The 57,115-nt window shown below is 63.5% G+C and carries 50 protein-coding genes (2 of these 50 running past the window's edge); 25 read left to right on the forward strand and 25 right to left on the reverse strand.

What is annotated here, in order from left to right:
- Both ELS24_RS01055 and rpoH read left to right on the forward strand, forming a co-directional pair.
- Positions 1–26 carry the 3' portion of a hypothetical protein gene (locus ELS24_RS01055; RefSeq protein WP_127183153.1) on the forward strand. 664 nt of this gene lie to the left of the window's left edge, so only the last 26 of its 690 coding nucleotides appear in the window; its start codon lies beyond the left edge, outside the window; the stop codon is at positions 24–26.
- 154 nt (positions 27–180) lie between these two features.
- Positions 181–1,065 (forward strand): RNA polymerase sigma factor RpoH, encoded by an 885-nt coding sequence (rpoH, locus tag ELS24_RS01060; protein WP_050449645.1) that lies wholly within the window; start codon positions 181–183, stop codon positions 1,063–1,065.
- Positions 1,066–1,367: 302 nt separating this feature from the next.
- On the opposite strand, the gene cpdA is transcribed toward rpoH, so the two are convergent.
- Positions 1,368–2,204 carry a 3',5'-cyclic-AMP phosphodiesterase gene (cpdA, locus tag ELS24_RS01065; RefSeq protein WP_050449644.1) on the reverse strand — a complete coding sequence of 279 codons (837 nt, stop codon included), beginning with the start codon at positions 2,202–2,204 and terminating at the stop codon, positions 1,368–1,370.
- Positions 2,205–2,392: 188 nt separating this feature from the next.
- Between cpdA and ELS24_RS01070 the strand changes: the two genes are divergently transcribed.
- The gene (locus ELS24_RS01070) at positions 2,393–5,026 is read left to right on the forward strand and encodes a cation:proton antiporter (protein WP_127183154.1); all 2,634 of its coding nucleotides are present in this window, start codon (positions 2,393–2,395) and stop codon (positions 5,024–5,026) included.
- A 1-nt stretch (position 5,027) separates the two neighbouring features.
- Here the strand turns inward: ELS24_RS01070 and ELS24_RS01075 are convergent, their stop codons facing one another.
- Positions 5,028–5,834: an NUDIX hydrolase gene (locus tag ELS24_RS01075; protein WP_127183155.1), complete on the reverse strand. Its 807-nt coding sequence runs from the start codon at positions 5,832–5,834 to the stop codon at positions 5,028–5,030.
- Positions 5,835–6,134: 300 nt separating this feature from the next.
- Here ELS24_RS01075 and coxB point away from each other — a divergent pair, with 300 nt between their 5' ends.
- The 5 genes from coxB (at position 6,135) to ELS24_RS01095 (ending at position 10,307) form a co-directional block, all read left to right on the forward strand.
- The gene (gene coxB, locus ELS24_RS01080; protein WP_050448186.1) at positions 6,135–7,292 is read left to right on the forward strand and encodes a cytochrome c oxidase subunit II; all 1,158 of its coding nucleotides are present in this window, start codon (positions 6,135–6,137) and stop codon (positions 7,290–7,292) included.
- A 103-nt stretch (positions 7,293–7,395) separates the two neighbouring features.
- The gene (ctaD, locus tag ELS24_RS01085) at positions 7,396–9,003 is read left to right on the forward strand and encodes a cytochrome c oxidase subunit I (protein ID WP_050448185.1); all 1,608 of its coding nucleotides are present in this window, start codon (positions 7,396–7,398) and stop codon (positions 9,001–9,003) included.
- A gap of 30 nt (positions 9,004–9,033) precedes the next feature.
- A complete protein-coding gene (locus tag ELS24_RS31130) occupies positions 9,034–9,159 on the forward strand; it encodes a cytochrome oxidase small assembly protein (protein ID WP_230694699.1) in 126 nt (41 codons plus the stop codon).
- Between the two features lie 9 nt (positions 9,160–9,168).
- Entirely contained in the window at positions 9,169–9,393 is a 225-nt protein-coding gene (locus ELS24_RS01090) for a DUF2970 domain-containing protein (RefSeq protein ID WP_050448184.1), read from the forward strand.
- Positions 9,394–9,431: 38 nt separating this feature from the next.
- The gene (locus ELS24_RS01095) at positions 9,432–10,307 is read left to right on the forward strand and encodes a cytochrome c oxidase subunit 3 (protein ID WP_050448183.1); all 876 of its coding nucleotides are present in this window, start codon (positions 9,432–9,434) and stop codon (positions 10,305–10,307) included.
- 327 nt (positions 10,308–10,634) lie between these two features.
- Here the strand turns inward: ELS24_RS01095 and ELS24_RS01100 are convergent, their stop codons facing one another.
- Complete coding sequence (locus ELS24_RS01100; protein ID WP_006392373.1) at positions 10,635–10,835, reverse strand: twin transmembrane helix small protein; 201 nt, start codon at positions 10,833–10,835, stop codon at positions 10,635–10,637.
- Between the two features lie 36 nt (positions 10,836–10,871).
- On the opposite strand from ELS24_RS01100, the gene ELS24_RS01105 reads away from it, so the two are divergent.
- From ELS24_RS01105 to ELS24_RS01125, 5 genes are all read left to right on the forward strand, one after another.
- Complete coding sequence (locus ELS24_RS01105; RefSeq protein WP_127183156.1) at positions 10,872–11,768, forward strand: SURF1 family protein; 897 nt, start codon at positions 10,872–10,874, stop codon at positions 11,766–11,768.
- Positions 11,769–11,853: 85 nt separating this feature from the next.
- Entirely contained in the window at positions 11,854–12,435 is a 582-nt protein-coding gene (locus ELS24_RS01110; protein ID WP_050448194.1) for an SCO family protein, read from the forward strand.
- Positions 12,436–12,501: 66 nt separating this feature from the next.
- A complete protein-coding gene (locus ELS24_RS01115) occupies positions 12,502–13,536 on the forward strand; it encodes a COX15/CtaA family protein (RefSeq protein ID WP_127183157.1) in 1,035 nt (344 codons plus the stop codon).
- A gap of 13 nt (positions 13,537–13,549) precedes the next feature.
- Positions 13,550–14,443 carry a heme o synthase gene (cyoE, locus tag ELS24_RS01120; RefSeq protein ID WP_050448180.1) on the forward strand — a complete coding sequence of 298 codons (894 nt, stop codon included), beginning with the start codon at positions 13,550–13,552 and terminating at the stop codon, positions 14,441–14,443.
- Between the two features lie 17 nt (positions 14,444–14,460).
- Positions 14,461–15,075 (forward strand): SCO family protein, encoded by a 615-nt coding sequence (locus ELS24_RS01125; RefSeq protein ID WP_050448179.1) that lies wholly within the window; start codon positions 14,461–14,463, stop codon positions 15,073–15,075.
- Positions 15,076–15,096: 21 nt separating this feature from the next.
- Here the strand turns inward: ELS24_RS01125 and ELS24_RS01130 are convergent, their stop codons facing one another.
- Complete coding sequence (locus tag ELS24_RS01130; protein ID WP_050448178.1) at positions 15,097–15,324, reverse strand: DUF3717 domain-containing protein; 228 nt, start codon at positions 15,322–15,324, stop codon at positions 15,097–15,099.
- Between the two features lie 144 nt (positions 15,325–15,468).
- Here ELS24_RS01130 and ELS24_RS01135 point away from each other — a divergent pair, with 144 nt between their 5' ends.
- The 6 genes from ELS24_RS01135 (at position 15,469) to ELS24_RS01160 (ending at position 22,275) form a co-directional block, all read left to right on the forward strand.
- Positions 15,469–16,116, forward strand: coding sequence for a glycine zipper 2TM domain-containing protein (locus ELS24_RS01135; RefSeq protein ID WP_127183158.1), 648 nt, complete (start codon positions 15,469–15,471; stop codon positions 16,114–16,116).
- Positions 16,117–16,157: 41 nt separating this feature from the next.
- The gene (locus ELS24_RS01140) at positions 16,158–16,985 is read left to right on the forward strand and encodes a PhaM family polyhydroxyalkanoate granule multifunctional regulatory protein (protein WP_127183159.1); all 828 of its coding nucleotides are present in this window, start codon (positions 16,158–16,160) and stop codon (positions 16,983–16,985) included.
- Between the two features lie 66 nt (positions 16,986–17,051).
- Entirely contained in the window at positions 17,052–18,425 is a 1,374-nt protein-coding gene (gene glmU / locus ELS24_RS01145; RefSeq protein ID WP_127183160.1) for a bifunctional UDP-N-acetylglucosamine diphosphorylase/glucosamine-1-phosphate N-acetyltransferase GlmU, read from the forward strand.
- A complete protein-coding gene (locus tag ELS24_RS01150; protein ID WP_050448174.1) occupies positions 18,425–19,795 on the forward strand; it encodes an MFS transporter in 1,371 nt (456 codons plus the stop codon). The genes glmU and ELS24_RS01150 overlap by 1 nt, the downstream gene beginning before the upstream one ends.
- 102 nt (positions 19,796–19,897) lie before the next feature.
- Positions 19,898–21,220, forward strand: coding sequence for a UDP-glucose dehydrogenase family protein (locus ELS24_RS01155; protein ID WP_127183161.1), 1,323 nt, complete (start codon positions 19,898–19,900; stop codon positions 21,218–21,220).
- Positions 21,217–22,275: a glycosyltransferase family 4 protein gene (locus tag ELS24_RS01160; RefSeq protein ID WP_127183162.1), complete on the forward strand. Its 1,059-nt coding sequence runs from the start codon at positions 21,217–21,219 to the stop codon at positions 22,273–22,275. Before ELS24_RS01155 ends, ELS24_RS01160 begins: the two co-directional genes overlap by 4 nt.
- A gap of 30 nt (positions 22,276–22,305) precedes the next feature.
- Here the strand turns inward: ELS24_RS01160 and ELS24_RS01165 are convergent, their stop codons facing one another.
- The 3 genes from ELS24_RS01165 to ELS24_RS01175 all read right to left on the reverse strand — a co-directional run bounded on the left by ELS24_RS01165 (position 22,306) and on the right by ELS24_RS01175 (position 23,924).
- On the reverse strand, positions 22,306–23,034 hold the full coding sequence (locus tag ELS24_RS01165) for a nucleotidyl transferase AbiEii/AbiGii toxin family protein (RefSeq protein WP_240669414.1): 729 nt from the start codon (positions 23,032–23,034) through the stop codon (positions 22,306–22,308).
- On the reverse strand, positions 23,031–23,345 hold the full coding sequence (locus tag ELS24_RS01170) for a hypothetical protein (RefSeq protein ID WP_127183164.1): 315 nt from the start codon (positions 23,343–23,345) through the stop codon (positions 23,031–23,033). Before ELS24_RS01170 ends, ELS24_RS01165 begins: the two co-directional genes overlap by 4 nt.
- Positions 23,346–23,435: 90 nt before the next feature.
- Positions 23,436–23,924: an Lrp/AsnC family transcriptional regulator gene (locus ELS24_RS01175; RefSeq protein ID WP_050448169.1), complete on the reverse strand. Its 489-nt coding sequence runs from the start codon at positions 23,922–23,924 to the stop codon at positions 23,436–23,438.
- 150 nt (positions 23,925–24,074) lie between these two features.
- On the opposite strand from ELS24_RS01175, the gene glmS reads away from it, so the two are divergent.
- Positions 24,075–25,907, forward strand: a complete 1,833-nt coding sequence (gene glmS / locus ELS24_RS01180) for a glutamine--fructose-6-phosphate transaminase (isomerizing) (RefSeq protein WP_050448168.1) — start codon at positions 24,075–24,077, stop codon at positions 25,905–25,907.
- Positions 25,908–25,982: 75 nt separating this feature from the next.
- On the forward strand, positions 25,983–26,273 hold the full coding sequence (locus ELS24_RS01185) for a hypothetical protein (RefSeq protein WP_050448157.1): 291 nt from the start codon (positions 25,983–25,985) through the stop codon (positions 26,271–26,273).
- 113 nt (positions 26,274–26,386) lie between these two features.
- Here ELS24_RS01185 and ELS24_RS01190 read toward each other — a convergent pair whose 3' ends face one another.
- Together ELS24_RS01190 and argH are read right to left on the reverse strand one after the other, a co-directional pair.
- A complete protein-coding gene (locus ELS24_RS01190; protein WP_050448156.1) occupies positions 26,387–27,352 on the reverse strand; it encodes a Bug family tripartite tricarboxylate transporter substrate binding protein in 966 nt (321 codons plus the stop codon).
- Positions 27,353–27,405: 53 nt separating this feature from the next.
- Positions 27,406–28,917 carry an argininosuccinate lyase gene (gene argH, locus ELS24_RS01195; protein WP_127183165.1) on the reverse strand — a complete coding sequence of 504 codons (1,512 nt, stop codon included), beginning with the start codon at positions 28,915–28,917 and terminating at the stop codon, positions 27,406–27,408.
- Between the two features lie 146 nt (positions 28,918–29,063).
- On the opposite strand from argH, the gene ELS24_RS01200 reads away from it, so the two are divergent.
- Positions 29,064–29,930 (forward strand): LysR family transcriptional regulator, encoded by an 867-nt coding sequence (locus ELS24_RS01200; protein WP_050448154.1) that lies wholly within the window; start codon positions 29,064–29,066, stop codon positions 29,928–29,930.
- A gap of 85 nt (positions 29,931–30,015) precedes the next feature.
- Here ELS24_RS01200 and ELS24_RS01205 read toward each other — a convergent pair whose 3' ends face one another.
- The 14 genes from ELS24_RS01205 to ELS24_RS30760 all read right to left on the reverse strand — a co-directional run bounded on the left by ELS24_RS01205 (position 30,016) and on the right by ELS24_RS30760 (position 48,955).
- Positions 30,016–30,507: a hypothetical protein gene (locus ELS24_RS01205; RefSeq protein WP_050448153.1), complete on the reverse strand. Its 492-nt coding sequence runs from the start codon at positions 30,505–30,507 to the stop codon at positions 30,016–30,018.
- A gap of 48 nt (positions 30,508–30,555) precedes the next feature.
- Entirely contained in the window at positions 30,556–31,002 is a 447-nt protein-coding gene (locus ELS24_RS01210) for a hypothetical protein (RefSeq protein ID WP_127183166.1), read from the reverse strand.
- A 124-nt stretch (positions 31,003–31,126) separates the two neighbouring features.
- Positions 31,127–32,950, reverse strand: a complete 1,824-nt coding sequence (locus ELS24_RS01215) for an SLC13 family permease (protein WP_127183167.1) — start codon at positions 32,948–32,950, stop codon at positions 31,127–31,129.
- Between the two features lie 17 nt (positions 32,951–32,967).
- Positions 32,968–34,395: a basic amino acid/polyamine antiporter gene (locus tag ELS24_RS01220; protein ID WP_127183168.1), complete on the reverse strand. Its 1,428-nt coding sequence runs from the start codon at positions 34,393–34,395 to the stop codon at positions 32,968–32,970.
- A gap of 37 nt (positions 34,396–34,432) precedes the next feature.
- Positions 34,433–35,674, reverse strand: coding sequence for an arginine deiminase (arcA, locus tag ELS24_RS01225; protein WP_050448149.1), 1,242 nt, complete (start codon positions 35,672–35,674; stop codon positions 34,433–34,435).
- Between the two features lie 18 nt (positions 35,675–35,692).
- The gene (locus tag ELS24_RS01230) at positions 35,693–37,114 is read right to left on the reverse strand and encodes a basic amino acid/polyamine antiporter (RefSeq protein ID WP_127183169.1); all 1,422 of its coding nucleotides are present in this window, start codon (positions 37,112–37,114) and stop codon (positions 35,693–35,695) included.
- The gene (locus ELS24_RS01235) at positions 37,111–38,202 is read right to left on the reverse strand and encodes an AI-2E family transporter (RefSeq protein ID WP_127183170.1); all 1,092 of its coding nucleotides are present in this window, start codon (positions 38,200–38,202) and stop codon (positions 37,111–37,113) included. Before ELS24_RS01235 ends, ELS24_RS01230 begins: the two co-directional genes overlap by 4 nt.
- On the reverse strand, positions 38,199–39,662 hold the full coding sequence (locus ELS24_RS01240; RefSeq protein ID WP_127183171.1) for an alpha/beta hydrolase: 1,464 nt from the start codon (positions 39,660–39,662) through the stop codon (positions 38,199–38,201). Before ELS24_RS01240 ends, ELS24_RS01235 begins: the two co-directional genes overlap by 4 nt.
- On the reverse strand, positions 39,659–41,098 hold the full coding sequence (locus ELS24_RS01245) for an efflux transporter outer membrane subunit (protein WP_127183172.1): 1,440 nt from the start codon (positions 41,096–41,098) through the stop codon (positions 39,659–39,661). The genes ELS24_RS01240 and ELS24_RS01245 overlap by 4 nt, the downstream gene beginning before the upstream one ends.
- Complete coding sequence (locus tag ELS24_RS01250) at positions 41,095–44,229, reverse strand: multidrug efflux RND transporter permease subunit (protein WP_050448146.1); 3,135 nt, start codon at positions 44,227–44,229, stop codon at positions 41,095–41,097. The genes ELS24_RS01245 and ELS24_RS01250 overlap by 4 nt, the downstream gene beginning before the upstream one ends.
- Entirely contained in the window at positions 44,226–45,383 is a 1,158-nt protein-coding gene (locus ELS24_RS01255; protein WP_127183173.1) for an efflux RND transporter periplasmic adaptor subunit, read from the reverse strand. Before ELS24_RS01255 ends, ELS24_RS01250 begins: the two co-directional genes overlap by 4 nt.
- A 174-nt stretch (positions 45,384–45,557) precedes the next feature.
- A complete protein-coding gene (locus ELS24_RS01260; RefSeq protein ID WP_127183174.1) occupies positions 45,558–47,105 on the reverse strand; it encodes a hypothetical protein in 1,548 nt (515 codons plus the stop codon).
- Positions 47,106–47,242: 137 nt separating this feature from the next.
- Positions 47,243–48,565 carry a tetratricopeptide repeat protein gene (locus ELS24_RS01265; protein ID WP_127183175.1) on the reverse strand — a complete coding sequence of 441 codons (1,323 nt, stop codon included), beginning with the start codon at positions 48,563–48,565 and terminating at the stop codon, positions 47,243–47,245.
- 219 nt (positions 48,566–48,784) lie between these two features.
- Positions 48,785–48,955: a hypothetical protein gene (locus ELS24_RS30760; RefSeq protein ID WP_164741195.1), complete on the reverse strand. Its 171-nt coding sequence runs from the start codon at positions 48,953–48,955 to the stop codon at positions 48,785–48,787.
- 209 nt (positions 48,956–49,164) lie between these two features.
- On the opposite strand from ELS24_RS30760, the gene ELS24_RS01270 reads away from it, so the two are divergent.
- Positions 49,165–50,574, forward strand: a complete 1,410-nt coding sequence (locus ELS24_RS01270) for a PLP-dependent aminotransferase family protein (RefSeq protein ID WP_164741196.1) — start codon at positions 49,165–49,167, stop codon at positions 50,572–50,574.
- Between the two features lie 67 nt (positions 50,575–50,641).
- Here the strand turns inward: ELS24_RS01270 and ELS24_RS01275 are convergent, their stop codons facing one another.
- Positions 50,642–51,535, reverse strand: a complete 894-nt coding sequence (locus ELS24_RS01275; RefSeq protein WP_127183176.1) for a response regulator transcription factor — start codon at positions 51,533–51,535, stop codon at positions 50,642–50,644.
- The gene (locus ELS24_RS01280) at positions 51,519–54,911 is read right to left on the reverse strand and encodes a hybrid sensor histidine kinase/response regulator (RefSeq protein WP_127183177.1); all 3,393 of its coding nucleotides are present in this window, start codon (positions 54,909–54,911) and stop codon (positions 51,519–51,521) included. The genes ELS24_RS01275 and ELS24_RS01280 overlap by 17 nt, the downstream gene beginning before the upstream one ends.
- A 195-nt stretch (positions 54,912–55,106) precedes the next feature.
- Between ELS24_RS01280 and urtA the strand changes: the two genes are divergently transcribed.
- Together urtA and urtB are read left to right on the forward strand one after the other, a co-directional pair.
- Positions 55,107–56,369, forward strand: coding sequence for an urea ABC transporter substrate-binding protein (gene urtA, locus ELS24_RS01285; protein ID WP_127183178.1), 1,263 nt, complete (start codon positions 55,107–55,109; stop codon positions 56,367–56,369).
- 54 nt (positions 56,370–56,423) lie between these two features.
- Positions 56,424–57,115 carry the 5' portion of an urea ABC transporter permease subunit UrtB gene (gene urtB / locus ELS24_RS01290; RefSeq protein ID WP_050448139.1) on the forward strand. 226 nt of this gene lie beyond the right edge of the window, so the window shows 692 of its 918 coding nt (coding positions 1–692); it begins with the start codon at positions 56,424–56,426; the stop codon falls past the right edge of the window.

Below are 57,115 nucleotides of genomic sequence, written 5' to 3' on the forward strand. Positions count from 1 at the left end.
AGGGTTTGAAGCGTCTGGGCTGGTAGCGCCTTTTGGCCTGATCGGTGCGTCAGAAAAAATGGGGACACGCCATAAACTTGAAACTTTGACGCGGCGCAATAGTCGTATTAGCACTCCCTTTACTAGAGTGCTAACATCGAATCCATGTCGCTATCCCCTCGCTTTCCGGAGACCCCCGCTATGAAGCAACCCAGTACCTCGTTGGCCGCGTCTGGCAACGCTCTGGCGTTGGCCATTGCCAATCCGGGCGCACTTGGCACGATCGACGCTTATATTTCTACCGTCAACCGCTTGCCCGTTCTGTCGGCCGAGCGTGAAACCGAGTTGGGCCGTCGCCTGCGCGACCAGGAAGACCTGGGTGCCGCGCGCGAACTGATTCTTTCGCACCTGCGCCTGGTGGTGTCGGTGGCGCGCCAGTACCTGGGCTATGGTTTGCCCCACGCCGACCTTATCCAGGAAGGCAACGTTGGCCTGATGAAAGCCGTGAAGCGTTTCGACCCGGAGCGCGGTGTGCGCCTGGTGTCGTTTGCCGTGCACTGGATCAAGGCCGAAATTCACGAATACATCATCCGCAACTGGCGTCTGGTCAAGGTGGCCACCACCAAGGCCCAGCGCAAGCTGTTCTTCAACCTGCGCAGCATGCGTCCCGACGGCCAGACGCTGGACCCCGACCAAGTCGACCACATCGCCAGCGAACTGAACGTGCGCCGCGAAGATGTCAGCGAAATGGAAGTGCGTTTGTCCGGCCGCGACATGTCGCTGGAAAACCAGGATGACGATGACGACAGCTATGCGCCCATCGCCTACCTGTCCGACGACGGCCGCCAGGAGCCCACGCGGGTGCTGGAACGCGCCGCGCGCGACCAACTGCAAAGCACTGGCCTGACCAGCGCGCTGGATGCCTTGGACGCCCGTTCGCGCCGCATCGTTGAAGCGCGCTGGCTGCAGGATGACGGCGGCGCCACGCTGCACGAACTGGCGCAAGAGTTCGGCGTGTCCGCCGAACGCATCCGCCAGATCGAAGCCGCGGCGCTAAAGAAGATGCGCGGCAATCTGGCTTCCTGATTCGGTTCCCGATCCGCTGGTTGATGCCTGACTCGGGCCGCGCAAGCGGCCCTTTTCTTTGCCCAGCGTTTCCGCGTGCCACCCTGCCAATAACGGCGCCAATAAATTGATACAAATTCGCCGGCAAATTTCGGGCTCTTGCAGAAACTTAATAAAGAGAGCGCCGCCTAAGTTCATGTAGACCGCGAACTTTAGCTAGTTTGCAGTCTTGCCATCCGTCTCGGCTTCTCCTCTTTCCCCTCCCCTATGAGACGGATGCTTGCGGGGCACCACATATATTCATATATCTGGTGCCCCGATTTTTATGCGGCTTGCGCGTCGTCCGGCGCCAGCGCCGTATGCCACAACGCGTCCTGCACGCGACGCACGCCCGTGGCCATTGATCCATCCTGATAGAGCTTGATCCAACGGTAGCCTGGCGCCAGGTTGTCGACCACATGCTTGCCGTCGCGAATGCTGAACTGGAAGCAGGTCGATGGCGTGGCCAGCATGCGCAGGTTGTGGCGGCGGCGGTCGAATTCATGATGGACGTGGCCCCACAGCAGTACGCGCGCCTGCGGCCAGCGCGTCAGCCGCTTGAACAGCGCCTGCGGGTTGTCGATCATCATCGAGTCGTGCCAATGACTGTCGATCTGCATGGGGTTGTGATGCATGGCAATCAGGGTGTGACGTCCGGGCTCGGCCGCAAGCGCCGCTTCCAGCATGTCCAACTGGCTGTCGGACAAGTGGCCGGCATTGGAGCCAGGGACCGTGGTGTCCAGAGTCACGACGCGCCAGGCGCCCACATCCGTCACGGGCACTGACCATTGCGGCAGTTCTTGCCGCATCACGGCCGGCTGGTCGTGGTTGCCGGGCAGGCAACGGATCTGCGCACCCGACAAACCGCCGGCTTCACCCAAAATCGCTGCAAAGCGCCGATAGGCGGCGGCCTCGCCGTCTTGCGACAAGTCGCCCGTGGCCAGCAGCAGGTCGGGCCGTTTGCCGTCGGCTTCAATCTGGCGCAGCACCGCGCGCAGGCTCGCGTCGGTATTGACGCCCAGCATCGCGGTGTCGGGTTCGCCGAACAAATGGCTGTCGGTCAACTGGACCAGCATGGCGGGCGCGTCGTGACGGCGGGCCAGAGAGTGGACGCGTGGCAAGTGCCGCTCCTGCGTAGTTTGTACGTTTGCACATTACCCAAAAAACAGGGCGCGGCGCGTATCAGCCGCGGCACCTAGGGTAACGAAACGTGCATTCTCTACGATTCCCTACAGTTTCCTAGCCTGCCTCACTGAAAAATACCGCTATTCTTGTCGCACCTCTCACTGCTCGGGACGTGGCAATACCCATGGATGTAGGATTTCTCGTATTCGGCTTGGCCGGATTGCTCACGCTGGTTTGCTTTATGCCGCCGCTGGCTGGCCGGCTCAAGCTGCCCTATTCGGTATTGCTGGCTATTGTCGGGTGTTTGCTTGGCATCATCATCCACGTCCATGGTTGGGCACCCAGCTGGATCGCTGATTTTCTCGATTCACTGGAACGCTTCGAGATTTCGTCTGAAACCTTCCTGATGGTGTTCCTGCCGGTGCTGTTGTTCGAGACCGCGCTGGCCATGAATGTGCGCCGCCTCATGGACGACATCGGCCCCATTCTGATGATGGCGATTGTGGCCGTGGTGGTGTGTACCGTGGTGGTCGGGGTGACGCTGGACGCGATTTCGTCCTACGGCCTGGTGGTCTGCCTGTTGTTGGGCGCCATTGTGGCCACGACGGACCCGGTCGCCGTGGTGGGTATTTTTCGGGAAGTGGGCGCGCCCAAGCGGCTGACAACGCTGGTCGAAGGCGAAAGCCTGTTCAACGACGCCGCGTCCATCGCCTTGTACTCCGTGCTGCTGGCCGTGCTGAGCGGCCATGGCGAACTGACCGTCAGCGGCATTTTCAACGATTTCATCGTGCACTTTATCGGCGGCGGCGTCGCGGGCTTTGCGATGGGGCGGCTGGCCTGCTTCCTGTTCGCCTGGCTGCGCGGCTTTCCCACGGCCGAGATCACGCTGACCTTGACGCTGGCCTACCTGTCCTTCTTCATCTCGGAACACTATCTGAACGTGTCGGGCGTGGTGGCTACCGTGATCGCGGGCCTGGTCGTGGGCTCCACCGGCCGCACACGCATGTCGCCCACCACCTTTGAATACTTGTCCAGCGCCTGGGGACAATTCGGCTTCTGGGCCAATTCCCTGATTTTCCTGTTCGCGGCAATGCTGATCCCCAAGCTGATGGCGGCCGCGGATTGGCAGGAACTGCTGTTGGTGGCCGTGGTGTTCGTCGCGACCCTGGTGGCGCGCGCGATCGTCGTCTTCGGCCTGTTGCCCCTGCTGGGGCTGACGCGCCTGGGCACCAAGGTCAGCAACCCGTACAAGGTGGTGATGCTGTGGGGCGGACTGCGCGGCGCCGTGTCGCTGGCGTTGGCGCTGGCGGTGACCGAGCAGACCGGCGTGCCGGAAGAGGCGCGCCAGTTCATCGCGGTGGCAACCACCAGCTATGTGCTGCTGACGCTGTTCATCAATGGCATCAGCCTGCGGCCCTTGATCCGCATGCTGGGCCTGAACCAACTGTCGTCGGTGGAGCGCACCATCCGCAACCAGGCGCTGGCTGTGGCGTTGGAAGACCTGCAGGACAAAACCGATGAAGTGGCCAAGACCGAGCACATCGGCAACGAAGTGCGCGACCGCATCCGCGCCGTGTTCGACGCCAGCCTGACCAGCGTGCACGACGGCCAGGTCAGCCAGATGAGTGACGAGCAGCGCGTAGCCGTGGGCCTGGCCATCGTGGCGCAGCGCGAAGAGGAAATGTTTTTCGACATCCTGAAGGCGCAGATCGTGGACTGGCGCATGGCCGAGACGCTGCTGGCGCGCGCCGAGCGGCTGGAAGACGCCATCCGTCTGGGCGGCGTGCCTGGTTTTGAGCGCGCCATTGTGCAGGACGTGCGCTATTCCACCGGCTTCCGGCTGGCGCTGCGCATGCATTACCTGTTTGGTTTCCAGGGCTGGCTGGCGCGAGAGCTGGGCCAGCGCTTCGCCAATCTGATGAGCAAGCGCTCCGTAGCGCAACGGCTGATTGTGTTCGCGCGGGAACAGATCACGCCTTTGCTGGGCGAAGAGGCGACCCAGCGCATTGTGGCCTTGCACCAGCGCCGGCTCGACCTGATCGAAAACGCCCTGCAGGCGCTGAACCTGCAATACCCAGCTTATGCACAATGGCTGCAGGAAAGCTATCTGGGCCGCGTTGCGCGTGAACTCGAGCGTATTCGCTACCGCGACATGCTTGAGCAGTTTTTGATCAGTGGGGAGGTTTACGCTGACCTGATGGCGCAGTTGAAAAGCCGCTGGGCGCATATCGACTCGCATCCGCCGCTGGATATCGAGATGAGCGCGGCCGAGCTGATCAAGCGCGTGCCGTTGTTCGAGGGGCTGTCGCCGGATTCGCTGCGTGCCATCAGCAAGCTGCTCAAGCCGCGTCTGGCGCTGCCCGACCAGCGCGTGCTGACGCAAGGCCGGCATGGCGAGGAAATGTGCTTCGTGGCGTCGGGCGCCGTGGCGGTGCATCTGCCCGACAACACCCTGATCGAGCTGGGCAGCGGCGAATTCTTTGGCGAACTTGCCCTGCTGGGCGAAAAGAACATTACGCCGGAGGTCACGTCGTTGGGCTATAGCAAGCTGTTGATGCTGTCGTCGCGCGACTTTCATGCCTTGCTGGCCCGTGACGAGAATCTGCGCGAACGTATCCAGGTCGTGGCCAAGCAGCGCTTGCGCGCGATCGAAGTGTGGAAGCAGTTTTCTCAGGCGGCGCAGGCGGCGCCCGCCGCAACGCCCGCCCCCGCCTCGGCCCCAAGCCCGGCGCAGGCGGCGGAAGCGGCCGAAGCCGCGGGCGTGGCGCGTGAACTGGATGAGCCGGCGACCGATGCGCCGGGAACAGCGTCCCGCTGATTCAGATCTGGCCGGCGGCCTGGCGTTGCATGATGTCTTCGACGATCACCAGCGCCGCCTCCAGCGTGAACTCGCCGTCGGCGATCTGCCGCAGCACGGTGGGCACGTCGACGGTGGCGATCTCCATGACTTCACCGTCGCGGTTGGCGGGCCGCACGCCGGGCGCCAACACGCAGGTGCTGGTCAGCACGTCTTCCACCTGATAGCCCTCGGGCAGCCGGCGATGTATGCGCAGGATGGTGCGCAACGGCGTGCGGTTGACCAGGTCAGGTGCGTCCAGGCCCGCTTCTTCGCCGCATTCTCGCACCAGCGCCTGCTCAAGGTCTTCGCCACTGCCGGCCAGGCCGCCCACCAGCGTGTCCCACATACCGGGATCCGTCGACTTGCTGAGCGCGCGCCGCGCCACCCACATGCGACCGTCCGGGGTCCAGGCGTTCAGGTGCACCGCGTGGGTCAGCAGGCCCAGGGGGCGAACCGCCGCGCGCTCGATGACGCCCAACGCGTCGTCGCCGTCCATCACGTCCAGCAGCTCGTCGCGCCAGCCGCGCAGGCAGTTGGCTTGGCGCAACAGTTGCGCGGTATTTTCCAGCACGGCGTTCAGTGCGGCGCCGGGGCTAAGGTGCGCGCCGATGTGCAGCGCGGCGTCGTCGCAGACGATGCCGGGCGCATCGCGCAGTGCGTCGCAGGCGGCATGCGTGGCCCAGCCGCAGCGGCGGCCCGCTATATATAAAGCGTGCGCGCCTTCGGGGGCGGCTTCCTGCGCGCGGGCGCACAGGTCGGCATACAAATCGGGCAACTGCTTGGGCATCGTGGCGTGTGGTGATGAGGTTGCTGACGATTTTATGCCACACGGTTTGGCGTGCGCGTCAAGGGCCGAAGCTTGGGGCGGCGCAGATGGGGGCGAGGCCTTTTTATTCAAGAGCCCTGTCTTACATCTATTTGCGTGTCCGCTATAATCCGCCAGTTTCTTTGTGATTTCGAGTGGGAACGCGGGGGCCGCTCTATCTCCCTGCTTAACCCTGCCATCTAATAATTGCGCGTAGTCCTGTTGAAGTGACACTCGTGCCACTAGGCGACAAGGGCCCTCGCGCCGTGTTTCGAGGTAAGCATGAAGAAGTGGAGAGGGATACTGGGGGCTTGTGCGATGCTGATTGGCAGCGTGGCCGGTGCTCAGGTGCAAGACATGCCCGGCGGCCCGAAGGTCAATCAGCTCAACCTGCATGAAGGTGTGACCGCGATTTCGCGCGACATCATGTGGCTGCACTGGCTGTTGCTCACGATCTGTATCGTGATCTTCATCGGTGTGTTCGGGGTGATGTTCTATTCCATCTGGGCGCACCGCAAATCTCGCGGGCACAAGGCCGCGACGTTCCATGAACATCTGGGCGTGGAAGTCGCCTGGACGGTCATCCCTTTCATCATCGTCATCGCCATGGCCTTGCCGGCCACCAAGACGGTGGTGGCCATGAAGGACACCTCAAGCGCCGACCTCACCATCAAGGTCACCGGCTATCAATGGAAGTGGGGCTACGAATACCTCGACGGCTCCGCCGCCGGCGTCAAGTTCCTGTCCACGCTGGCCACGCCTCGCGCACAGATCGAGAACCGCGAGCCCAAGGGCCAGTTCTATCTGATGGAAGTGGACAACCACATGGTTGTGCCGGTGGATAAAAAGGTCCGCGTCGTGCTGACCGCGGCCGACGTCATCCACTCCTGGATGATTCCCGACTTCGGCGTCAAGCAGGATGCCATCCCTGGTTTCCTGCGCGACGCCTGGTTCCGTGCCGACACCCCGGGTATCTACCGTGGCCAGTGCGCGGAACTCTGTGGCAAAGACCACGCCTTCATGCCCATCGTTGTCGAAGTCCTGGCGCAAGCCGACTACGATAAGTGGGTTGAAGACCAAAAGAAGAAGATGGCGGCAAACGCCGACGATCCCAATAAAGAGTGGACGGAAGCCGAACTGGTTGCCCGTGGCGAAAAAGTCTTCGCCGCCAATTGCGTAGCCTGTCACCAGGCCAACGGCAAGGGCATTCCGGGCAGCTTCCCACCGCTTGACGGAGACAAGGTTGTTCTGGGTCCCCAAGCGGCCCAGATCAACACCGTGCTCAAGGGCAAGCCCGGCACCGCCATGGCGGCATTTGGCGGGCAGCTCAATGATGTCGAGATCGCAGCGGTCATCAGCTATACACGCCATGCCTGGAGCAATGCAGGCAAGGGGCAGGACCCGACGGTTCTACCGAAGGACGTTGCGGCTGCGCGCTGATCGCGCACCCCACGCCTACACCGATAGAACCGGTTCCGTTTAGTTAGAGATACCCTGCCGGTCCCGTGGATCGGGGCCGGCACTCAGCAGGAAGGAGTCCATCATGAGCAGCGTCACTGTAGACCACGTGTCGCCGGGCCACGGCCACGGTCACGATGACCACCACCACGCCATCCCCTCCGGTTGGCGCCGCTGGCTTTTCGCCACGAACCATAAAGACATCGGGACGATGTATCTCATCTTCTCGTTTGCCATGTTGCTGGAAGGCGGCACGCTTGCCTTGCTGCTGCGTACTGAATTGTTCGAGCCGGGCCTGCAATTCTTCCGCCCCGAACTGTTCAACCAGTTCACCACCATGCACGGCATCATCATGGTGTTCGGCGCCATCATGCCGGCCTTTGTGGGCTTTGCGAACTGGATGATCCCGATGCAGATCGGCGCATCCGACATGGCGTTCGCGCGCATGAACAACTTCAGCTTCTGGCTGCTGCCGGTGGCCGCCATCATGCTGACGGCATCGTTCTTCGTGCCGGGCGGCGCCACCGCCGCGGGCTGGACGCTGTATGCGCCGCTGTCCTTGCAGATGGGTCCGGGCATGGACCTGGGCATTTTCGCGATGCACTTGATGGGCGCGTCCTCGATCATGGGCGCGATCAACATCATCGTGACCATTCTGAACATGCGCGCGCCCGGCCTCACGCTGATGAAGATGCCGCTGTTCTGCTGGACCTGGCTGATCACCGCCTTCCTGCTGCTGGCCGTGATGCCGGTGCTGGCCGCCGCCATCACCATGGTGCTGACCGACCGCCACTTCGGCACGGGCTTCTTCAACGCCGCCGCCGGCGGTGACCCGGTGCTGTACCAGCACGTGTTCTGGTTCTTCGGGCACCCCGAGGTCTACATCATGATCTTGCCGGCGTTCGGTATCGTGTCGGCCATCGTGCCCGCGTTTGCCCGCAAGAAACTGTTCGGCTACGCCTCGATGGTGTACGCCACCGCGTCGATTGCCGTGCTGTCGTTCATCGTGTGGGCGCACCACATGTTCACGACGGGCATGCCGGTAACCGGCCAGCTCTACTTCATGTACGCCACCATGCTCATCTCCATCCCGACCGGGGTGAAGGTGTTCAACTGGGTTGCCACCATGTGGCGCGGCTCGATGACGTTCGAAACGCCGATGCTGTTCTCGATCGGCTTCATCTTCGTGTTCACCATGGGCGGCTTCACCGGCCTGATCCTGTCGGTGGCGCCCATCGACATCCAGGTGCACGATACCTATTACGTGGTGGCGCACTTCCACTACGTGCTGGTGGCGGGTTCCCTGTTCGCGCTGTTCGCGGGCGCCTACTACTGGGTGCCGAAGTGGACGGGCCGCATGTACAGCGAAAAGCTGGGCAAGCTGCACTTCTGGTCCACGCTGATTTCGTTCAACGTCACCTTCTTCCCGATGCACTTCCTGGGGCTGGCCGGCATGCCGCGCCGCTACGCCGACTACGCCGCGCAGTTCACGACGTTCCACCAGATGGCCACCATTGGCGCGTTCTGGTTCGGCTTGTCGCAGCTGATCTTCCTGTGGGCGATCGTGCGCTGCTACATGGGCAAGGGCGAACCGGCGGCCGCCAAGCCGTGGGAAGGCGCCGAAGGGCTGGAATGGACGGTGCCTTCGCCCGCGCCGTTCCACACCTTCGAAACCCCGCCCGAAGTCAAATAAACCGTCTTCCACGTTTCAGGTAGCACAGCAATGACACCCGAGCAGCGCCGCCGTAACAAGATTGCAGGATGGGTCCTCGTGGCCTTTGTCATTGCCGTGTTCGGCTGGACCGTGTTTCGCGGTTCAGCCCTGCTGACCGGCAACGCGGTCAGCTAGGCGCAGGCCATGAGCGACGATCTGCACGAAACCTCCCGGCGCAAGCTGAGTTTCCTTCAGACCATGAAGGCGGTGGCTTGGGGGTTCTTCGGTGTGCGCAAGGGGTCTGGCCACCAGGAAGACATCGCCAAGCTGAACCCGGTGCACGTGATTGTGGCGGGGCTGCTGGCGGCGGCAATCTTCGTAACTGTGCTGGTTTTAATTGTGCGTTGGGCCGTTTCCAGCCTGACTTGAATCACTTAATTCTATAAATCTGTACCAGGGAGAAAGCCATGAGTGCAAGCCACTCGGTTCAAGGTAAAGAGGCACCGTACTACTTTGTGCCCGCCGACTCGGGTCATCCCGTACGCACGGCGGTGGCGCTGCTGTTCATGGGGCTGGGCGCCGCGGCCTGGATCAACGGGGTCGACTGGGCCAAGTGGTCTGTCCTGGCGGGGTTCATCGGCTTGATCGTGGTGCTGTATTACTGGTTTGGCGACGCCATCCAGGAATCCGAAGCCGGCCTGAACAGCAAGCGCATCGACGGGTCTTACCGTTGGGGCATGAGCTGGTTCATTTTCTCGGAAGTGATGTTCTTCGCGGCTTTCTTTGGCGCGCTTTGGTACACGCGCACCATCACCACGCCGTGGCTGGGCGACATCGATCACCGCCTGATGCTATGGCCCGATTTCAAGGCCGCGTGGCCCAACTTCGGACCGGCCGGCGTGGTCGAGGAATTCCAGACGGTCGGCCCGTTCTGGCTGCCCACGATCAACACCGCGCTGCTGCTTTCCTCGGGCGTCACGCTGACCATCGCCCACCATGCGCTGCGCGAAAACCATCGCGGCAAGACGATGTTCTGGTTGGCCGCCACGGTCATCCTGGGTTTCATCTTCGTGGCCTGTCAGGCCGCGGAATACCACCACGCCTATACCGAACTGAACCTGAAGTTCAACTCGGGCGCGTACGGTTCGCTGTTCTACATGCTGACCGGGTTTCACGGGTTCCACGTGATCCTGGGCGCCACGATGCTGACGGTGATCCTGATACGCCTGATGCGGGGCCACTTTACCGCCGACCATCACTTTGGATTTGAAGGCGCGGCCTGGTATTGGCACTTTGTGGACGTGGTGTGGCTGGGGCTGTATTTGTTTGTGTATTGGTTCTGATGTTGGGTGATGGGTTACGCGCGCTTGATGCCGGGGTTCTTACGGTGAATCCGGCGCGCTACACCCATCCTACGTGGCGAGGTTGCAGCAGCCGGACATCGTAGGATGGGTGAAGCGCGGGAACTCCTGCGCAAGAACCCTGTCGATAATCGCGCGCAACCCATCAAGCAGCGGTGAAGTGGTGCAAGCCCTCCAACGGAAGGCTGAGGTGTGGCAAAGCTTGTTGATTGGGTGGCGTTGCGTGATGGGTTACGCGCGTTGGGTGTTGGGGTTCTTGCGGAGAATCCAGCGCGCTTCACCCATCCTACGTTGCCATAGCCATACCCATCACCGCAGGCCCGTGCTTTCGATCCAGCCCATGTGATGGGCGAACAGCACGAACAGGAACAGGGCGACCGACAGCCCGATGCGTACCGTCAGCGCATTGACGGTGCGGTTGGTGGATCCTTTGTCCCGCATCAGATAGACCAGGGCGGATGCCAGACTGGCCAGAATTCCGATGAAGGCCAGTACGACGAAAACGCGCATGGTGGTCTCCGGACAAAACAGAGTTAGCAACGATACATGGCCCGACCGCATTCAACACGCTACACGGTAACCGCCCTACTTCTGCTTGGCATCGCCGTGGTGATTCTGGTGTCGCTTGGGCAGTGGCAGTTGCGTCGCAGCGATGAGCGACGCGCCATTCTGGCCGCTATCGAAGCGGGCCGCAAGCAAGCGCCGGTGTTGTTGACACCCGCCACCCCTTCTGACGATTTGACGCCCTGGCGTGTGGCTCAGGCCACGGGCGTGTGGCAACCGCAATTCAGTGTACTGCTGGACAACCGCAACCACGAAGGGCGGCCCGGCTACTGGCTGGCCACGCCGCTGCTGCTGGATGGGTCTTCGCGTCAGGCCGTACTGGTGCTGCGCGGCTGGCTGCCTCGGGCCATGCCCGGCCGGGGCGAACCCGCGTTGCCGGCCACGCCGCAAGGCCCGCAGACCGTCACCGGCGAAATGGCCGAACGTGTGCCGCGCCTGTTTGAATTGTGGTCGCTTGGTGGGCAGGATCAATCGGCCCTGCCCGCCACGCTGCCGGTCGCGGACGGCAAGGTGCCGCAGGTTCAAAACTTGCCGCTGGACGCTTATGCGCGTGCGACAGGGCTGAACCTGCTGCCCGTCGTGTTGGCCCAGAGCGGTCAGAGCAGCGCGAACGCTCAGAGCAGTTCGAACGCTCAGAGAAGTTCGAATGCTCAAAGCAGCCCGAACAGCCAGACCAGCCAGACCGCTCAGCCCAACCAGGCCGACGGCGACGGCCTGGTGCGCGACTGGCCTCAGCCGTCCGTGGATTTTGAAAAGAATACGTCTTACGCGGTCCAGTGGTTCGCGTTCGGCTTGATTGCCGCCATCGCATGGCTGGTGGTGCTGGGGGGCGCCATCAAGCGCATGCGCCAGCGCGCGGGACAGGGCGCAAGGCCCTGAGCGCGCGCATCAATGAATGACTCTTCCAGGATATAACGTGGCTCGCGACATCTCATCCCACACACCCGCACGCAAGCGTTCGTTGATGCCCATGCTGCTGGTGTTCCTGTGTTCGCTGGCGCCCATCGTGGCCGCCTTCGTGGTGTACATGAACCCGCAATGGTGGCCGGACGAGTCCAGCAATTACGGCACGCTGGTGTCGCCGCAGCGCCCCATGCCCGCCGCCAACGAACTGAAACTGACGACCTTGGACGGCAAGCCGTTCGACCTGCAAAGCTTGAAGGGCAAGTGGCTGCTGGTGGCGGCCGATGGCGCGGAATGCCCGGAAAGCTGCGCTCGCAAGCTCTACATTACGCGCAACACCCACGCCAGCCAGGGCAAGAACGTGGATCGCCTGGCCCGCGTCTGGTTCATTACCGACGACGCGCCGGTGCCGCAGAAAGTGCTGGATGCCTATCAGGGCACCGTCATGCTGCGCGTGAACCCGGACCAGCTTGCGCACTACCTGCTGGCCCGCGACACCGCCGCCGGGCAGCCGGGCTTGCAGGACCCGATCTGGGTGATCGACCCGCTGGGCAACCTGATGATGCAGTACCCTGCCCAGGCGGATGGCGTGAAGGTGCGCAAGGACATCAGCAAGCTGGTCTATAACTCGCGCATTGGTTAAGCATTCTTTGCCCGCCACCGGCACCCTATGGGGTGCGCGGCTCGGGGGTACTTACAGTTGGTTGATATGGAACGCATCAAAGCGCGTTATCGCAAGCTCGTTTTCTTCACCTGGTTCCTGACGCTGGACCTGATCATGTTTGGCGCCTTCGTGCGCCTGACGGACTCCGGCCTGGGTTGCCCGGATTGGCCCGGCTGCTACGGCAGCGTCACGCCCTTGGGCGCGCAGGGCGACATCCATCAGGCGTCGCAGGCCATGCCCTTCGGACCCGTCACGATGTCCAAGGCCTGGATCGAAATGATCCATCGCTACGTCGGCACCATCCTGGGCATGCTCATCATTGGCATCGTCTACATGGCATGGCGCTATCGCCGCGAACTGGGCCGCTCGCCCGCGCTGGCCGTGACGACGCTGGTCGCCGTGTGCGTGCAAGGCGCCTTCGGCGCGTGGACCGTCACGCACAAGCTCATGCCCGCCGTGGTGACGGCCCACCTGGTGTTCGGGCTGTCGGTACTGGCGCTGATGACGTGGCTATCGGCCCGCGAACGTCCGCACCTGGCCATTGCAGCAACCGCTGCGCGTTGGAAGCCCTGGGTAGCGGTGGGCTTTGGCCTGCTGCTGGTGCAGGTGACGCTAGGCGGCTGGGTCAGCACCAACTACGCCGCGCTGGCCTGCATGGACTTTCCCATGTGCCACGGCCAGTGGGTGCCCGACATGGACTTCCACGGCGGCTATTCGGTGATTCGTGGCCTGGGTGAATTGCCATCGGGCGAAATGATCTCCCAGCCCGCGCTGACCGCCATCCACTGGGTGCATCGCAATTTCGCGTTCGTCGTGTTCCTGTACCTGGGCACGCTGGCCTGGCGGTTGCGGGCCGAACCGGGCCTGCGCGGCCCCGCCACGCTGATGCTGGCCTTGCTGGTCGCGCAATTGTTCACCGGCCTGACGACCATCTTCTTTCAGTGGCCGCTCTTGATTGCGGTGTTGCACAATGGGGGCGCCGCCGGCCTGACCTTGGCCGCCGTGGTGCTGATGGTGCGTTTATCCACGGCGGGAAGCGTGCCGACCGGGGGCTATGGCCCCAATTCGGTGCGCGTTTAAAATAGGGTCCACTATGACCAGTCTTGCCGCTCCTCAACCCGGATTGCTCCGCCAATACCTCGTACTCACCAAGCCGCGCGTCACGCAGTTGGCGGTGTTTTGCGCGGTCATCGGTATGTTTCTCGCTGTACCGGGCGTACCCGATATGCGCCGCGTGCTGTTTGGCACCATCGGCATCTGGCTGCTGGCCGCAGCCGCCTTCGCCATCAACTGCCTGATCGAACAGGAAGTGGATGCGCGCATGCTGCGCACGGCGCGGCGCGCCACCGCCCGGGGCACCATTTCCGCGTTCCAGGTGCTGAGCCTGTCGGGCCTGTTGGGCGGCGCGGGCATGTTCGTGCTGTACACGCTGGTGAACCCGCTGACCATGTGGCTGACCTTCGCCACGTTTGTGGGTTACGCCGTCATCTATACCGTCATCCTCAAGCCGCGCACGCCGCAGAACATCGTGATTGGCGGCTTGTCGGGCGCCATGCCGCCGGCGCTGGGCTGGGCCGCCGTGGCGGATTCCGTGCCTGCCGAGGCCTGGGTGCTGGTGCTGATCATCTTCATCTGGACCCCGCCGCACTTCTGGGCGCTGGCGCTGTACCGCAACCATGACTACGCCAAGGCCGGCCTGCCCATGCTGCCGGTCACGCATGGCAACCAATTCACGCGCTTGCACATCCTGCTCTACAGCGTGGCGCTGGTGGCCACGACGCTCTTGCCCTACGCCATCCGCATGAGCGGCGTGCTCTATCTGTTGTCGGCACTGGTGCTGGGCGGCATGTTCGTGTCCTATGCCTGGCGCCTGTACCGCGTCTATAGCGACGAACTGGCGCGCAGCATGTTCCGCTTTTCCATTCTCTACCTGGCGCTGCTGTTCGGCGCCCTGCTGGTGGACCACTGGGTCGGCCTGCTGCGCTGACCCCTGGAGATTGTTTGATGTCTTTGTTTTCCGCGAGCCGCCGGCAGGGTCTGCGCTTTGCCGCCGCTGCCGCCATCACTGTCCTTAGCGCCACCCTTGCCGCCTGCGGCGACAGCGCGCCCAAGTTCAAGGGCAGCGACATCAGCGGCACCCAGTTGGGCCGTGGCCTGGAGCTGACCGACACCAATGGCAAGACCCGCCAGTTGTCCGACTTTGCCGGCAAGGTTGTCGTGGTGTTCTTTGGTTTCACGCAATGCCCGGACGTGTGTCCCACGTCCCTGGCTGAACTGACCGAAGTCATGAAGAAGCTGGGTCCGGACGCCGACCGCGTGCAGGTCTTGCTGATCACCGTGGACCCCGAGCGCGATACGCAGGAAGTGTTGAAGCAGTATGTGACGGCATTCGACCCGCGCTTTCTGGGCCTGACCGGCACGCCGGACCAGATCAAGAAGGCTGCCGCGTCATTCAAGGCGTATTACGCCAAGGCGCCCACCAAGGACGGCAACTACACGATGGACCACACCGCCGCGTTCTACCTGCTGGATGGCAAGGGCGAATCGCGCGTGCTGGCCAACAACACGCTGGGTGTGGACGCGCTCACGCACGACATCCAGGCGCTGCTTAAAGACTAGCGGGCTAGTGCGTAAGAAGGATCAGCGGGTTTGCGAACCCGCCGCAGCCCAGCCGGCCAACGCCGCCTGGGCTTTTTCATTCAGCTCGGCCACGGCAATGTCGTGCCGGTGCGTGATGATCATCAGGGCATAGGGCGTGGCCAGCGCCGCGGCTTCAGGGCACAGGCGCGACTCGTCGCCAACGGACGGGGAGACGTTGCGCCAGTAATTGATGGCCTGTTCGAGCTGGGGCAGGGAAATGGAATCCATGCGCGTATTGTCCACGAATGGGCATGGCTGTCCACCGACGTGCCCGGCGCCTGCAACCCCTGCAAAGAAGCGTCACCATCGCAACATGCCGAAACCGCGTGCGGGTGCTATACCGATGCCGGTTAGTTACGATGGAGCATCGTCATGAATACATCCACCCGAATCCAGCACTCGCGCAGCGGCTTGCACCCCTTGGTTGCGGCTGCCGCCATCGCCGTCATTGTCATGTGCGCCGTGGGCGTGGCCGCGGTGATGGGCTGGTTGCCGTCGCCGTCGGCCAATCCGCATGCCGACACCCCGGTGGCGGAAGCTGGCCCTGAAGACGCCAATCTGGCTCCTGCGCCTGCACAAGCACAAGCGCAGCCGTCCGCGCCGCAGGCGCAGCAAGCCCGCCCGGCCTCGGCGCCGCGAGCATCCGCTCCGGCACCCGCCAAGCAGGCATGCCAAAGCTGCGGGGTAGTGGAAACCATCCGGCAGGTGCAGGTGCCGGTGAAGGACAACAGTGACCACCTGGTCGGCACCATCGGTGGCGGCGTGGTCGGCGGCGTCGTGGGTAATCAATTTGGCGGAGGCAGCGGCAAGACGGCGCTGACCGTGCTGGGCGCGGTGGGCGGTGCTTTGGCAGGCCGTGAAGTTGAGCGTAATATCAGACAGCAACAAACGGTGACGCACTATGAGCTGACGGTCCGCATGAGCGACGGCAGTGCGCGCCAGTTCCGCAGCGCGCAGCCGTTCGCCTTTGCTTCGGGCGATCACGTGCGCGTGGAAAACAACCAGCTGCTGCCGGGCTAACCCGCGCGGCCGGCGGCAATCAGTCCATGGGGAGACCTGGCATGAGCGACCAATTCACGAACCCGTTTGTCCTTCCCGGCATGGGACAGAATTCCGACCTGTCGGGCAACCCCTTGCTGGCCAGCATGGAAATGATGCGCCAGGCATGGGCCGGCCTGACCGGCCCGGGCGGCCTGGCCAGCAGCCTGCCGATGGCGCCTCCCATGAATCTTGAAGACCTGGACCGCCGTATCGCCGAGTTGCGTTCGGTGGAAAACTGGCTGCGCATGAACCTGTCCATGCTGTCGTCCACCATCCAGGGCATGGAAGTGCAGCGTTCCACCATCAGCACCCTGCGTGCGTTTGTGGACAGCGCGGCCAGCATGGACATGAACGCCGTGCGCGACAGCGGCGCGGCGTCGCCGCTGGAAGTGGTGCTAGGGCTGAAACCCGCACCGACATCCGCTGCCAAACCGGCAGCACCGGACAGCGCACGCGACACCAAGCCGCAAGGTCCTTCCGCTGGCGCGGCGTCGGAATCGGATGCCGCTAACGCATCGGCCGCATCGGCCTCCGAATCGGCCGGCCCTGGCATGACCGAGCAAATGGGCGCCGCCGCGCAGTCGGCGTCGAAGGCGTGGTGGGACCTGCTGCAGCAGCAGTTCAACCAGATTGCAGCCGCCACCGCCGCGTCCATGCCGACCAACCCCGCCGAGTCGGGCGCGTCCGCCACGCCCAAATCCAAGGATTCCAAACCGGCCGCCAAGACCGAAGCCAAGGCTTCCAAGCCCGCCGCGCGCAAGCCCGCGGCCAAGTCCACTTCGAAGACGGCAGCCAAGTCCGCGCCTCGGGCGTCCAAGAACAACGGGCCTGCCGACGGCAAGCCCTGAACTCCTTTCAATCGACCCGCATCAGCCGCAAGGCCGTTTGCGCCGTCTCTCAACCTATCAGAACTTATGCTTAATGTAGTGATCCTCGCCGCCGGACTGGGCAAACGCATGCAGTCCGACCTTCCCAAAGTCTTGCACACGCTGGCCGGCAAACCCATGCTGGCACATGTGCTGGACAGCGCGCGCCAGTTGAAGCCCGCGCGCATCATCGTTGTGGTGGGCCACGGCGCGGATCGCGTCAAACAGGCTTTTGCAGGCCAGGCGGATCTGCACTTCGTGTTGCAGCAGCCGCAACAAGGCACGGGCCACGCGGTGCAGCAAGCCGTGCCGGTGCTGCTGGAAGGCGATGGCAAGGACGACGTTACGCTGGTGCTGTACGGCGACGTGCCGCTGGTACAGCCCGACACGCTGCAACGCCTGCTGGAAGCGCGAGGCCAGGGCGCCGCCGTGCTGACCGAAGTGCTGGACGATTCCACCGGCTATGGCCGCATCGTGCGTGATGACAAGGGCAACGTGTGCCGCATCGTCGAACACAAAGATGCGTCGGAAGCCGAACACGCCATCAAGGAAGTGAACACCGGCATTCTGACTGCGCCGACGGCCAAGCTGAAAGATTGGCTGAGCCGTATCGACAACAAGAACGCGCAAGGCGAGTACTACCTGACCGACGTGGTCGGCCTGGCCGTGGTCGACAAGGTGCCGGTGGGCGCGGCGCAACCCGGCGCGGGTTGGGAAACGCTGGGCGTGAACAGCCGCGTGCAGCAAGCCGAGCTGGAACGCCGCTTTCAGGGCGAGCACGCCCGTCGCCAACTTGAAGCCGGCGTGACGCTGGCCGACCCCGCCCGCTTTGATGTGCGCGGCACGCTCACTTGCGGGCGCGACGTATTCATTGACGTGGGCTGCGTGTTCGAAGGCAAGGTCACGCTGGCTGACGGCGTGCGCGTGGGTCCGCACTGCGTGCTGCGCGACGTGACCGTGGGCGCGGGCACGCAGATCGAGGCATTCAGCCATTTGCAGCAAGCCGAAGTGGGCCAGGATGCACGCGTGGGCCCGTATGCCCGCCTGCGTCCGGGCGCTGAATTGGGCGACCGCAGCCACGTCGGCAACTTCGTCGAAATAAAGAAGAGCGTGCTGGGCGCCGACAGCAAGGCCAACCACCTGGCCTACATCGGCGACGCCGACATTGGCCAGCGCGTGAACGTGGGCGCGGGCACCATCACCTGCAACTACGACGGCGTGAACAAGCACCGCACCGTCATCGAAGACGACGCCTTCATCGGTTCGGATACGCAGTTGGTGGCGCCGGTGCGCGTGGGCCGGGGGGCAACCCTGGGCGCGGGCACCACCCTGACCCGCGACGCGCCGGCCGACAAGCTGACGGTGTCGCGCGCCAAGCAGATCACCGTTGAGGGTTGGCAGCGTCCCGCGAAGAAGTCGTGATGGCGGAGAACGACGCCGGCAAGGCCGCCCTGCCTGACGGCCTGCCCGCGCCGCGCCGTTACTGGGCGGCTGCCACGGTCATGACAGGCATCAGCCTGTCGGTGCTGGACACCACCATCGCCAACGTGGCGCTGCCCACGATTTCCGTGGACCTCAACGCCTCGCCCGCCCAGGCAGTGTGGATCGTCAACGCCTACAACCTGGCGGTGGTGATGACGCTGCTGCCCTTGTCGGCGCTGGCCGAGCGCATCGGCTTTCGCCGCATGTTCACCTTCGGCCTGATCCTGTTCACTCTGGCATCGCTGGGCTGTGCGCTGGCCGGCACCTTGTGGCAGTTGACCGCCGCGCGCGTTTTCCAGGGCGTGGGCGCCGCCACGCTGATGTGCATGTTCGGCGGCCTGGTGCGCAATATCTATCCGCTGCACATGCTGGGCCGGGGCATCAGCATCAACGCCACCACGGTGGCCGTGATGTCGGTGCTGGGGCCCACCATCGGCTCCGCCATTCTGTCGGTGGCGCCGTGGCCCTGGATCTTCGCCGTCAACCTGCCCATCTGCGTGCTGGCCATGTTCGGCCTGCGCCATCTGCCCGAAGTGCCGCGCAACGATGTGAAGCTGGACTGGGTCAGCGTGCTGCTCTGCATGGCGACGCTGGGCGTGTTCATTTCCGGCGTCGACATGATGGGCCAGGACCTGCTGCGTGGTATCGGCCTGGTGGCCATTGCGTCGGTGGCGGGCTGGGTGCTGGTGCGCCGCGCCAGCAAGCAGCCGGCGCCCTTGGTGCCGGTGGACCTGCTGCGCATCCGCCCGCTGGCGTTCGCGGTGGGCGCGTCCGCCTGTACCTTCGCCGCGCAGATGGCGTCGTATGTGGCCCTGCCGTTCTACTTCCAGCAGGTGCTGGGCCGGCCGTACCTGGAAGTGGGCTTGCTGATGGGCGCCTGGCCCGTGGGCACGGCGCTTATCGCCCCGCTGGCTGGCCGCCTGTCCGACCGCTATTCCGCCGCCACCCTAAGCGGCGTGGGGGCGGCAACCATGGTGGCCGGCATGCTCTGGCTGACCCTGCTGCCGGCCTCGGTGTCGAATTGGCCCATCGTGGCCGGCATGTTCGTGGCGGGCGTGGGCTTTGGCTTCTTTCAGACGCCGAATAACCGCGCCATGCTATCGGCCGCGCCCCGCGCGCGTAGCGGGGCGGCGGGCGGCCTGCAAGCCACCACCCGCGTGTTCGGGCAAAGCTTCGGCACCGCGCTGGTGGCCATCGCGTTCAGCATCAGCCTGGCGCACGGGCCGGGACTGGCGCTGGTGCTGGGCACGATATGCGCGGCCTTGGCGGTGGTGGTGAATACCGTCCGATTCAACAAATTACGCGTCTAGGGGCCGCAGCGCCCCTGGCCCCCGGCCGCTTCTATAATGGCGGCCGGCGCCTGGTTCCTTTTGCCAGGCGCGCAAGATTCCCTATTTTGAAGGCGTGCAGGCATGAAAATCACGGTCGTGGGTACCGGTTACGTGGGGTTGGTGTCGGGAGCGTGTCTGGCCGACATGGGCAACGACGTCATGTGTCTGGACGTGGACGCCGCAAAGATTGCCCTGTTGCGCCAAGGCGGCATCCCGATCTATGAGCCCGGCCTGGAAGACCTGGTCCGCCGCAACGTGCAGGCGGGCCGCCTGCATTTCACGGACGACGTGGCGCAAAGCGTGGCCTTTGGCGACGTGCAATTCATTGCCGTGGGCACGCCGCCCGGCGAAGACGGGTCCGCCGATTTGAAGTACGTGCTGGCCGCCGCGCAGAACATCGCGCGCCACATGACGTCCCGCAAACTGATCGTGGACAAGTCCACCGTGCCGGTCGGCACCGCCGACAAGGTGCGCGCCGTGGTGCAGAAGGAACTGGCCGCGCGCGGCGTGGACATCCCGTTCAGCGTGGCGTCCAACCCCGAATTCCTGAAGGAAGGCGCGGCCATCAATGACTTCATGAGCCCGGACCGCGTTGTCGTGGGCGCCGACGACGACTACACCGTCGGCGTGATGCGCCGTATCTACGAACCTTTCCAGCGCACCCACGACCGCCTGATGGTGATGGACGTGCGCTCGGCCGAGCTGACCAAGTACGCCGCCAACGCCATGCTGGCCACGCGCATCTCGTTCATGAATGAAATGGCGAACCTGGCTGAAGCGCTGGGTGCCGACATTGAACAGGTGCGCCGTGGCATCGGCGCGGACCCGCGCATCGGCTACCACTTCCTGTACCCGGGCGCGGGCTACGGCGGCTCGTGCTTTCCCAAGGACGTGCAGGCGCTGGTGAACACCGCCGCCGAAAATTCGCTGCCCATGCGCGTCATCGAAGCGGCCGAGGCTGCCAACCACGCTCAGAAATTCCGCTTGTCCGAAAAGCTTGTCGCGCGCTACGGCAACGATTTGCGCGGCCGCAAGATTGCGCTGTGGGGCCTGTCGTTCAAGCCGAACACCGACGACATGCGCGAAGCCCCCAGCCTGACGGTCATCGCCGAACTGACGCGCCGTGGCGCCGATGTGCGCGCCTACGACCCCGTGGCCATGCACGAGGCGGCCCGCGTGCTGGTCGGCCAGCCCGGCATCAGCTTCGCCACCGACATGTATGACGCGCTGGACGGCGCCGACGCGCTGTTGATCGCCACCGAATGGAAAGTCTTCCGCGCGCCCGACTTCGACCGCGTGAAGGCCCTGCTGAAAACCCCCGTCATCATCGATGGCCGCAACCTGTACACGCCGGCCGACGTACGCGCCCTGGGCTTCGAGTATTCCGGCATCGGACGCGCATGAAGATCCTGCAACTGAACTTCGAGAAGGGCTGGCGCGGCGGCGAACGGCAGACGCTGTATTGCATGCGCGCCTTCCGCAAAGCGGGCCACGACGTCGAGGTGATGTGCCGGGAAGGCGCGCCGCTGGCCGAGCGCGCGCGCCAGGAAGGGTTTGTTGCCCACACCTGCCGCAACGTGCCGGGGCAATTGGCTTTTTTGGCGGGGGCGGGCCGCTACGACATCATCCACGCGCAAACGGCCAACACCATCACCTGGGCCGTGCTGACCAAATGGCTGCATCGTCGCCCCGTCGTGTTCTCGCGCCGCACCTCGTTTGTAGTGAAGCCTGGCGACGAATGGAAGACCGGTTTCAAGTGGCGCCATGCCAACCTGTTCGTGGCCATCAGCGAGATGGCCGCCGGTGAGCCGCGCCGCCTGGGCATTGAACCCGTCATCATCCGCAGCGCGGTGGAGCCCCACGCCATCGACGCTGAAAACGTCGCCAAGCTGGTGCAGGAATTCGACCTGGCCGGCAAGAAGGTCATGGCCACGTCCGCCGCGCTGATCCGCGACAAAGACCCCGTGACCCTGGTGCGCGCCGTGGGCGAACTGGCCAAGACGCGGCGCGATTTCATCTTCCTGCACTTTGGCGCGGGCGGTGACCGTGAGCAGCAAGCCAAGGACGAAGCGCGCCGCCTGGGTATCGAAGACGTCTACCGCTTCGCGGGCTTTCGCAAAGGCGTCGAAGACTTCTACAGCATCCTTGACGTATTTGTGATGAGTTCAGAAGAAGAAGCGCTGGGCAGCAGCGTGCTGGACGCTTTCTTGCAGCATGTGCCCGTGGTCTCCACCGACGCGGGCGGCCTGAAGGAAAGCCTGGCCGATGGCCGAGGCGTGCTGGTGGCCGTGGGCGACCATCAAGCCATGGCAGCCGGCATGGCCCGCTGCCTGGACGACGCGGCATTCCGTAAAGACGTCACCGATCGCGCGTATGAATACGTGAAGAACGAACACGACGTGCAGAAGATGGGGAACCGGTATCTGGCGCAGTTCGAGCGGCTGCTGGGGCGGGCTTAGGCAAGGGCGCGGTCTTTTAGCGCCTGTGGGTTAAGCCGACGGAGGGAGTCTGGCTGGGTGTTCCAGCTGAGACCATTGCGTCAAACGCGCCTTGGCCCATTGCGTAGCCCAGTCAAAATCCGGCAAATGATGCGTACGAATCCGCTCCCAAGCCAGACGCTGCGAATGCCGCTGCGCCATGTGCGACAGCGCGGTATCTATCCCTTCCAGCTTGGCGTTTAGCAACGTCGCCAGCGCTTTTTCAGGGACGGCGCCCGCTGGCCCTTCTGTTTGAAGGATCACCCAATCGAACAAGTCGCGTGCGGTAAGCGCCCATCCACGGAAGAATAGTTTCTTGGCTAGGACTTCCGCGGGAGACTCCATCGGAAAGCTCGTTTCGTCGGCAGGCGGATTCCACGTGTTTGTCGAGGCGGGAAGCAGGGGGGCGGCGACGACAAAGTCGATTTCGCCTTCGGCAAAACGCAATTTCACGTGCGCGTTGTCTTCGTTGTATCCGGCAAGCTCGCTTTCAAACATATCGTTCAGGCGTGGCGAAATGTAGGGAAGCCAAGCGGGCGAATCAACGAAAAGATCGACGTCGTCGCTGATTCGATGGTCTAGCGCCAGCATCAGGCGTGTGCCGCCGCCCAATACGGGCTTAAACGATTCGCCCCCATGATGGCGGGCGTCGTCAACGAGCCTTTGCGCACGCGCTTCAAGTGTTCTCCACGGGCCGGCCTCGCGATGCTTTTGGATATCGGCAAGCGTGGTCTTGGTCACAGGACCCCCTCGAGCGCTTGCTCCCATTGTTCTACCCGGGGTAGTCCGAATTGCTCGCGAGCCCGTTGATAGAGTGCGTGCGCCTCTTCTAGCCGGACGCCAGCTTCAAAGCTGGCCCTGCCAATAAATTCGGGTTCGAGTTCAATGAACATGTTGGCCAGGAGTTCTTGTACAAGTTCGTCGCCCGAGGCCGAGGAGAGATCGCCGCCGCGCAATGCGGCAGCAACGTCGCTGGGTTCCACCACGCGCCCGTATGGGGCGTTGAGGTGAGTCGCGATCATCTCAAGGTACTTGGTGGAATGCGTATACACGGAATGCTCCTGTGCGGGGCGTTTTGGCGCCTGTCGCCGAGTCGTTTCGTATTATCCACTGGCCAGCCGCCCTTTTGTGCCATTCCCAATTCACCCCCGCACATCAATCCTGGTTTCGAACTTGGCGCGGTGCACCGAAAAGAATGTGCGCACGTTGCGCACGTTGGCCTGGGCGGTGAACGCGCGGTGCACCAGGGCGTGGTAGGCGGGCATGTCTTTTACCTGGGCGATCACCACGAAATCCGGTCCTGGCGACACGCGGTAGCACTGCAGCACCGCCGGTTCGGTCAGCATGCTTTGTTCGAACGCATCCAGGCTCTCGGCCGCTTGCACGTCCAGCGTGATCTCGACGATCGCCGTCAAGGTGCTGCCCAGTTTTTCAGCGGCAAGTATCGCGACCTGCCTTTCGATGACCCCTTCGTCCACCAGGCGCCGAACGCGGCGCAGGCAGGTGGGGGGCGACGCATGCACGCGTGCCGCCAGATCCTGGTTGGTCAGCGAGTTGTCGGCTTGCAGCTGCTCGAGGATGCGCAGATCCAAATCGTCCAGTTCAGGCGGGGAAATCGACGTGTTGTGCATGATTAATTCAAAAATGACGATTTGAAGAAAGATTATTTAATCACAAATCTGTAAGTGAATTAACTTTCAAATTCGTCAACATTAAGAAATCATATTTCTTTCCGCCTCGCGCACAATGCGTCGGTACACGAACTTAAGCGGAGTCTTCCTATGTGCGGCATTGTTGGCGCCGTCGCCCAGCGCGACATCACCCCTATCCTGGTTGAAGGTCTGAAGCGGCTGGAATATCGCGGCTACGACTCTTGCGGCGTCGCCGTGTACGCCGACGGCAATCTGCGCCGTACGCGCAGCACGCAGCGCGTGGCCGAGTTGGCGGACCAGGTGGCCCAGGACAAGGTCCAGGGTTTCACGGGCATCGCCCACACGCGTTGGGCCACCCACGGCGTGCCCGCCACGCACAACGCCCACCCGCATTTTTCGCACCTGGGCAACGACGAACCGCGCATCGCGCTGGTGCACAACGGCATCATCGAAAACCACGACGAACTGCGCGCTGAGCTGCAGGCCGTGGGTTACGTCTTTGAAAGCCAGACCGACACCGAAGTCATCGCGCACCTGGTGAACCACCTGTACGCGGGCGACCTGTTCGAAGCGGTGCAGAACGCCGTGCGCCGCCTGCATGGCGCGTACGCCATTGCCGTGTTCTGCCGCGACGAGCCGCATCGCGTGGTGGGCGCTCGCCAAGGTTCGCCGCTGGTGGTGGGCGTGGGTCAGAACGAGAACTTCCTGGCGTCCGACGCGCTGGCGCTGGCCGGCACGACCGATCAGATCATCTACCTGGAAGACGGCGACGTCGTCGACCTGCAGCTCTCGCGCGTGTGGATCGTGGACGCCAACGGCAAGAACGTGGACCGTGAAGTGCACACCGTGCACGTGCACACGGGTGCCGCCGAACTCGGCCCGTATCGCCACTACATGCAAAAGGAAATCTTCGAGCAGCCGCGCGCCGTTGGCGACACGCTGCAAGACATCGAATCGATTTCGCCCGAGCTGTTCGGCGACGAGGCCTACAAGATCTTCAAGGACATCGATTCGCTGTTGATCCTGGCGTGCGGCACGAGCTACTACGCCGGCCTGACCGCCAAGTACTGGATTGAATCGCTTGCGAAGATTCCGGTGGCCGTTGAAATCGCCAGCGAATACCGCTACCGCGACAGCGTGCCCAACCCGCGTTCGCTGGTCGTCACGATCTCGCAGTCCGGCGAAACCGCCGACACGCTGGCGGCGCTGAAGCACGCGCGTTCGCTGGGCATGGACAAGACGCTGACCATCTGCAACGTGTCCACCAGCGCCATGGTGCGCGAGTGCAAGCTGTCGTACATCACGCGCGCCGGCGTTGAAATCGGCGTGGCGTCCACCAAGGCCTTCACCACGCAGTTGACCGCGCTGTTCCTGCTGACGCTGGCGTTGGCGCAAGTGCGCGGCCACCTCAACGACGAGCAGGAAGCCGAGCACCTGAAGGCGCTGCGCCACCTGCCCGTGGCCATTGGTTCGGTGCTGGCGCTGGAGCCGCAGATCATGGCCTGGGCCGACCGCTTCGCGTCCAAGGAAAACGCCCTGTTCCTGGGCCGTGGCATGCACTACCCGATCGCACTGGAAGGCGCGCTGAAGCTGAAGGAAATCAGCTACATCCACGCCGAAGCCTACCCGGCCGGCGAACTCAAGCACGGCCCGCTGGCGCTGGTGACGGAGCACATGCCCGTCGTGACCATCGCGCCCAAGGACGAGCTGCTGGAAAAGCTGAAGTCCAACATGCAGGAAGTGCGCGCGCGCGGCGGCGAGCTTTATGTGTTCGCCGATGCCGACAGCAAGATCCAAAGCGCCGAAGGCATGCACGTGATCCGCATGCCGGAAAACTACGGCAAGCTGTCGCCGATTCTGCACACGATCCCGCTGCAACTGCTGTCGTATCACACGGCCTGCGCACGGGGTACGGATGTGGACAAGCCGCGGAATCTGGCGAAGAGCGTGACGGTGGAGTGAGGGAAAGGGGGCTAACGCCTGACTGACGCTAAGCAACGTAAAATGTCAGGCTTCCAGCCTCTACCTGCTTCTCTTATGAATCTTGAACGACTACGTCGCGAATTTCCCGACTTCGACATAACCACCCTGCCGCCCCTTCCCGAAGGGTATTTCGACACGTCGAGCTATATCGATGCGGCTCCTTCATTCGAGAACAAGGAGCGCGGTTTGAAGGTGTATGTCGACTACGCCAACTATGCCGACCGCGAATCGGGCAGGAGCCAGCGCTTCTGTGTTTCGCGCTACGACGAGGAAGCTGGCGACTTCGAGGACGTCGCCCTGTCGACTAACGATTGGGCCGAAGTCACGCGCTTCCTGACCGCCTGAACGGCCTCGTCAGGGGCGATCGGTTTCCGTCCCGATCGTCGGATGATTGATCCCGCGCTCCGCGCAGCGGCAAGGTCGGCTAGCGGTCCGCCAGCGCCCACGCCGCCGCGGACTCAATCGATGGTCGCGCCGGACTGCGCCACGATCGGCGCCCATTTTTCGCGCGCGCTACGGATCTGCTGGCCGAACTCGGATGGCGTGGACGTCAAGGGCGTTGCGCCGATATTCAGGATCTTCGCTGTCGTGGCCGGCTCCTGCGAGATTTCGGTGATCGTCTTGGACAGGATCGCAAGCGTCTGCGTGGGCAGGCCTTTGGGCGCCGCCACGCCGAACCACACCTCGACGTCATAACCTGGCACGCCGGCCTCGGCCATGGTCGGCACGTCCGGCAGCAAGGGCGAGCGCCTGGCGCTGGTTACGGCCAGGGCGCGCAGGCCGCCGGCCTTCACCTGCGGCAAGGAACCCGGCAGGTTGTCGAACATCAACTGGATCTGGTTGGCCAGCAGATCAACCATCGCCGGGCCGCTGCCCTTGTAGGGGACGTGCGTGAACGACGTGCCGGTCATTGCCTGGAACAGTTCACCCGAAAGATGGTTGGTTGTGCCGTTGCCGGCCGAGCCCATGTTCAGGCTTGCGGGCTTGCCCTTGGCATAGGCGACCAGTTCCTCCACGCTCTTGGTCTGGACCTTGGGATTGACGACCAGGATGTTGGGTACGCTGGCGAACAGCGCGATGGGGGTGAAGTCCTTGTCCGGGTCGAATGGCAGCCGCTTGTAGAGGGAAGGGTTGATGCCCAAGGTGCCTTCGGTGGCGAACAGCAGCGTGTACCCATCGGCGGGCGCCTTGGCGACGAGGTCCGTGCCGATGTTGCCGCCGGCGCCGGGTCGGTTGTCCGCCACGACTTGCTGGCCAAGTTTCTCCGAAAGGCGCGCGGCCAACACCCGGCCCAGGTTGTCGGTGCTGCCTCCCACGGCGAATGGGATGATCAGGCGAATCGGCTTCGTCGGGTAGTTATCCGCGGCCGCGATGGATGAAAATGCCAGCGCCGAGGCGGCGGCAAGCGTGATGGCAAGCTTCATGAGGGAACCCCTTGTGTCGTTGTGTATTAGGAATGGAGGCGTAGGGATACGCCTTAGTGCAGCGGCGCCGAAGCCAGTGCCGCTATCTCTTGCTTGAGCGTGGCGCGCGCGGCGGCGACGGAAGCGCGGCGCGCCGCCGCCAGCGTCCTGGCCGCCTCCAGGGCGTCACGCAGTTCGGCAATACGTTGGGCCGACAGGATCGGCGCGGGGCCGCCGTGGGCCGAACGGGCCTGCACGCTGGCCAGCGGATCCAGGCATCGCTGCACCGATGCCGCGTCCAGGCGGATGTCGCGTCCGGTCTGTTGCGAGGCGGCGGCGTTGACCATTTCCGCCGTGATCTCGTCAGCCGCCAGGTCGGCATCAATGGCCTGGCGCACCACCGCGCCCACCACATGATGGGCCTCGCGAAACGACAGACCCGACTCGCGCACCAGGGCGTCGGCCAGGTCGGTCGCGGTCGAGAAATCGGTTCTGGCCTTGCGCAGCATGGTTTGTTCGACAGGTTCCGCGGCATCCAATACCAGGCGGAACAGCGTCAGGCAGCGGATACACTCGTCGGCGCTTTCCCAGAAGCTGCGCATGCTCTCCCTGTTGCCGTCGCCGCTATGCGTGAAGTGGGTGCCTTTCACCGCCGTCATCGAGCCGGTGAACAGCGCGATCAGGTGGCTGGTCTTGCCTTTCAAATACTCGACCACCACGGGGTTCTTCTTCTGCGGCATGATGCTTGACGTCCCCGCGACGCGATCGGGAAAGTGGATGAGCCCGAACTCGGGGGTGGCCCATACGTAGAAGTCCTGGGCAATCCTTCCCCAGGTCAAGGACGCGATGGTCATGGCCGACATCAGTTCCCAGGCGAAATCCCGCGACGCCACGGCGTCGAGCGAATTGGCCACGCAATGGCCAAAGCCCAGGAGTCGCGCGGTGTCGTCGCGCCGGATGGGGAAGGTCGTGCCCGCAAGCGCGCCAGCGCCTAGCGGACAGGCATCAATGTGAGCCAGCGCCTGCTCGATGCGGGCGGCATCGCGGGCAATGGCGTCCGCGGCCGCGATCAGGTAATGGCCGTAAGTGATCGGCTGCGCCGATTGCAGATGCGTGTAGCCCGGCATGACCACACCGGCGTACTGCTGCGCGCGGGATATCGCCACTTCCCGAACGTTGTTCAGCGCGTCGAGCACGTCTAGACCGGCATCGCGCGCCCGCAACCTGTCGTGGGTGGCAAGGATGTCATTGCGGCTGCGCGCCACGTGCAGACGGCCCCCTGCCTCCGCGCCCGCAAGGCGCATCAACTGCGCTTCGTAGTTGAAATAGGCGTCTTCACGCTGCGGGTCCAGCGGCACCGCCGCGGGGCCATCCCGTTCCATTTGCTGCAGCGCCTGCGCCAGGCCAATCGCCGATTCCCGAGGCATCAGGCCAGCGTGCGCCAGCATGAGCAAGTGCGCCTGGTTGATGTCGGAAAGATAGACGAAGCCGCTGTTGAACTCGCGGTTCAAGCGCGGCAGGTAGATGTGGTCGCAGACTTCCTGGGCGGTGGCTTGCTGCAAGCGGCGACTGACCTTCGATTCCATGCTTTTTCTGCTCCTTTTGCGCGCGCTGACTGCTCGCTGAGATTGGAATGAAGTATGGAAATCGAACATCATTACGTCAAATGACAGTATTCCGCCTGTGCATGCAATTTTGATATGCTGTGTCTCCCAGGCAGGAGAACCCACGGATGAAGTTCAAGCACATCGAGACCTTTCGCGTTGTGATGCTGACGCGATCCATGACGCTGGCGGCCAGTCAGCTCCACACGTCTCAATCGAACGTCAGCCGCGTCATCGGCCAACTGGAAAGCGCAACGGGATTTCGTCTTTTCGAACGTCGTGCGGGCGGCCTCGTTCCCACCCCTGAAGCCGAGGCGTTCTACCAGGAAGTGCAACGCGCGTTTCTCGGCATGGATGCGCTGTCCGACGCGGCCCGCCTGATCCGCCAGGTCGGGCCCGGTACGTTGCGCATCGGCGCGGTGCCGTCGATTGCCATGTGTGTCATGCCCAAGGTCATGCGGACGTTCCGCCAACGCTACCCGGACGTGCCGGTGTCGATACACACAGGCGACTCACCGATGGTCGCGAAGTGGACCGCGACGCGCTACTGCGACGTGGGCCTGGTGTCCTATCTTGCCGACACGCCAGGCGTTACCGCGAGCCTCTGGGCACAGGAAGAGGGAGTGTGCATCGTGCCGAGCGGGCACCGCCTGTCGCGCAGGCGCAAGGTCAATGCCCGCGACCTGGATGGAGAGCCCTTTGTGTCATTGACGCAGGGCGACGGCACCCGGGCGGCGATCGATGCCGCTTTTGAGCCGGATCGCCGCAAGCTCATCCTGGACACGCCCTACGCAGCGACTATCTGCCGCATGGTGGCGATGGGGTTGGGCGTGAGCGTGATCAATCCCCTGGTGATGCGACATTTGAAGATTCCGGGCGTGGTCAGCCTGCCCTTTGCACCGACGGTTGTATTCTCCCGCCACATCCTGGCGGCGCAACAGCAGGCCACGTCGAACTTGACCGCCGCATTCCTAGACTGTCTTCGCGGCGAGTAAGGTTGCCCGGGGCCTGCTTCGTGGATTCAAGTCGCTTTGCCCGTCACCAGGGGCCAGAAGGTGGCGAGATGTCTGCATCAAGCGGTCAAATCACCCCGACACGGCTGGTGCCTCCTTGGGTCACGATTTGCACCCGCTGCCCCACTGAGATGGGCACATCGGCCTCCTGGGCGATGACGCGTACTTCGCCGTTGTCCAGTTGCACCGTTATTTCCAGCCCCGCGCGGCGCGCTGAGGCATTCTCGATGGCGTTGCCGGCTGCCGCGCCTCCGATCAAGCCTCCGACCGTGGTCAAGCGTCTGCCGGATCCACCGCCGATTGCGTTACCGGCCACCGCGCCCAGCGCGCCGCCCGCAATCAATCCCGCGCCGGAACTGCCGGACGACTGGATGGTGATGCCTCGTACGGCGACCACGGTGCCCAACACAACAGTCTGAGCGCGTTGGGCCTGGTCGAAGGTGTAGACGCGCGACGATGCGCTTTGCTGGGCGCAGCCTCCCAGGGCCATCGCCGCCGCGCCGACTAGCAGCGCGAATCGCAGGCGTCGACCGCGCGTCAGATTAATGCATAGGTTCATGATCAGTCCTCGAAAGATACGGAATTGAGACGAGTGTGCGGAAGGGGCTCAGGGCGTCTTGCCTGGGGCCGGCGTCGACGCAGGTGCCGGTGGCGCCGCGCTGTCTGGGAGGGTGGGCGCACGGTGCAGCCGTCCTTGCGCGTCGATCACGCCGATTGGGCGTCCGTTGAAGAACAGCGCGCGGTAAGGCGTCCAGCGCACGGGTTTGCCGTCCACGGCGTCGTAGCCCGATGCTTCAAAATCGTATTCCCAGCCCGCAATCTGCTGGCCATCCGCGTCCGCCACCGAGGTTTGCTTGAGCGACGCCGCATAGCCCGCATCCCGGTAGCTGATATACCGCGTGGGTGGCAGGCTGTCGCGCAGCACGGACAGGTATTGATATAGGTCTTCCTCGCTGGGCGGTGTGCCGTAGCGGGCTTGGTCGCCACGGTCAGTGGGCTGGTTGACGCATCCGGCAAGCATGCCGAACGCGCAGGCAAGCGCAAATCGTTTCATGAACAGTCCTCCTCAAGAACAAAAGGCCATCCCGGCTAACAAGGCCGCCGGAACGCCAGTCACCGCCAACCACGACGTAGCGGTCGCGCGAGTGCGCAGGGATGTGCGGTCGCCACCTGGCGGCTCACATCGAAAACAGAAAAGGAATCATCACGACGCTGACGCATAAGGTCACCAGCATCAGCGGCGTACCCACCTTCAAATAGTCGACAAATCGGAAGCCGCCGGCCACGCTGACCAGCGCGTTGGCGGGCGTGGAGACGGGTGACATGAACGCCGCCGAACAGGCGATCGCAACCGCCATGACATAGGGATGGGGCTCGGCATGAATGGCTTCGGCCAAGCTGATCGCGACCGGTCCCATCAACACCGCCGTGGCCGTCCCCGAGATCACCGTGCCGAGCGCGATCGTTGCGCCGAACAGCAGAGCGATCTGGCCGTGCGCGCCCCAGGTCTGAGACAAGCGCAGCAGGTTCTCGGCGGCCAGATCAACCCCGCCGGTGTGGTCCAGCGCAATCGCGAACGGCAGCATGCCGATGATGAGGATGAGCGCGCGCCAGTTGATGGACCGATAGGCAATGTCCAGTGTGATGCAGCCGAATAGCCCCATCAACAGACAGCCGATCAGGCCGGCAATGACGATAGGCACCCAGCCGGTGAGCATCAGCGCAATCGTAAGCACCATGACCAGTACAGCAGCGGGCGCACGTCCCGGCACGGCCACCACCGCATCGGTTTCCACTGGCAGCGCAAGGCTCACGAGATCATGCTCGACAGACTGCAACGCGAAAATTCCCTTCCACGGCCCGACCACCAACGCCGTGTCGCCCGCGCGCAGGGCAAGTGTGTGTACAGGGGCCTGCGATTGTCCATGGCGCCACACGCCGACCACGAACAGCCCATGTCGGCGCAGCAGCGCTGACTTGCGGGCCGAGGCGCCCACCAGGCGAGAGTCCGGCGGGATGATCACCTCGACCATGCCCACGTCGCGCGATTGGTCAGAGAAATAGTCGCCAGTCATGGGCAAGATGCGCAGTTCGTGGCGCTGGCAATATTCGCCGATCGGAAATGCCTCGTCGTCGATGTCCAGGAGCAAGACATCCTCGGCCTCCAGCAGGGCGTCATCGGTGGCCTCGAGCACCGCGCGGCCGAACCGGGCGCTACGTTCGATTGCGACCACGCATGCCCGCGCGCCCAGTTCCTCGTGGCAGACCTCAAGCCGCATGCCTACCAAGTCGGAGCGGGGATCTACGTGCAAGCGGTAGGCGCGTTTGCGCAAGGTATATTTCTCGACCCAGCCCGACAGACTTGGGCGCCGCGAATGCGAGCTGCGCGTAGGCTCCGTGGGCAGAAAGCGCCGCGCCACCAATAGATACGGGATCGCCACGGCAAGCACCGCCAGGCCGATCGGCGTGAAAGCGAAGAAGCCGAAACCCGTGTGCCCAGCGTAGACCAGCGCACTGTTGAGCACCAGATTCGGCGTGGTTGCCACCAGCGTCATCATGCCGCTGATGGCCGCCGCCGCGCCCATCGGGAACAGCACCTGGCGGCTCGATACCGCGGTCTGTTGCGCGATCCGCAGGATGATAGGGATGAAGATGGCGACCACTGCCGTCGAACTCATCACCGATCCCATCGTCGCCACGGCGCCCATGATGAGTACGATGAGCCGCTGCTCGCGTGTTCCCCCCTTGTGCAGCAGCCAATCGCCCACGGCCTGGGCCACGCCGGTGCGCACCAGCCCCTCACCGATCACGAACAGGCAGGCGATCAGGATCAGGTTGGGGTTGGCGAAGCCTGCGATCGCCTCTCGATAGCTGATCGTTCCGCTCAACGGCAGCACCACGATCACCATCAGCGCGACCGCGTCCGCACGGGGCCGGCCGATCAGGAAGAGCACGATCGCCACGCCGAGCAGCGCAAGAACGAGAGCGAGATCGGGCGTCATGGTGAAGGCCCCCAGGCTCAGGGCGCGATGGCGCCGGCAGTGAGTGTCCAAACGCCATAGACGCAGCCGGCCAGCACCGCCGCGAACACCGGCCATTCGCGGGCGGAGAACACGGCGCCAGCCTGCTCTCGCCGCACGCGCAAGAACAGCAGCGTGCCAGGCGCGTACACCAGCGTCGACAAGGCGAAGTATTGCAGCCCACCCGCATACATCATGCCGACGGCGTAGATGCAGGCAATGCCGCCCAGCGCGATCTCATAGCCGCTGCGCCGGCTCCAGCGCGGGCGGGTCTGCCTGTCGCGCCAGGCGGTCAGCAGCCCAAAGCCGGCCACGAACAGGTATGGCATCAGGCTCATCGAACTGGCCATGTGTTTGATGAGCACGAAGGTGTCGTCGGTGAACAAGGTCACGATGAGGAACACCTGCACGAATCCGTTGCTTAACCAGAGTGCCGCGGCCGGCACGCCATGGCGGTTCTGACGGCCCAGGATGGCCGGCATCGTGTCGGCCTTGGCGGCCGCGTGCAACACCTCGGCGGCCAGCAGGACCCACGACAGGTAGGCCCCACCAACCGAGATCATGAGGCCGATGCTTACCATCACACTGCCCCATGGCCCCACCACTTCACGCAGCACGCCCGCCATCGATGGGTTGCGCAGCGCCGCCAGTTCAGCGCGCGGCAAGATGCCATAGGAAAGCAGCGTCACCGCCACCAGCAATGTCAATACCAACAGAAAGCCGATGATGGTGGCGGCGGCCACATCTTCGCGCCGCCGCGCGTAGCGCGAATAGACGCTGGCCCCTTCCACGCCCAGAAAGACGAACACCGTCACCAACATCGTGCCCCGGACCTGTTCGAGCAAGCTGCCGCCCACCGACGCACCCTCTTGGATGTTGGCGAGCAGCACGTCGGTATCCAGCGCGACCGCCACACACGCGACGAAGATCAGGATCGGCACGATCTTGGCGATGGTGACCGCCAGGTTCATGCCGGCAGCCTGACGAATGCCGCGCAGGATGGCGAAGTGCACGCTCCAGAGCAACAGCGACGACACGAATACCGCGGCGACGGTGTCGCCGTCGCCGAACCCTGGAACCACCGCGCCTAGCGTGGCCTTGAAGACGACGAAGTAGCTGACATTGCCCAGGCACGCCGCCGTCCAATAGCCCAGCGCCGCCAGGAAGCCGATATAGCGGCCAAAACCGGCCTTGGCGTAGGCGAAGATGCCGGCGTCAAGATCGGGGCGCCGGCGTGCCAGGTACTGGAACACCAGCGCGAGCGTCAGCATGCCAGTGCCGGAGATGGCCCAGGCGAGCAGCCCCCCCACCGGCCCCGTATAGCGCGCGAACAGGGCCGGCAGCGAAAAGATGCCGGCGCCGACCATGGAGCCGACCACCATGGCGACCAGCGCCAGCCGTGAGAGTTTTGCCGTCTCGTTGCTCATCCCATGCTCCCCCTGCGGCGTCAGATGACCGGGTGTGTCAGACCGGGTCGCGGATAATCGGGCACGTCATGCAATGCCCGCCGCCCCGGCCGCGTCCAAGCTCGGCGCCCACGATGGACACGACTTCGATGCCGGCTTTGCGCAGCAGCGTGTTGGTGTAGACGTTGCGGTCATAGGCCATCACGACGCCGGGCGACAGGCAAACGAGGTTGGCGCCGCTGTCCCACTGCGTGCGTTCACGCACGTAGGCATTGCCGCCCGTCTGCACCACCCGCATTTTCTTCACGCCCAGCGCCTCGCCGATCACCTCCACCAGCGAGCCCTTGTCCTTGTGCAGTTCAAGCGTGCCGGGTTTGCTGCCGGGCCGATACGAAAAGGCCTGAATCTTGTCGACGATGTCGGGATACATCAGCAGGCAATCCCGATCGGCGAAGGTCAGCACCGTGTCCAGGTGCATCGCGGCCCGCAGCTTGGGCATGGCGGCGACGATCACCCGGTCGGCGGCGTCCTGTTCGAACAATGCCGCGGCGAGCTGGCTGATTGCCTGGCGCGAGGTCCGCTCGCTCATGCCGATCAGCACGGTGCGGTTGCCGATCGGCATCACGTCGCCACCCTCCAGCGTGGACAGCCCATGGTCGTGCACCGGGTCACCCCACCACACGTTGACGCGGCCGGCAAAGTCGGGATGGAAGCGATAGATGGCGGTCGTGAGGATGGTTTCCTCATGACGCGCAGGCCAATACAGGGGGTTGAGCGTGACCCCGCCATAGATCCAGCATGTGGTGTCACGCGTGTAGAGCGTGTTGGGCAATGGCGGCAGCAGGTATTCGGTGACGCCGGCCGCCTCTTTGATGAGCGCCAGCTGTTCACCGCCAATGTCTTCGGGAAACTCTTCGGTGGAAAGCCCCCCGATAAGCGTCTCGGCCAGCTTGCGCGGCGGCAGGGATTCCAGATAGCCGCGTATCTCGTCCAGCAGGCCCAAGCCAAGCTGATTGGCCACGATCTGGTTGTCGAGAATCCATGTGCGCGCTTCGGGCAACGCCACCGTCTCGGCAAGTAGATTGTGCATCTCCACGACATCGACGCCACGGTCGCGCATCTTGTTCATGAAATCGAAGTGATCGCGTTTGGCGTTATCGACCCACAGCACATCGTCAAACAGCAGCGCGTCGCAGTTTGACGGCGTCAGCCGCTCATGCGCGCGGCCTGGTGCGCAAACCATGACTTTACGCAGCACGCCGACTTCAGAGTGCACGCCAAATTGTTGATTTTCCGACATGACCTTCTCCCTTAAAGGTTAAATAACGATCCAGCCGCGGATCAGGCCATCGATGGCCGCTCCACAACCGACCGCAGCGATCACGAAGACCACCAGTTCCACCTGCGTAAAGAGTCGTTGCCCCTGCTCCCGGCGGGCCCAGTAATAAAGAATGGTGCCGGGCGCATACAGCAAGGCGGCCAGCAGCACGTACTTCAGGCCGCCCGCGTAGATCATGAAAGCGCTGTAGAACGCAGCGATGCCTGCCAGCACCAGGTCGCGCGTGCGGGCACTGTCGCCCTCGTAGGTCTCGCCTCGATGCGCGAGCATGAAGCCGAACGCCGCCACCAGCAGATAGGGAATCAGCGACATCGCGCTGGTAAGGTTGAGCATCAGCGAGAAGGCGTCGGTGGACCAATACGTGCTGATCACGAACAACTGGATGATGATGTTGGTCAACCACAGCGCGGTTGCCGGAACGCCGTTCTTGTTTTCGCGAGCGAAGATCCGCGGCATGTCTTTGTTCTTTGACGCGGCGAACAACACCTCGGCGCAGATCAGTGACCACGCCAGGTACGCGCCCAACACCGAAATCAACAGACCCACACTCACGAACACGGCGCCCCATGGGCCAACCACGGAGGCAAGCACGCCGGCCATTGACGGCTGGCGCAGGCCGGCGATTTCGCCCTGTGGCAGCGCGGCGTACGGCAGCAAGGTCACCAGCACCATCAGGCTCAGGGCGGTGACGAAGCCGATCAGCGTTGCCACGCCTACGTGCGAACGCTTTGTCGCGAAGCGCGAATACACGCTGGCGCCCTCAATGCCCAGAAACACGAACACGGTCACCAGCATGGTGCGCCGCACTTGGTCAAACAGGCTGGCGCCGCTGCCGTCGCCCCAGAGGTTGGCGCGAAACAGGTCCAGCTTGAAAGCGATGGCGAGCATCACGATGAAGACCAGGATGGGAATGATCTTGGCTACCGTGACGACCGCGTTGATGATGGCGGCCTGCTGCACGCCGCGCAGGATCACGAAATGGAACGTCCAGATTCCTGCTGATGCAGCCAGGATCGCGATCACCGTGTTGCCGTCACCAAACACCGGAAAGAACGCGCCGAGCGTGGATTTGATCAGCACCCAGTACGACACGTTGCCTATGCAACTGCCGATCCAGTAACCGAAGGCGGAGAGGAACCCGAGGTAGTCGCCGAACCCCGCCTTGGCATAGGCAAACACGCCGGCGTCCAGATCTGGCTTGCGCTCTGCCAGGGTCTGGAACACGCGGGCAAGCGTAAACATCCCGGCCCCCGCGATCAGCCAAGCGATGACCGCGCCGATGATGCCCGTGGCGCCGCCAAAGGTGCGCGGCAGGGAAAAAATGCCCGCGCCGATCATCGACCCCACGACCATACCGGTCAGGGCAAGCAAACCAAGCTTCTTTTCAGCACTGCTGTTCATGGTTCATCTCCGGTAGGCTCCAAGGCCGTTCGTGGGTGGGATGCATGCGGCCGGATCCCAGGTCGGTCGCTGACGGGCGAACCCGGCGGCCGGCTTGCGCTCCAGCATGAGGTGGCGGCAATGAGCATGGGCACGCCGATGAACGTGCCGGGGATGCCCCAGACCAGCCCCCAGAAGAACACCGCCAGCATCACCAACAGCGGCGAAAGCGAGAAAGCGTTGCCGGCCAGGCGGGGCTCGAGATAGCAGCCGTAGCCGATCTGGATCACGTTCAGAATCAGGAATACCGCCAGCGCGCCTTGCAGCGATTCAAACTGCACAAACGCGAAGAACGACGGAAAGAGCGTCGCCAGCAGGGGGCCAAGGAAAGGGATGTAGTTCAACAAGAACGCCAGCCCGCCCCATGCCGTGGCCAGCTCCAGCCCCGCGTAGATCGCGAACAGCCAGACCGTCACGCCGGTGAGCACGCTGGCGATCGTTCGGATCAGCATGTAGCGGCGCAGCTTGCGCGCGATGCTGCCCGCCACGGCGATCCAGTGGTCGGCACGCGGCAGCAACTGACGCAGGCGCGCTGGCGCGTCGTGCAGTTCGTACACGCCAAGCGTGATGAACAGGAACGACAGAAAAACCAGCCCGGCCATGCTGTTGAGCCGTGACAGCACTTCCTGGATTGCGCGAAGCAGCAGCGAGGCGTTGAAGTTGTCCAGAAACAGCGTCACCATGATTGCCAGCCGCGGATGCATGTCGGCCGTTTCCATGCTGAACAAGCGCTGAAGCCGCGCCGCGTTGGCGATGATCCACTGCGCCACCAGGGTGAAGCCCCACGCCGCCAACGACAGAAACAGCAGCGCCGCGGCCAGCGTCAGCACAAGCGTCAGGGTCGCGGCAAGCACCGCGCCCATCCGGGGCCGCAGCACAGCTTGCAAAGGCGCCACCAGCGCCAGGATGAAGATGGCGAACGCCAGTGGCACGAACACCGGGCTGGCCAGGTACAAAAGGCCTAGCGTGAGGAGCAGGGCGCTCCAGCGCGCCGCCGCGCTGGATAGCGGCGGGGCAGTGAAACGCGCACGGGCTGGTGGTCTCTTCATCTGGGAATCACCTCGTCCACACGGTGGATCAGATACGCATAAAACGGGTTCGACGTCAGTCGCGCCAGGGAGTCCATGCCTCCGATCAGCGCGCCTACCTCGCCCCGAATCGACAGTGCGCCGAGGCTGATTCCATACTCCTCGATGTTGTCGGGATGCTGCCCGTAGAGGCTGTCGTCGGTGGGAAACGGCAACGCCACATGCGACAGGGAATAGATATCTCGCGGATAGCGCATGCCGATCGGGAGTTCGGTCACGCGGGTTTCGCAGCGTTCGCTGATGCGCTCGACCATGTCGCTGGATTCGGCAGAGGCGTTGGTCACGATGGTGAGGCGATAGTTGCAAGGCTCGCCGGGCAGGCTTCGCGCCAGTGACCAGTCCACCCCACGGCGGAATAAGGGCCCAAGCTTGGTGGCGCGGTTCAGGTCGAACAGCACCAGGTCGCTGCCGTTCGGCGGAAGACGGGCGTACAGCGCATTGACGAGCGCGCGTGTGCTGACCGTGAAATCCAGGACCGAATGGAAGGTCAGTATCGGCGGCAACGCTGCCAGCGTGCCCTGCCGCTGGCGCAGGGCGATGTTTTCCTGCAAGACGTTCGTTAGTTCATACGACTGCCGCGCCGCGTTCACCGGGAAAGAGTTGTACTTGAACGGGTTGAATTCAGGCACGATGTTCAACCACGCCGCCTTGGCGAAAGCAGGCAGGATCGCCGGCAGCCCCGCAAGACCTGCGAAGCGGGCGAACTGCGTGATGCCGATCATCGGCGAGATCAGGATCAGCCGGTCGGGACGCGCCAGCGACGGGTCGTCGATCGCTTCCATGGCGCTCATCAGCGCAAGCGCCCCGCCGTTGGAGAACCCGACGATATGCAGGGGCAACGGCGCCGGCACCAGTCGGCGCCCTTCGCGCACGGCCAGGCGCGTGGCGGCCAGCCAATCTCCCCAGCCCGCGTCGGTCAACGCGGCAGGCACGGTTCCATGACCCGGCAACCGGATTGCCACCACGGCATAACCTGCCTGGCGATAGTGCACCGCCAGGTGGCGCAGGCTGTACGGCGAGTCGGTCAGCCCGTGCAGCAGCACCGCCACGCCGGCGGGCGTGCCCTCGGGCATCAGCACGTACGAGCGGTTCCAGTCATGGGAAAAATTCGCGGGATGCACGGCGGCGCCGCTGAAGTAACGGTTGCTCTCGACGCGATCCTGCCGCTCTAGCTGCTCGCTCACATGTTCGCGGACCTGCTCGAATATCTTCTGCTCGCGAGCCAGATAATCTTGCCAGGTGCTGTGCGCGAGGGTTTCGCGGTCGAGCTCGTCGGGCACGTAGGTGTGCCACACGGCCAGGGGCGGGCTCTGCTGAATGTCATACAGCCGCAGGCCGATCACGGTCACGACGCACACAAGCAGGACCAGCGCCAGGATGCGCAGCGCGCGGCGCAGGCGCGGCCAACGGCGCCCGCTCATTGTCCGCTCCGCGCGGCTTGCGTGACGACAGGGTCGTCGAGCCCCCCGCCCAGCGCCACGTACAACGACACCCCGTTCTGCAGGGCGGCCGCGCGCAACATCAGCAATTGCAGTTCGGCGCTGAACAGGTTGCGCAGCGCGTCCATCACCTCCAGATAAATCGAGATGCCGTTTTCGTAGCGCAATTTCGCGGTCTCAGCCAGCCGGGTCTGGGCCTGGATCGCCGCTTCCTGCACGGCCAGTTGCTCGCGTAACTGCTGGCGTCGGACCAGGCCGGTTGCTACCTCGCTGAAGGCAGTCTGTACCGTCTTCTCGTACAGCGCGACGCGCTCCTCGCGCTGCGCGAGTGATAGATCGACCGCCGCGCGGCGCTGGCCGAAGTCGAACAGCGGCAAGGCAGCGCCGGCGCCGAAGGTCCACACTTTGTTGGGCCCCTCGAAGAGTCCCGAAAGCTCACCCGAGGCATAGCCGAACGAGGCGGTCAGGGCGATGCGGGGAAATAACGCTGCCCGCGCGACGCCAATATTGGCGTCGGCGGCGGCCAGCGCGGCTTCTGCCTGGCGCACATCGGGCCGCAACAAGAGCACTTCAGATGGCAGGCCCGGGTTCAGCGCCTCGAACTGACCGGCGTTGGCGATGGGATTGGCCGGCGTTGCGGTCAGGTCGGGCCGCGAGCCCACCAGCACCCAGAGCCGATTCCAGCTTTCGGCGGTGGTGCGGCGCAATTCTGCCAACTGCCCCTCGGCTTGGGTCAGCAAAATGGCCGCCTGATCGAAATCGACGGAAGACGTCACCCCCGCGTCGAGCCGGTCGCGCGCCACCGACAGGGCATAGCGCCTTACCAGCACCGTGCGCAGCGCAAGCGCAATCCCTTCTTCGCCGGCGCGGGCGTCGTAATAGCTTGCCGCCACGTTCGCGATCAAGCTCAGGCGGAAGGCCCGCTGGCCTTCCACCGTGGCGAAGTAGTGTTGCAATGCGGCCGCGCTAAGGTTGCGCATTCTGCCCCAGAGGTCGAGCTCGAACGCGCTCACGCCGACCTGCGCGCCGAACTGACTGAATTCGATAGTGCGCGTACTGCCCGCCAGCGCGGGATCCAGGCTCGAGAGCGGCGCCTGGTTGCGGCTGGCGCTGACCCCGACATCAATGTGCGGCACCTGGTTGGCGCGCTCGATCCGATAAAAGGCGCGCGCCTGCTCGATACGCGCCGCCGCGGCCGCCAGATCACGGTTGTGGATCAGGGCTTCGCCGATCAACATGCGCAACTGCATATCGCCGAAGAATTGCTGCCAGGCCACGTCTTGCGCGCTCGTGCCGGCCGCGGTGTCGTCGTCCGAGAACCGTTCGGGCAGCGCAACGACGGGGGCCGGCTCACGCGGCGCGAAGTTGCAAGCGCTCAACAACAGGGCAATCGCCAGCAGCAGTGTCAGGCGCGTCATGGCGCCTCCTTGGGCGCCGCGCCGGCCGGGCTGCGGCGGCCGAGCCATTTGCGCGTTGCAACGTAAAACAATGGCGTGAAGAAAACACCGAAGATCGTGGCGGTGATCATGCTGCCCATCACGCTGGTGCCCACCGCCTGACGGCTGGCGGCGCCAGCGCCGGTGGCGAACACCAGCGGCAGCATGCCCAGCACGAAGGTGACGCTGGTCATGATGATGGGCCGCAGGCGCTGGCGCGCCGCATCCAGCACGGCCTCCTCGCGTGGCCGCCCGGCCTGCTCCTCCTGGAGCGCGAACTCGACGATCAGGATGCCGTTTTTCGCCGCCAGGCCGATGATGGTCACCAGACCGATGTTGAAGTAGATATCGGCCGACATGCCCCGTGCCAGCGTGAACGCGGCTGCGCCCAGCACGCCGAAAGGCAGCACCAGCAGCACCGAGATCGGCACCGACCAGCTCTCATACAAAGCGGAAAGCAAGAGGAAAACGACAACCAGCGACAGCGCCAGCAGCAGCGCCACCTGGTTGCCGGCTTGCCGTTCCTCGAACGCGGTGCCGGTCCATTCATAGGTCATGCCGGGGGGCAATACGGCGTCGGCGATGGTCTCCATTGCTTGCAGCGCATTGCCGCTGGACTGCCCGGGCGCACCTTGGCCGGATAGGGTGATGGCGGGAAATCCGTTGTAGCGTTCAAGCTGCTGGGGTCCGCTGATCCAGCGGCTGCGGGCAAAGGCCGACATCGGCACCAGCTCGCCACGATCGTTGAGCACCTGCATGTCCATCACGTCCTGCGGACTCATGCGCTGTGCCGCGTCGGCCTGCATGAACACGCGCAGCACGCTGCCGTCATGCAAAAAATCGTTCACATAGTTCGCGCCGAAGGCCAACGCAAGCGCCTGGTTGACCTGCCCAAGTTGCACGCCGAGCGCGCGGGCATGGATACGATCGACCTCAACATAGAGTTGCGGCGCGGGCGGCATGCCATCCAGCCGGATGCCGGCCAGCACCGGACTTTGCGCAGCCGCCGCCATCATGGCGCTGGCCGCCGCGCTCAGGCCCGCGCCGCCCTGGCCCGTGCGGTCCTGCACCTTGAGCGAAAAGCCGGCGGCGTTACCCATCGAGGGAATCGGCGGCGGATTAAGCGCGAAGATCTGCGCCTGCGGGATCGTGAAAAAGGCGGCATTGCTGCGCGACACCAAGGCATCGACCGACCTTTCGCGTTCCGCCCAGGGGTACAGGTCGACGAAGGACAGCGCCGCCGTCTGGCCCTGGCCGAAGAAACTGAAGCCGACGACTGACGCCACGTTACGCACTTCCGGCTGGCGCCTCAGGTACGCCTCGGCTTGCGCCACCGCCACCTCGGTGCGGTCCGCGGTCGCCCCTGGGGCGCCCGTGTACGACACGAAGAAGTAGCCTTGGTCTTCGCTCGGCAGATAGCCACCGGGAATGCGCGAAAACAGCAGGATGGTCAGCCCGCATACTGCAAGGAACGCCAGCAGCCATCGCACGGGATACTTGAGCATGCGCGCCAGCGCCCGCGCATAGCTGGCCGTCAAGCTGTCGAAACCCTGGTTGAACCGGTCGAACACCCAATATTTAGCGCGTGCCAGCCTGCCATGCGTGCGAGGCGGGGCAGGCCGGAACAAGGTCGCGCACAGCGCGCCGCCGAGCGACAGAGCCAGCACGGTCGATATCACGATGGAAACGGCCAGCGTGATCGAAAACTGGCGGTAGATGGCGCCGCTCGAGCCGGGAAACATCGCCATCGGCACGAACACCGCGACCAGCACCAGCGTACTGGCCACCACGGGCCCCCAGACCTGCCCGACCGCCTTACTCGTTGCGGCGCGCGCGTCGAGCTGGTCTTCGTTCATGATGCGCGACACGTTCTCCGACACCACGATCGCGTCATCATTGAGAATGCCGATGGCCACCACCATTCCAAATAGCGACAGCAGGTTGATGGATGCCCCGAACAGGTAGAGCCCGGCGCAGGTGCCGATCAGCGCCACCGGCACAATGACCGTCGGCACCAAGGTCGCACGCCAACTCTGTAGAAAGAGGAACACCATGACGGTCACGAGCAGCAAGGCCTCGACCATCGTGCCCATCACCGAGCGCACCGAGGTCACGATGAAGGGCGTCGTGTCGAAGGGGACGCTCCAGCTCACTCCCTGCGGAAACACCGATTCAAGCTCTGCCATGCGTTCGCGCACTTGCTGCGCCACGGCCAGGGCATTGGCGTCGTTGGCAAGCTGGATCGCGATCCCGGCGGCTGGCTTGCCATTGACGCTGAGCCGGAAGCCATAGTTTTCGTTTCCAAGCTCCACATGCGCCACATCGCCCACCGTGACGGTGGAGCCGTCCGGGTTGACGCGCAGGATGATGCGGCGGAATTCGGCCGGCGTGGAAAGCTGGCTCTGGGTAATGATGGGCGCGTTGAACTCCACGCCATCGGCCAGCGGCTGATCGCCCAGCGCGCCGCTGGCGGTCTGGGCATTCTGTTCCTGCACCGCGCGCATCACGTCGCCGCTACTCAAGCGGAAACTATCGAGCTTGCGCTGATCGACCCAGATGCGCATGGCGTACGACGAACCGAACAACTGCACGTCGCCCACCCCCGGGATGCGGCGCAGTTCATCAAGAACATTATTGGAGATGAAGTTGCCCATCGCGACGGCGCTGACCCCGTCGCTATTGGATTGAAGCGCGATCAGCATCAGGAAGCCGCTGGACGCCTTGGTCACCGTGACGCCCAGTTGCCTTACCTCGGCCGGCAGTCGTGGCTCGACCCGGCTCAGGCGGTCCTGCACCTGGCCGCGCGCAACATCGAGATCCGTGCCAGGCAGCAGGGTCACGGTAATCTGCGCCGTGCCGTTGGCCCGGCTGACCGAAGACAGGTAGAGCAAGTCGTCTACCCCATTCATCTCCGACTCGATCACCGACGTGACGGTGCGATCGATGGTCGTCGTGTCCGCGCCGTGATAGTTCGCGTTGACGGTGATCGACGGCGGCGCGATGTTGGGATACTGCTCCACCGGCAACAGCCAAAGCGCGATGCCGCCGAACAGCAGGACGAACAGCGCCACCACCCACGCGAAAACCGGCCGATCGACAAAGAACGCATTCATCGGGCGCCTCCGGACCCGGCCGGGGCCGCCTGCTGCACACGCTGCCCCGGCGCAACCTTGTGCCAGCCTTCCACGATGATGCGATCCCCGGCATGCAGCCCTTCGCGTATCTCCCAACGGCCGTTGAGCTGCGCGCCGACCGCGACGCGGCGCAACTGTGCAACATCGTCGGTCCCCACCACGTACAACGAAGCGCTCTCGGCATTGAGCTGCACGGCGCCCAGCGGCACCCAGATCGTGTTGCCGCGCGCGCCTACCCGCACCCGCCCAGTCACGAACTGGCCTGGCAGAAGCACGCGTCCGGCGTTCTCGAAACGCGCGCGGACGGTTTGCGCGCCCGTGCTGGCATCCACCGTCAGGTCGGTGAAGTCGACCCGGCCCACTTCGTCATAGGGCCTGCCGTTGGCGAGTGTCAGGTGCACCGGGAAGCGGTCGCCGTCATCGAGTTGCAGCGCCCCGTGCTGCAACTCGTCAACCAGATCAAGGATCGCGGTGTTGGACTTGGGAAAGGTAGCGCTGATCGGCGAGAGCTGATTCACCTCTGCCAGCAGCGTGGCCGATGCGGCGCTTACCAGGGCGCCCTCGCTGACGAGCCCGCGCCCGACCCGGCCCGCGATCGGAGCGCGCACGACGCAACGCTCCAGCCGCAGCGTAGCGAGCGTGACCGCGGCCTGGGCGTCGGTCATGCCGGCCTGGGCCTGGCCGAGCGCAGCCACGGCGGCCTCGAATTCCTGTGCACTCACGGCCTGGCGCTTCACCAATGGACGGAAGCGGTTCACCACCGATTGCGCATTCTGCTGCACGGCTTCGGCGCGCTGTAGCATGGCCCGCGCCTGCGCCAATTGCGCGCGGTAGTCGCTGTCATCAATCTGGAATAGCGGAGCGCCTTCCTCCACGTCGCTGCCTTCGGTGTACAGCAGCTTCTGCACGATGCCATCAACGCGGGCACGCACCTCGGCGCTTCGGATCGGCACGATACGACCGGGTAATTCGATGTCTACGTTCGCCGACTCGGCCTGCACGGTGGCAAGCGTAACGAATGCGGGTGGCGGCCCACCACCCATGTTTGCGTCGCGGTCGCCACACCCCATCAGTACGACCAGCAGCAGCGGCGCGACACGGCGCACGGACCTAAGCTTGCCCTTCAGACGCATCAGTTCCTACTCCCCACTGGGCAGGTTGATCGACAGTGCTGAATAGCCGGCCCGTCGAGGCGCAGGCCTGGGTCTTACGTCAGAACGACCACTTGCCGAACACGAACAGCACGTTGCCCGTACCCTCCGTGCCCGGTATGCAGGGGCATTCCGCAAGCATTGCGGGGCGCTTTTTTATGTTGCCCTTTCAAAACCGATATCGTCGCCAATAACCGTAGTGGGGCCGATCGGAAGAGGTTCCGGATTGGCGATGTTGAGCTTCTTGAACGTGATCTTGTCCTTCCAGACTTTGCGTAGAAAGTCCTCGAACGCCATGATCGTCAACTGTTCGCCGGGGCAGCGACGATAGCCGAATCCAAATGGGGCAAAGCCCGCGTAATCGCAGACGGGAAGCGCCTTGCCGTCGGCCTCGCCAAAGACGGTACCGAAGCCGCTGTTGCGCAGCGACGCCTTGCGCCCGTCCTTGACCTCAAACGAAGTCAGGTCGAACGGACACTTGGCGAAGCCTATCTGTTTGGCCTTGGCCTCGTCGATATCGGCGCTTGTCGGTACCGCTGCGTATCGTGATGGATCGAACTTGTCGGGGTTGGTCCAATGCACGGGGTCGAGGCTCGTCGAGGTGTGTGGGCTGACGATATAGCCGTGGCGGTCGAACCGAGGTGTCTGCGTTTCGCCCAGTGCGGAAATGCTGCCGCCGTTCGGTGAAATCAGCCGGAAAAGCTCCATGACGTACGCTTCCAGCGGCGTATAAGGCGCACCCCGCGCGTTATCGGGTTCGCTTTCCATCGTTTGTTTGAAAGCGCTTCTGATCGTTGGGTCTCCGACGTCAGAGGCCAACCGGCGCATGATGTTGTAGATGGTGTTGCCCCATTGGCTGAAGGCAACGAAGTTGTGGAAGCACTCGAACACCACATCCTTGTGATTGAAGTACGCGCTGTCTTCGCCATTCTTCATCCAATACCAGGCGAAGGTCTTTTCGGGGGCCTTCGTCTTTCCGGATGCGATGTCGGCAAGTCTTTCATCGATCCATGACTTCAGGAAGTCCAGGTGGGATCGAACGATCATGTAGTTTTCGTACACGATGCGCTGCGTGGGGTCACGATAGGCCAGAACCGTATTGAAGCTCTCGCCGATCTGGCGAACGCGCTTGGGGATCTGGTCAGGTGACACGCCCAGGTGCAGGTCCCAGTACAGGTCCCAGAATGAATCCAGGTATTTGCGCATCAATGGCTGCCCGGCATTGGCGTCGGACAGGAAGCCGTCGAAGAATTTCATCACCTTCCCACCGTATTGTTCACGGTAGAGATCCGGCGTTACGGCCGACATGTAGATGCGCTTGCGGCGGTTGTCCGGGCCTCGCTTTTCCAGCCCCTGAAGGAAGACCGTCACGCCATCGGCCGGGTCGGGCCGCCAGGTTTCGCTAAGCAGACCCCATAGATCATTGGGCAGCGCATTCTCTTTGGTCAGCGCAAGGTCAATCATCGGAAGAAACGACCGTTCGCCCTCGAAAACGCTGACCAGAAAATGCGGGAGGATCACGTTTTCCACGTAGGCGGGTTCGAAGTCCTTCATGAATTGCGCACGCAGGCGAGCGGCGGTCGCCGCCAATTCGCCGGGCGCTGGCGGCGCATTGAGCGGAGGCTCGTAATGCGCCAGGACCGGCTGTGCCGATAACGCGGCAATTGAAGTGGCGCTGCCAGAGAGGAAAGTTCTACGTTTCACCGCACTTCTCCTTGTTGGAGGCAGTCGTCATTTGGTTGTTGTTTCGCCGTGCCGATCAAGTGCGAGCGTGGTCTTCATCTCCGTTGCCAGCCATACTCAAAAGTGAGTATGGCGCCGTCGCGAGGTTTGCCCTCCCGCTACAGCGCCGCCGCTCGCGAGGCCAGCTTGCGGTTGCCTTCGCTGGCGGGTTTCAAGGCCATGCGTTCTGCTGTCAGCACCTTGGCCAGGGTGCGAGCGCCATCGCGCAAGGCGGCCTCCACCAGGGTCAGCGCCAGCACATCACGCTGGGCGTGGCTGCCGCCAAAGCGGTGCGCGATCAGGCGCACGTCCCGCAGCAGGTCGGCGCTTAGCGCATAGTCCTGGCGGGCGAAGGCCACCAGCGCATGCGCCACGGGCAGGCCGACGTCACGGGTCATCATGGCATTGGTGCCGCTGCCTTGCGCCGCGGCCTCCATGGCCGCGATCAATTGCTGCGCGGCCGCACCATCGCCCGCGCCCAGGTAGGCCATCAAGGCATGCACGTCATTGAACGCGTAATAGCCCGTGCCCCCGCGCTCCTGCCATACGTCGGCCAACTGTCGCCAGCGCGGTCCTACGTCCACGTTGCGCAGCAGCAGGCGCCACAGCATGGCGGACGCATCGATCAGATCCAGGACCTGCCCGGTGGACGATTCGCGCAGCCGCTTGTCGTACAGGGCCAGCACCTCGTCGATCTCGTCGCGGTCCAGATGAAACAGCGCCAGATGCCACCAGTTGTGGATGGACAGCATGTTGTCGGTGGACCAGTCTTCGCGGCGTCCGTCCAACCATGCGATGCCTTCTTCCACCCGCCCCTGCATCTCCAGCACATGGGCCACCGCGTGCACGGCCCAGGGATCGCGGGGATTCAACTCCAGCGCTCGCCGGCCCTGGGCCTCGGCCTGGGTGTACAAGTTGGTTTCTTCCAGGCCGAAGGCATGCATGCCCAGCACGTAGCCATAGTGCGGCATCTGGCTGTTCCAGTCCGGAAGAATGCCGGCCACGCGGTCGCGCAGCATGGCCGAACGGCCAAGCAGGAAGTCGCCGATATGGCCCACCTGAAGGGCCAGCGTGTCGTGTGGGTAGTCGATGAGAATGTCGGCGTAGCGCCGCAAGGCATTGGAGAATTCGCCATTCAGCCAAGCGCGCGCGGCGGCGGTGTGGCGCCGTTCGCGCGTGTTGGCGATGTCGTGCAGGCCCTCGGCGGCCTCCACGCTTTCGCGCAACAGCGGCTCCACGCACTGGTCGCTGGCCGTGATCATCGTCCCGGCGCGCAGCAAATGACCCATGACGAACACGGGGTTGTCGGCCAATGCCCGGTCAATAATCCCTACCGGATCGCCGTAATAGCCAAGAAACAGGGATTGCGCCTGTTCGTAGGTGGCCAGGGATGTTTGATCATCCGTGGAAACGGGATTGCCCCGCTCATCGGTCTGCGCCATGGTGGTCTCCTCGGATACCGCCCCGCGACGGGTTCCGACGATGTAAGCACGGATGCCGCGCGACGGCAAAGCGCAACTGCTTTAGTGCACCTGTACCGCTTGCCGTCCGGTTGACCGGTATCGACGCCGCGAAAACCATCCGCGCCAGCGCGGCGCGTCAGCCTCGGCAAGATGACAACGCGCTTCCGAGCATCACCGCGGGCATGCCTTGCCCAGCCACTAGGGGCGTTCCATCTCCTTCTTTTTCTCCTTGTCCTTTTTTTCTCCGTCGTAATGAGACTTGATGGCGAGAAACATGCCCGTGCCCAACACGAGAAGCTTGAACGTACCGAAGACTACAGGGACCCAAAAATTCATCATTTCCTCTGGACGCTGCTTCAGCAGCTTCATTTACTAGATCACGCTGCTCGATTCCAACTTGCGTTCTGGCTGGAAGAGCATGGACTCCCCGCATCCGGACAAACTCCGTGCGGCCAGCGCTATACTCCGTACAAACCTCAAAATTCTACCGCTAAAATCCATACAAACTGTTGAATTCCTCAGCTTGTATGTTTTTTATCTCTGCGGAAGTGGCAAAAATCCATACATAAAGATAAGACATGGCTCTTTCACGTCGCCTTAAAAAAGCAAACATGTCTTGGGTGCGTCCCCTCACCGCAGGGTCCGGCTCTCGGTACCAGCAGATCGCCACGCAAATCCTGACCGCGGTGGAAGACGGTGTGCTTCGCCCGGGCGACCGCCTGCCTCCGCAGCGCGAACTCGCCCAGACATTAGGCGTTGATCTCACGACCGTCACGCGTGCGTACACGGAAGTTCGAAACAAAGGGATTTTGGAAGCTCAGGGAGCGGGTGGGACCTATGTGGCCTATTCCGGGTTGGACGCCGGAGGGACGATCGATCTGGGGATGAATATCCCGCCTTTGCTCAGCAGCGCCGAGTTTTCGCACATGCTTACGCAGGCCAGTGGCACCACGCAGGTGACGGCAAGCTCGATGGATCTGATGAGCTATCACGTGGGTGCAGGGGCCAATCGGCATCGTGCCGCAGCGGCGAAATGGCTGCAGCCGATGATTGGCAACCCGGACATGGAGCGCATCGTGATTTGCCCTGGCGCTCAAACCGCTATCGCGGCATTGCTTCTGGCCAGGAGCCAGTCCGGAGATGTCATAGCTTGCGATGCGTTGACGTACCCAGGCTTCTTGGCCGCGGCCCGCTTGCTTCAGCGCTTGGCCGTAGGGGTGAAGTCAGATGAGTTCGGCATGGATCCCGCGGACCTCGAGCGCGTGTGCGAACAACATCGTCCCGCCCTGCTGTACTTGAATCCGACGATTCAGAACCCAACGGCGCTGACGCTATCCGCCGAGCGACGAATGGAGCTGCTGCGTGTCGCAGAGAAATACGCGCTGCCGGTGATTGAAGATGACCCCTACTGGCTGTTGGCCGAGCGTCCGCCAAGCACAATGTTTTCAATGGCCGCCAACACGTCTTCGACGCCGGTTTACTACGTCTCGACGCTCTCCAAATGCCTGGCGCCAGGCCTGCGAACCGCCTATTTGGTCGTGCCTTCGGGTGAGCCGTTAAGCCCGATTCTTGATGCCCTGCGTTCGCTGGCGCTGATGCCCATTCCCTGGATGACGGAAATGGCGTCGGCCTGGATAGAATCGGGCGCTGCCGTTCAATGGCTGGCACAGGTCAAGAGCGAGCTGCGGCATCGACAAGCCATCGCGGCATCGATTCTTCCGGGAAATATTCAGGCCGACCCGAATGGGCTGCACCTCTGGCTACAGTTGCCGCGTCATATCGACTTCTACCGCCTTACACAAACGGCGCTACAACAAGGCGTGAGCGTCACTGACTCGGGCTCGTTTTCCACGGGGGCCTTCAGCCCCGCAGCGCTTCGTGTCTCATTGGGCGGCGCGATCGATCGACATCGCCTGGCGCACGGTCTGACCCGGTTGGCGGAGTTGCTTCAGGGCGATCTGGCCCAACGGGTTTCAAGCGTGGTCTGATTTGCCCAGGCGTACGGTCTTACCGCTTGGCTTCGAGTCGCCAAGCGATGCAGTGGCGCGAAGCGCTTTAAAAGGATTCCCCCTGCCGCACCGCCAGCGCCGCCGCCGCCGCGCGTGTTTCCACGCCCAGTTTGATGTAGATGTGTTCCAGGTGCTTGTTCACCGTGCGCGGCGCCATGCCCAGGATCTCGGCGATATCCCGATTGGTTTTTCCCTTGGCCAGCCAGCGCAGCACATCGGCCTCACGTGGAGTCAGACCGTAGACCGGCGCCAACGTCGCCGCCTCTTGCAACAGCAGCAAGGTCTCGCCGCTACGCCGTGATGCCGACAGACTCAAGGTCAAACGCCCTCGCGCACCGACGATCACCAAGGGTTCCGCCGTAGGTCCCGCCGCCAGATTGCCCGCCACCCAATCCGCCAAGGGCGCCGGCAGTTCCGCCGCATCTTCCCCGCAACCAAAATACGCCGCCAACCAGATCCGCGCCTTGCCCGTCTTCCAGATCGGCTGCCCGCGCGCATCCAGCGCCACCACGGCTCGCGCGGCCGCATCGATCGCATCAAAAGCCGCTGACAGGCTGCGCGCATTGCGCAAATGCGTACGCAGCCGGGCCACCACCACATCCGGGTCCAGCGGCTTGGTCACATAATCCACGCCGCCCACCCGAAACCCCTTCAACACGTGCTCGGGCTCGGTCAGGCCCGTCATGAACACCACCGGCACATTTCCCGCCGCCGGATGCGCTTTCAGGCGCGCGCAGGTTTCGAAGCCATCCATTCCCGGCATCACCGCATCGAGCAGCACGATATCCGGCACCACGAAATCCACCCGCTCTATCGCCGATTGGCCATCAATTGCCACCAGCACCTGATAGCCCGCTGCGTCCAATGCGGTGGAGAGCATTTTCAAGTTGTCTGGCGCGTCATCGACCAGCATGACGAGGTTTTTATCGGGCGTGGGCATGGTGACGCTGTACATGGTGTTTAAGCACTTGGTTGAATTCATGCAGTTGAAATTCGCCCGCCAGCGCCCGCAGATGCGTCGTCAATTCGCGCGCTTCGGCCCGGCTGCCCTGTATTTCTTCCAGCTTGGCCTGTATGCCCTTGATATAGCCCATGGCCCCCAGTTCCAGCAGCGCCTCGGCATCCTCGCGCTCCAGCGCCACCTGATGCAGATCCCCCGCCGGCAGCGCCGCTTCCACCTGCGCCACCTGCCAGTCCAGCTTGAGCAGACGGCCAAGTTGACTCAGCAAATCTTCAACCATCACGGGCTTGGCAATGAACGCGTCATGCCCGCTCTGCGCCGGGTCTTTCGGATCCAGGCCCAGGATATTGGCCGACAGCATCACGATGGGCACGGCCACGCCGTCATCACGCAAGCGCCGCAAGACTTCCCATCCCGTCATGTCGGGCATCGAGACGTCCATCAATATCAGGGCCGGCCGCAGCGTATGCACGCAGGCCAGGCAAGCGGCGCCATGCGGCGCTTCGTGTACTTCGAAGCCCAGCGGCTCCAGCAGGTCGCGAACCAGGCGGCGTTGCGAAGGCTGGTCATCCACCGTCAGGATCCGCAGCCGCTCGCCGCGATAGCCCACCACCAGCCCCGACGGTCGGGCATCGCTGCGCGGCGAGCGCACCTCGGGCAAGAACAGCTTCAGCGTGAATACGCTGCCACGGCCGACGGCGCTGCGCACCGTTAATTCGCCGCCCATGATGCCGGTCAGCATCTGGCAGATGGTCAGGCCCAGGCCCGTGCCGGAATCGGCCTGCTCGAGCGCCGCCCAACTGCGTTCAAAGGGCAGAAAGATGCGTTCCAGATCTTCGGCCGGTATGCCTCGGCCGCTATCCTCCACTTCGAACAACACCATGTCCGCCGCCGACTTCACGCGCATCGACACCTGCCCTTCCGAAGTGAACTTCAGCGCATTGCTCAACAGGTTGATCAGGATCTGCCGCAGCCGCTTTTCGTCGATATGCACGATGGACGGCAGTTCCGCCGCTTCATAGCAAAAGCGCAGCCCTTTCAGCGTGCTCTGCGGCCGGAACATCTGCACGATCTGCTCCAGAAACTCCGGCAAGCGCAGTTCGCTGTTCTCCAACCTGAGCCTGCCCGCCTCGATGCGCGCGATGTCCAGCAGGCCGTCGATCAGGCCTATCAAGTGCTTGCCGCTGCGATGAATCACATCAATCGCCTCGCGCCGCGCCGGTGGCAGGCTCGGGTCGCGCTGCAGAATCTGCGCGTAACCCAGAATGCTGTTCAAAGGGGCGCGCAACTCATGGCTCATGCCGCCCATGAAGCGGCTCTTGGCCAGATTGGCGCTTTCGGCCGCTTCCTTGGCCTGTTGCAACTGTGCGTCGGTCTGTTTGTGCGCCTCGATTTCGCGCAGCAGCAAATGGGTCTGACGATCCGATTCCTCTTGCGCCACGCGCCGGCTTTCATGGGCCAGCACCAGCCACCAGGCCAGCACGCCGCCAATCAGCAACAGGGCGGCATACAGCTTCAGGAAGGTGGGCCGTAAACCGGAAGGGTCCAGGCCGGCCCGCATGTGACTGGCGTACTCCTGGTAGTAGATCAAGCCCAGGATGCCGCCCAGCAGCGACCCCATTCCCGCCACGATCAAGAGGTAGTGGCCCAGGCGGCTATGCAGCAGCGGGGTGACCCGCGCCGGCAACAGCCAGCCCAGGACTGCCTGCACCTGATCCTTCAAGCGTCCCTGCTGTTTGCAGCGATCTTGGCAGCGCGCATCCAGCGTGCAGCACAAGGAACAGATGGCGCCGTTATAGGCCGGGCAATGCGCCATGTCCGGCTGTTCGAAACGGTTGGCGCAGATCACACAGACATGGTCCGAACCCGCAACATCGACCGGCGTGCGCGCCAGGTTGTAGCGGCCACGCGTGCGCCAGGCGATGACAGGCGCGCAGATAAAAGCCGCCAGCAAGGCCACAAAGGGCGATAACGCCTGCGCCAGCGCGCCCGCCGTGCCCGGAAACACGCCGGCAAAGGCCAGCAGGCCCAGCGTCATGGCGACCAGCATGCTGCCCACACCGACCGGGTTGATGTCATACAGATAGGCGCGGCGAAACTCGATCCGTTTCGGCGACAGACCCAGCGGCTTGTTGATCACCAGGTCCGCCACCAGCGCCCCGATCCAGGCCAGCGCAACGTGCGAGAACACCGCCAGCACATGCTCCAACGCGCCAAACACGCCCATCTCCATCAGCACCACGGCGATCAGCACGTTGAACACCAGCCACACCACCCGGCCCGGGTGACTGTGCGTGATGCGGGCAAAGAAGTTGGACCAGGCCAGCGAGCCGGCATACGCATTGGTCACATTGATCTTGACCTGCGAGACCACCACGAAGGCCGTGACCAGCGCCAGCGCCAGGCCGGGATCGCTGACCACATAGGTATAGGCCGCCAGATACATATGGGTGGGGTCGCCTGCTTTATCGGCAGGCGCGCCCAGGGACAGGGCCAGCCACGCCAGAAAGGCGCCGCCCAGAATCTTGGCCGCGCCCGGCAAGATCCAGCCCGGACCCGCGCAGATCAGGGCAAGCCACCAGCGTCTGCGGTTGGCCGCGGTGCGTTCGGGCAGAAAGCGCAGGAAGTCGACCTGTTCGCCGATCTGCGTCACCAGCGAGGCGGCCACCGCCACCGCCGAGCCAAACATCAGCAGATTGAAGTTGCCGCCCCGGCCGTCATGGCCCGGAAACCGCAGAAACTCCTGCAAGGTCCCGGGGTCCCGGAAGGCGATGAAGGCATAGGGCAAGAGCAGCAGCACCAGCCATATCGGCTGCGTCCATGATTGCAGCCGGCTGATGAAGGTAATGCCATAAGCCACCATGGGCAGGATGACCACGGCGCACAAGAGATAGCCGATAGACAGCGGCAAGCCGGTGGCCAGCTCGATGGCCAGCGCCATGATGGCCGCTTCAAGCGCAAAAAAGATGAAGGTGAACGAGGCGTAGATCAGCGAAGTAATGGTCGAGCCGATATAGCCAAAGCCGGCCCCTCGCGTCAGCAGGTCCATGTCCAGGCCATGGCGCGCCGCGTAATAGGCAATCGGCAAGCCGGTCAGAAAGGTGACCAGGGCCACGGCGATGATGGCCCAGAAGGCATTGATGAAGCCGTAGTTCAGCGCCAGCGCACCGCCGATGGCTTCCAGCGCCAGGAAAGACACGGCGCCCAGGGCGGTATTGGCGACGCGGAACTCCGACCATTTGCGAAACGACACGGGCGTGAAACGCAGCGCATAGTCTTCTAGCGTCTCATTGGCGACCCAGGTGTTGTAGTCGCGACGGATCTTGACGATGCGTTGAGGCGCGCTGGCAGACAAATCGAGCTCCGAGGGAGTAGGGGATACGTCATTGAACGTAGTTGCCGTTGTAACGCCCCGGGGCGGGCCTGCCTGTACGTCAATCAACGTATGTTGCACTGCGTCATAGGCTCCTAGTATGCCCTCACCCCCCGGGCCGTGGCATGTGCCGCGCATGCTCGGTTTCCCTGGTCGTGATCCATTGAGGAGTCATCGATGTCTGGCAAAACCCCTTTTGATACTGCCCCGGAACTGCCCTCGCGCCGGCGCCTGGCCCTGGCCTTTGCCTCCCTGCCGCTGTTGGCCATACCGGCTCTGTCTCGCGCGGCCGCCCCGGCCACCTCCGCCATCAACACCACCGGCCTGGCCATTACCGACACCGAAGTCACCGTAGGCCAGTTGCACTCGGCGACCGGCACCATGGCCATCAGCGAAACGGGGTCGATTCAATCCGAGCGCCTGGCCATCGAGCAGATCAATGCCATGGGCGGCATTCTGGGCCGCAAGATCAAGATCATCCAGGAAGACGGCGCGTCCGACTGGCCGACGTTTGCCGAAAAGGCCCGCAAGCTTTTGGTCAGCGACAAGGTCGCCACCGTGTTCGGCTGCTGGACCTCGGCCTCGCGCAAGGCGGTCTTGCCGGTGTTCGAAAAGGAAAACGGTCTGCTGTACTACCCGACCTTTTATGAAGGCCTGGAGCAATCCAAGAACGTTTTCTATACCGGCCAGGAAGCGACGCAGCAGATTCTGTCCAGCCTGGACTGGCTGTCGCGCGAGAAGAAAGCGCGCTCGTTCTACCTGATCGGCTCTGACTACATCTGGCCGCGCACCTCGAACAAGATTGCCCGCAAGCATATCGAGAACGTGCTCAAGGGCGAGGTGGTCGGCGAGGAATACTACCCGTTGGGCCACACGCAATTCGGCTCGCTGATCAACAAGATCAAGCTGAAAAAGCCCGATGTGGTCTTCGCCGTGGTGGTGGGCGGCAGCAACGTGTCGTTCTACAAACAGCTCAAGGCGGCTGGCGTCACCAGCGGCAAACAAAAGCTGTTGACCATCTCGGTGACCGAAGATGAATTGCTGGGCATCGGCGGCGAAAACGCCGAGGGCTTCTGGTCGTGCATGAAGTATTTCCAGAGTCTGGACAACGCCAACAACAAGAAATTCGTTGAAGCCTTCAAGGCCAGGTACGGCGCCACTGCCGTGATCGGAGACGTGACCCAGGCGGCCTATCTGGGCCCCTGGCTGTGGAAGATGGCGGTGGAAAAGGCTGGCAGCTTTGATGTCGACAAAGTGGTCGCCGCCTCGGCCGGGCTGGAATTCAAGGAAGCGCCCGAAGGCTACGTCAAGATCGACCCCAACCACCACCTGTGGAGCAAGACCCGCATCGGCCAGATTCGCAAGGACGGCCAGTTTGACGTGATCTTCGAAACCCCGGAGCTGATCAAGCCTGATCCCTTCCCCAAGGGCTATCAGTAATCACCTCGATCCGGGCGCCGCGCGCGGCGCCCTTTCCACTGCCGGGAGCCATCCATGGAATCCTTCTCCGATCTCGGGGCCATCCTGCTGATGCAGGGCTTCAACGGTCTATCGGTCTTCAGCGTGCTGTTGCTGATGGCCTTGGGCCTGGCGATCATCTTTGGCCAGATGGGCGTCATCAACATGGCCCATGGCGAGTTCCTGGCGGTGGGCGCCTATTGCACCTATCTCTGTTCCGAACTGGTCCAGCAGTACGCGCCCGGCCTGATGCCGGCCTACTTCTTCATCGCCATCCTGTTGGCCTTTGCCGTGACTTTTGGCCTGGGCTGGCTGGTCGAGTGGCTGATGATCCGTCATCTCTACCGCCGGCCACTGGACACGCTGCTGGCAACCTGGGGCCTGTCGCTGGTGCTGCAGCAGACGCTGCGCTCGCTGTTCGGCCCGCGTGAAGTCAGCCCCACGCTGCCCGACTGGCTGATGGGTTCCTGGCAACCGCTGGACGGCGTGGACATCCCCATCAACGGGCTGTTCGTCATGTCCATCAGCATTCTGTTGACCGGCGGGCTGCTTTTGGCCTTGTTCCGCTCAACCTGGGGCCTGCATGTGCGCGCCACGGTGCAAAACCGCGCCATGAGCGGCGCGGTCGGCATCGATACGAAGCGCGTGGACCGCGTGACGTTCTCGCTGGGTTGCGGTATCGCCGGCATTGCCGGCGCGGCCTTCACAACCATCGGTTCCACCGGCCC

The organism is Achromobacter spanius, assembly GCF_003994415.1.
Classification (GTDB): domain Bacteria; phylum Pseudomonadota; class Gammaproteobacteria; order Burkholderiales; family Burkholderiaceae_B; genus Achromobacter; species Achromobacter spanius_C.

Excerpts from the sequence above, each read along its gene's own strand:
- ELS24_RS01255 (WP_127183173.1), bottom strand. The coding sequence starts at position 45,383 with ATGCGTCTGAAGGGCAAGCTTAGGTCCGTGCGCCGTGTCGCGCCGCTG.
- ELS24_RS01125 (WP_050448179.1), top strand. The coding sequence starts at position 14,461 with ATGTCTTTGTTTTCCGCGAGCCGCCGGCAGGGTCTGCGCTTTGCCGCC.
- ELS24_RS01200 (WP_050448154.1), top strand. The coding sequence starts at position 29,064 with ATGAAGTTCAAGCACATCGAGACCTTTCGCGTTGTGATGCTGACGCGA.
- ELS24_RS01130 (WP_050448178.1), bottom strand. The coding sequence starts at position 15,324 with ATGGATTCCATTTCCCTGCCCCAGCTCGAACAGGCCATCAATTACTGG.
- ELS24_RS30760 (WP_164741195.1), bottom strand. The coding sequence starts at position 48,955 with ATGAAGCTGCTGAAGCAGCGTCCAGAGGAAATGATGAATTTTTGGGTC.
- ELS24_RS01245 (WP_127183172.1), bottom strand. The coding sequence starts at position 41,098 with ATGACGCGCCTGACACTGCTGCTGGCGATTGCCCTGTTGTTGAGCGCT.
- ELS24_RS01275 (WP_127183176.1), bottom strand. The coding sequence starts at position 51,535 with ATGCCCACGCCCGATAAAAACCTCGTCATGCTGGTCGATGACGCGCCA.
- ELS24_RS01235 (WP_127183170.1), bottom strand. The coding sequence starts at position 38,202 with ATGAAGAGACCACCAGCCCGTGCGCGTTTCACTGCCCCGCCGCTATCC.
- ELS24_RS01265 (WP_127183175.1), bottom strand. The coding sequence starts at position 48,565 with ATGGCGCAGACCGATGAGCGGGGCAATCCCGTTTCCACGGATGATCAA.
- coxB (WP_050448186.1), top strand. The coding sequence starts at position 6,135 with ATGAAGAAGTGGAGAGGGATACTGGGGGCTTGTGCGATGCTGATTGGC.
- ELS24_RS01070 (WP_127183154.1), top strand. The coding sequence starts at position 2,393 with ATGGATGTAGGATTTCTCGTATTCGGCTTGGCCGGATTGCTCACGCTG.
- ELS24_RS01190 (WP_050448156.1), bottom strand. The coding sequence starts at position 27,352 with ATGAAGCTTGCCATCACGCTTGCCGCCGCCTCGGCGCTGGCATTTTCA.
- ELS24_RS01105 (WP_127183156.1), top strand. The coding sequence starts at position 10,872 with ATGGCCCGACCGCATTCAACACGCTACACGGTAACCGCCCTACTTCTG.
- ELS24_RS01135 (WP_127183158.1), top strand. The coding sequence starts at position 15,469 with ATGAATACATCCACCCGAATCCAGCACTCGCGCAGCGGCTTGCACCCC.
- ELS24_RS31130 (WP_230694699.1), top strand. The coding sequence starts at position 9,034 with ATGACACCCGAGCAGCGCCGCCGTAACAAGATTGCAGGATGGGTCCTC.
- ELS24_RS01220 (WP_127183168.1), bottom strand. The coding sequence starts at position 34,395 with ATGAGCAACGAGACGGCAAAACTCTCACGGCTGGCGCTGGTCGCCATG.
- ELS24_RS01095 (WP_050448183.1), top strand. The coding sequence starts at position 9,432 with ATGAGTGCAAGCCACTCGGTTCAAGGTAAAGAGGCACCGTACTACTTT.
- urtA (WP_127183178.1), top strand. The coding sequence starts at position 55,107 with ATGTCTGGCAAAACCCCTTTTGATACTGCCCCGGAACTGCCCTCGCGC.
- ctaD (WP_050448185.1), top strand. The coding sequence starts at position 7,396 with ATGAGCAGCGTCACTGTAGACCACGTGTCGCCGGGCCACGGCCACGGT.
- ELS24_RS01140 (WP_127183159.1), top strand. The coding sequence starts at position 16,158 with ATGAGCGACCAATTCACGAACCCGTTTGTCCTTCCCGGCATGGGACAG.
- ELS24_RS01230 (WP_127183169.1), bottom strand. The coding sequence starts at position 37,114 with ATGAACAGCAGTGCTGAAAAGAAGCTTGGTTTGCTTGCCCTGACCGGT.
- ELS24_RS01090 (WP_050448184.1), top strand. The coding sequence starts at position 9,169 with ATGAGCGACGATCTGCACGAAACCTCCCGGCGCAAGCTGAGTTTCCTT.
- ELS24_RS01115 (WP_127183157.1), top strand. The coding sequence starts at position 12,502 with ATGGAACGCATCAAAGCGCGTTATCGCAAGCTCGTTTTCTTCACCTGG.
- ELS24_RS01205 (WP_050448153.1), bottom strand. The coding sequence starts at position 30,507 with ATGAACCTATGCATTAATCTGACGCGCGGTCGACGCCTGCGATTCGCG.
- ELS24_RS01100 (WP_006392373.1), bottom strand. The coding sequence starts at position 10,835 with ATGCGCGTTTTCGTCGTACTGGCCTTCATCGGAATTCTGGCCAGTCTG.
- ELS24_RS01270 (WP_164741196.1), top strand. The coding sequence starts at position 49,165 with ATGGCTCTTTCACGTCGCCTTAAAAAAGCAAACATGTCTTGGGTGCGT.
- arcA (WP_050448149.1), bottom strand. The coding sequence starts at position 35,674 with ATGTCGGAAAATCAACAATTTGGCGTGCACTCTGAAGTCGGCGTGCTG.
- argH (WP_127183165.1), bottom strand. The coding sequence starts at position 28,917 with ATGGAATCGAAGGTCAGTCGCCGCTTGCAGCAAGCCACCGCCCAGGAA.
- cyoE (WP_050448180.1), top strand. The coding sequence starts at position 13,550 with ATGACCAGTCTTGCCGCTCCTCAACCCGGATTGCTCCGCCAATACCTC.
- ELS24_RS01250 (WP_050448146.1), bottom strand. The coding sequence starts at position 44,229 with ATGAATGCGTTCTTTGTCGATCGGCCGGTTTTCGCGTGGGTGGTGGCG.
- ELS24_RS01240 (WP_127183171.1), bottom strand. The coding sequence starts at position 39,662 with ATGAGCGGGCGCCGTTGGCCGCGCCTGCGCCGCGCGCTGCGCATCCTG.
- glmU (WP_127183160.1), top strand. The coding sequence starts at position 17,052 with ATGCTTAATGTAGTGATCCTCGCCGCCGGACTGGGCAAACGCATGCAG.
- ELS24_RS01215 (WP_127183167.1), bottom strand. The coding sequence starts at position 32,950 with ATGACGCCCGATCTCGCTCTCGTTCTTGCGCTGCTCGGCGTGGCGATC.
- ELS24_RS01185 (WP_050448157.1), top strand. The coding sequence starts at position 25,983 with ATGAATCTTGAACGACTACGTCGCGAATTTCCCGACTTCGACATAACC.
- ELS24_RS01155 (WP_127183161.1), top strand. The coding sequence starts at position 19,898 with ATGAAAATCACGGTCGTGGGTACCGGTTACGTGGGGTTGGTGTCGGGA.
- ELS24_RS01075 (WP_127183155.1), bottom strand. The coding sequence starts at position 5,834 with ATGCCCAAGCAGTTGCCCGATTTGTATGCCGACCTGTGCGCCCGCGCG.
- ELS24_RS01160 (WP_127183162.1), top strand. The coding sequence starts at position 21,217 with ATGAAGATCCTGCAACTGAACTTCGAGAAGGGCTGGCGCGGCGGCGAA.
- ELS24_RS01210 (WP_127183166.1), bottom strand. The coding sequence starts at position 31,002 with ATGAAACGATTTGCGCTTGCCTGCGCGTTCGGCATGCTTGCCGGATGC.
- ELS24_RS01175 (WP_050448169.1), bottom strand. The coding sequence starts at position 23,924 with ATGCACAACACGTCGATTTCCCCGCCTGAACTGGACGATTTGGATCTG.
- rpoH (WP_050449645.1), top strand. The coding sequence starts at position 181 with ATGAAGCAACCCAGTACCTCGTTGGCCGCGTCTGGCAACGCTCTGGCG.
- glmS (WP_050448168.1), top strand. The coding sequence starts at position 24,075 with ATGTGCGGCATTGTTGGCGCCGTCGCCCAGCGCGACATCACCCCTATC.
- ELS24_RS01110 (WP_050448194.1), top strand. The coding sequence starts at position 11,854 with ATGCCCATGCTGCTGGTGTTCCTGTGTTCGCTGGCGCCCATCGTGGCC.
- ELS24_RS01150 (WP_050448174.1), top strand. The coding sequence starts at position 18,425 with ATGGCGGAGAACGACGCCGGCAAGGCCGCCCTGCCTGACGGCCTGCCC.